The organism is Streptomyces sp. NPDC049915, assembly GCF_040656475.1.
GTDB lineage: Bacteria > Actinomycetota > Actinomycetes > Streptomycetales > Streptomycetaceae > Streptomyces.
Genome location: NZ_JBFAMH010000023.1, coordinates 54898 through 112198 on the forward strand (window position 1 = coordinate 54898; position 57301 = coordinate 112198).

Annotated in this window: 52 protein-coding genes (2 of these 52 running past the window's edge); 28 read left to right on the forward strand and 24 right to left on the reverse strand. The window is 72.5% G+C overall.

The annotated features are described in order from the left end of the window. The 7 genes in view from AB0J12_RS30210 to cobI are tightly spaced (at most 25 nt apart) and all read left to right on the forward strand, a layout consistent with a single transcriptional unit that may run on beyond the window. Positions 1–96: the 3' portion of a cobalamin biosynthesis protein gene (locus AB0J12_RS30210; RefSeq protein ID WP_363267718.1), read on the forward strand. 846 nt of this gene lie to the left of the window's left edge; 96 of the gene's 942 nt are visible here — the last part of the coding sequence; its start codon lies beyond the left edge, outside the window; the stop codon is at positions 94–96. A 25-nt stretch (positions 97–121) separates the two neighbouring features. Further along, entirely contained in the window at positions 122–1630 is a 1509-nt protein-coding gene (locus AB0J12_RS30215; RefSeq protein WP_363267719.1) for a cobyric acid synthase, read from the forward strand. Next, positions 1627–5280, forward strand: a complete 3654-nt coding sequence (cobN, locus tag AB0J12_RS30220) for a cobaltochelatase subunit CobN (protein WP_363267720.1) — start codon at positions 1627–1629, stop codon at positions 5278–5280. Before AB0J12_RS30215 ends, cobN begins: the two co-directional genes overlap by 4 nt. Then, positions 5277–7286 (forward strand): putative cobaltochelatase, encoded by a 2010-nt coding sequence (locus tag AB0J12_RS30225; RefSeq protein ID WP_363267721.1) that lies wholly within the window; start codon positions 5277–5279, stop codon positions 7284–7286. The genes cobN and AB0J12_RS30225 overlap by 4 nt, the downstream gene beginning before the upstream one ends. Continuing rightward, the gene (gene cobO / locus AB0J12_RS30230; RefSeq protein ID WP_363267722.1) at positions 7286–7885 is read left to right on the forward strand and encodes a cob(I)yrinic acid a,c-diamide adenosyltransferase; all 600 of its coding nucleotides are present in this window, start codon (positions 7286–7288) and stop codon (positions 7883–7885) included. Before AB0J12_RS30225 ends, cobO begins: the two co-directional genes overlap by 1 nt. After that, complete coding sequence (locus AB0J12_RS30235) at positions 7879–9228, forward strand: cobyrinate a,c-diamide synthase (protein WP_363267723.1); 1350 nt, start codon at positions 7879–7881, stop codon at positions 9226–9228. Before cobO ends, AB0J12_RS30235 begins: the two co-directional genes overlap by 7 nt. Further along, a complete protein-coding gene (cobI, locus tag AB0J12_RS30240; protein WP_363267724.1) occupies positions 9225–9956 on the forward strand; it encodes a precorrin-2 C(20)-methyltransferase in 732 nt (243 codons plus the stop codon). Before AB0J12_RS30235 ends, cobI begins: the two co-directional genes overlap by 4 nt. An 11-nt stretch (positions 9957–9967) precedes the next feature. On the opposite strand, the gene AB0J12_RS30245 is transcribed toward cobI, so the two are convergent. Continuing rightward, positions 9968–10696, reverse strand: a complete 729-nt coding sequence (locus AB0J12_RS30245) for a ZIP family metal transporter (RefSeq protein ID WP_363267725.1) — start codon at positions 10694–10696, stop codon at positions 9968–9970. 91 nt (positions 10697–10787) lie between these two features. Here AB0J12_RS30245 and cobM point away from each other — a divergent pair, with 91 nt between their 5' ends. Genes cobM through cobC form a run of 6 tightly spaced genes read left to right on the forward strand, consistent with a single transcriptional unit; the run spans position 10788 to position 17060 of the window. After that, the gene (gene cobM / locus AB0J12_RS30250; protein ID WP_363267726.1) at positions 10788–11606 is read left to right on the forward strand and encodes a precorrin-4 C(11)-methyltransferase; all 819 of its coding nucleotides are present in this window, start codon (positions 10788–10790) and stop codon (positions 11604–11606) included. Beyond that, a complete protein-coding gene (gene cbiE / locus AB0J12_RS30255) occupies positions 11603–12838 on the forward strand; it encodes a precorrin-6y C5,15-methyltransferase (decarboxylating) subunit CbiE (protein WP_363267728.1) in 1236 nt (411 codons plus the stop codon). Before cobM ends, cbiE begins: the two co-directional genes overlap by 4 nt. After that, complete coding sequence (gene cobJ / locus AB0J12_RS30260) at positions 12835–14535, forward strand: precorrin-3B C(17)-methyltransferase (RefSeq protein WP_363267729.1); 1701 nt, start codon at positions 12835–12837, stop codon at positions 14533–14535. Before cbiE ends, cobJ begins: the two co-directional genes overlap by 4 nt. Continuing rightward, entirely contained in the window at positions 14532–15119 is a 588-nt protein-coding gene (locus tag AB0J12_RS30265; RefSeq protein ID WP_363267730.1) for a precorrin-8X methylmutase, read from the forward strand. Before cobJ ends, AB0J12_RS30265 begins: the two co-directional genes overlap by 4 nt. Beyond that, complete coding sequence (locus tag AB0J12_RS30270; RefSeq protein WP_363267732.1) at positions 15116–16027, forward strand: sirohydrochlorin chelatase; 912 nt, start codon at positions 15116–15118, stop codon at positions 16025–16027. Before AB0J12_RS30265 ends, AB0J12_RS30270 begins: the two co-directional genes overlap by 4 nt. After that, positions 16017–17060, forward strand: a complete 1044-nt coding sequence (gene cobC / locus AB0J12_RS30275; protein WP_363267734.1) for an Rv2231c family pyridoxal phosphate-dependent protein CobC — start codon at positions 16017–16019, stop codon at positions 17058–17060. Before AB0J12_RS30270 ends, cobC begins: the two co-directional genes overlap by 11 nt. 3 nt (positions 17061–17063) lie before the next feature. Here the strand turns inward: cobC and AB0J12_RS30280 are convergent, their stop codons facing one another. The 5 genes from AB0J12_RS30280 to AB0J12_RS30300 all read right to left on the reverse strand — a co-directional run bounded on the left by AB0J12_RS30280 (position 17064) and on the right by AB0J12_RS30300 (position 21729). Next, positions 17064–17981, reverse strand: a complete 918-nt coding sequence (locus tag AB0J12_RS30280) for an SCO1860 family LAETG-anchored protein (RefSeq protein ID WP_363267736.1) — start codon at positions 17979–17981, stop codon at positions 17064–17066. Between the two features lie 142 nt (positions 17982–18123). Beyond that, positions 18124–19215 carry an amidohydrolase family protein gene (locus AB0J12_RS30285; protein WP_363267737.1) on the reverse strand — a complete coding sequence of 364 codons (1092 nt, stop codon included), beginning with the start codon at positions 19213–19215 and terminating at the stop codon, positions 18124–18126. 44 nt (positions 19216–19259) lie between these two features. After that, complete coding sequence (locus AB0J12_RS30290) at positions 19260–20051, reverse strand: amino acid ABC transporter ATP-binding protein (RefSeq protein WP_363267738.1); 792 nt, start codon at positions 20049–20051, stop codon at positions 19260–19262. Then, a complete protein-coding gene (locus tag AB0J12_RS30295; RefSeq protein WP_363267739.1) occupies positions 20048–20881 on the reverse strand; it encodes an amino acid ABC transporter permease in 834 nt (277 codons plus the stop codon). Before AB0J12_RS30295 ends, AB0J12_RS30290 begins: the two co-directional genes overlap by 4 nt. Then, entirely contained in the window at positions 20878–21729 is an 852-nt protein-coding gene (locus AB0J12_RS30300) for a transporter substrate-binding domain-containing protein (RefSeq protein WP_363267740.1), read from the reverse strand. Before AB0J12_RS30300 ends, AB0J12_RS30295 begins: the two co-directional genes overlap by 4 nt. 213 nt (positions 21730–21942) lie before the next feature. Between AB0J12_RS30300 and AB0J12_RS30305 the strand changes: the two genes are divergently transcribed. From AB0J12_RS30305 to thpD, 6 genes are all read left to right on the forward strand, one after another. Next, positions 21943–23043 carry an aminotransferase class V-fold PLP-dependent enzyme gene (locus tag AB0J12_RS30305; protein WP_363267741.1) on the forward strand — a complete coding sequence of 367 codons (1101 nt, stop codon included), beginning with the start codon at positions 21943–21945 and terminating at the stop codon, positions 23041–23043. 740 nt (positions 23044–23783) lie between these two features. Beyond that, complete coding sequence (locus AB0J12_RS30310; protein WP_363267742.1) at positions 23784–24311, forward strand: DinB family protein; 528 nt, start codon at positions 23784–23786, stop codon at positions 24309–24311. Positions 24312–24646: 335 nt separating this feature from the next. Further along, the gene (gene ectA, locus AB0J12_RS30315) at positions 24647–25162 is read left to right on the forward strand and encodes a diaminobutyrate acetyltransferase (protein ID WP_363267744.1); all 516 of its coding nucleotides are present in this window, start codon (positions 24647–24649) and stop codon (positions 25160–25162) included. 13 nt (positions 25163–25175) lie between these two features. Then, on the forward strand, positions 25176–26447 hold the full coding sequence (ectB, locus tag AB0J12_RS30320) for a diaminobutyrate--2-oxoglutarate transaminase (RefSeq protein WP_363267745.1): 1272 nt from the start codon (positions 25176–25178) through the stop codon (positions 26445–26447). 56 nt (positions 26448–26503) lie between these two features. Then, complete coding sequence (locus AB0J12_RS30325; protein ID WP_361636407.1) at positions 26504–26908, forward strand: ectoine synthase; 405 nt, start codon at positions 26504–26506, stop codon at positions 26906–26908. A gap of 5 nt (positions 26909–26913) precedes the next feature. After that, entirely contained in the window at positions 26914–27819 is a 906-nt protein-coding gene (thpD, locus tag AB0J12_RS30330; protein ID WP_363267747.1) for an ectoine hydroxylase, read from the forward strand. Between the two features lie 92 nt (positions 27820–27911). Here the strand turns inward: thpD and AB0J12_RS30335 are convergent, their stop codons facing one another. From AB0J12_RS30335 to AB0J12_RS30345, 3 genes are all read right to left on the reverse strand, one after another. Continuing rightward, positions 27912–28973: an aminotransferase class V-fold PLP-dependent enzyme gene (locus AB0J12_RS30335; RefSeq protein WP_363267749.1), complete on the reverse strand. Its 1062-nt coding sequence runs from the start codon at positions 28971–28973 to the stop codon at positions 27912–27914. A 104-nt stretch (positions 28974–29077) separates the two neighbouring features. Then, positions 29078–29794, reverse strand: a complete 717-nt coding sequence (locus AB0J12_RS30340) for a DsbA family oxidoreductase (RefSeq protein WP_363267797.1) — start codon at positions 29792–29794, stop codon at positions 29078–29080. Between the two features lie 83 nt (positions 29795–29877). After that, positions 29878–30459 carry a helix-turn-helix domain-containing protein gene (locus AB0J12_RS30345; RefSeq protein ID WP_363267798.1) on the reverse strand — a complete coding sequence of 194 codons (582 nt, stop codon included), beginning with the start codon at positions 30457–30459 and terminating at the stop codon, positions 29878–29880. A gap of 109 nt (positions 30460–30568) precedes the next feature. Here AB0J12_RS30345 and AB0J12_RS30350 point away from each other — a divergent pair, with 109 nt between their 5' ends. Further along, complete coding sequence (locus AB0J12_RS30350; protein ID WP_363267750.1) at positions 30569–31468, forward strand: DMT family transporter; 900 nt, start codon at positions 30569–30571, stop codon at positions 31466–31468. A 222-nt stretch (positions 31469–31690) separates the two neighbouring features. Here AB0J12_RS30350 and AB0J12_RS30355 read toward each other — a convergent pair whose 3' ends face one another. Then, complete coding sequence (locus AB0J12_RS30355; protein ID WP_363267752.1) at positions 31691–33220, reverse strand: aldehyde dehydrogenase (NADP(+)); 1530 nt, start codon at positions 33218–33220, stop codon at positions 31691–31693. Positions 33221–33334: 114 nt separating this feature from the next. On the opposite strand from AB0J12_RS30355, the gene AB0J12_RS30360 reads away from it, so the two are divergent. The 8 genes from AB0J12_RS30360 (at position 33335) to AB0J12_RS30395 (ending at position 40914) form a co-directional block, all read left to right on the forward strand. Further along, positions 33335–34108, forward strand: coding sequence for an IclR family transcriptional regulator (locus AB0J12_RS30360; protein ID WP_363267754.1), 774 nt, complete (start codon positions 33335–33337; stop codon positions 34106–34108). 41 nt (positions 34109–34149) lie between these two features. Beyond that, positions 34150–34620, forward strand: a complete 471-nt coding sequence (locus AB0J12_RS30365) for a GNAT family N-acetyltransferase (RefSeq protein WP_363267756.1) — start codon at positions 34150–34152, stop codon at positions 34618–34620. 135 nt (positions 34621–34755) lie between these two features. Continuing rightward, entirely contained in the window at positions 34756–35922 is a 1167-nt protein-coding gene (locus AB0J12_RS30370; protein WP_363267758.1) for a hypothetical protein, read from the forward strand. Continuing rightward, complete coding sequence (locus AB0J12_RS30375; RefSeq protein WP_363267759.1) at positions 35919–37223, forward strand: histidine kinase; 1305 nt, start codon at positions 35919–35921, stop codon at positions 37221–37223. The genes AB0J12_RS30370 and AB0J12_RS30375 overlap by 4 nt, the downstream gene beginning before the upstream one ends. Before the next feature lie 19 nt (positions 37224–37242). Beyond that, positions 37243–37902: a response regulator transcription factor gene (locus AB0J12_RS30380; RefSeq protein ID WP_363267761.1), complete on the forward strand. Its 660-nt coding sequence runs from the start codon at positions 37243–37245 to the stop codon at positions 37900–37902. A gap of 54 nt (positions 37903–37956) precedes the next feature. Further along, on the forward strand, positions 37957–39408 hold the full coding sequence (locus AB0J12_RS30385; RefSeq protein WP_363267763.1) for a penicillin-binding transpeptidase domain-containing protein: 1452 nt from the start codon (positions 37957–37959) through the stop codon (positions 39406–39408). A gap of 202 nt (positions 39409–39610) precedes the next feature. Continuing rightward, positions 39611–40180: a SigE family RNA polymerase sigma factor gene (locus AB0J12_RS30390; RefSeq protein WP_363267765.1), complete on the forward strand. Its 570-nt coding sequence runs from the start codon at positions 39611–39613 to the stop codon at positions 40178–40180. Continuing rightward, the gene (locus AB0J12_RS30395; RefSeq protein ID WP_363267767.1) at positions 40177–40914 is read left to right on the forward strand and encodes a hypothetical protein; all 738 of its coding nucleotides are present in this window, start codon (positions 40177–40179) and stop codon (positions 40912–40914) included. The genes AB0J12_RS30390 and AB0J12_RS30395 overlap by 4 nt, the downstream gene beginning before the upstream one ends. Positions 40915–40979: 65 nt before the next feature. Here the strand turns inward: AB0J12_RS30395 and AB0J12_RS30400 are convergent, their stop codons facing one another. The 14 genes from AB0J12_RS30400 to AB0J12_RS30465 all read right to left on the reverse strand — a co-directional run. Further along, positions 40980–41777 (reverse strand): HAD family acid phosphatase, encoded by a 798-nt coding sequence (locus AB0J12_RS30400; protein WP_363267768.1) that lies wholly within the window; start codon positions 41775–41777, stop codon positions 40980–40982. Positions 41778–41795: 18 nt separating this feature from the next. Beyond that, a complete protein-coding gene (locus AB0J12_RS30405) occupies positions 41796–42971 on the reverse strand; it encodes a pectinesterase family protein (protein WP_363267769.1) in 1176 nt (391 codons plus the stop codon). 1 nt (position 42972) lies between these two features. Beyond that, on the reverse strand, positions 42973–44295 hold the full coding sequence (locus AB0J12_RS30410; RefSeq protein WP_363267770.1) for a pectate lyase: 1323 nt from the start codon (positions 44293–44295) through the stop codon (positions 42973–42975). A gap of 32 nt (positions 44296–44327) precedes the next feature. Further along, a complete protein-coding gene (locus tag AB0J12_RS30415) occupies positions 44328–45101 on the reverse strand; it encodes a rhamnogalacturonan acetylesterase (protein ID WP_363267771.1) in 774 nt (257 codons plus the stop codon). 130 nt (positions 45102–45231) lie between these two features. After that, entirely contained in the window at positions 45232–46572 is a 1341-nt protein-coding gene (locus tag AB0J12_RS30420) for a sugar ABC transporter substrate-binding protein (protein ID WP_363267772.1), read from the reverse strand. Positions 46573–46619: 47 nt separating this feature from the next. Next, entirely contained in the window at positions 46620–48614 is a 1995-nt protein-coding gene (locus AB0J12_RS30425) for a pectinesterase family protein (protein ID WP_363267773.1), read from the reverse strand. A gap of 33 nt (positions 48615–48647) precedes the next feature. Beyond that, entirely contained in the window at positions 48648–50150 is a 1503-nt protein-coding gene (locus AB0J12_RS30430; RefSeq protein WP_363267774.1) for a glycoside hydrolase 43 family protein, read from the reverse strand. Continuing rightward, positions 50147–50992: a PmoA family protein gene (locus tag AB0J12_RS30435; protein WP_363267775.1), complete on the reverse strand. Its 846-nt coding sequence runs from the start codon at positions 50990–50992 to the stop codon at positions 50147–50149. The genes AB0J12_RS30430 and AB0J12_RS30435 overlap by 4 nt, the downstream gene beginning before the upstream one ends. Beyond that, on the reverse strand, positions 50989–52152 hold the full coding sequence (locus tag AB0J12_RS30440) for a Gfo/Idh/MocA family oxidoreductase (RefSeq protein WP_363267776.1): 1164 nt from the start codon (positions 52150–52152) through the stop codon (positions 50989–50991). Before AB0J12_RS30440 ends, AB0J12_RS30435 begins: the two co-directional genes overlap by 4 nt. After that, the gene (locus AB0J12_RS30445; RefSeq protein ID WP_363267777.1) at positions 52149–53444 is read right to left on the reverse strand and encodes a pectate lyase; all 1296 of its coding nucleotides are present in this window, start codon (positions 53442–53444) and stop codon (positions 52149–52151) included. The genes AB0J12_RS30440 and AB0J12_RS30445 overlap by 4 nt, the downstream gene beginning before the upstream one ends. After that, positions 53441–54289, reverse strand: a complete 849-nt coding sequence (locus tag AB0J12_RS30450) for a carbohydrate ABC transporter permease (protein ID WP_363267799.1) — start codon at positions 54287–54289, stop codon at positions 53441–53443. Before AB0J12_RS30450 ends, AB0J12_RS30445 begins: the two co-directional genes overlap by 4 nt. A 32-nt stretch (positions 54290–54321) precedes the next feature. Next, the gene (locus tag AB0J12_RS30455) at positions 54322–55254 is read right to left on the reverse strand and encodes a sugar ABC transporter permease (protein WP_363267778.1); all 933 of its coding nucleotides are present in this window, start codon (positions 55252–55254) and stop codon (positions 54322–54324) included. An 81-nt stretch (positions 55255–55335) separates the two neighbouring features. Then, positions 55336–57069 carry an L-arabinonate dehydratase gene (gene araD / locus AB0J12_RS30460; RefSeq protein ID WP_363267779.1) on the reverse strand — a complete coding sequence of 578 codons (1734 nt, stop codon included), beginning with the start codon at positions 57067–57069 and terminating at the stop codon, positions 55336–55338. Next, positions 57066–57301 carry the final stretch of a dihydrodipicolinate synthase family protein gene (locus tag AB0J12_RS30465; RefSeq protein WP_363267780.1) on the reverse strand. 676 nt of this gene lie beyond the right edge of the window, so the window shows 236 of its 912 coding nt (coding positions 677–912); its start codon lies off the right edge, out of view — the gene reads right to left on this strand; its stop codon occupies positions 57066–57068. Before AB0J12_RS30465 ends, araD begins: the two co-directional genes overlap by 4 nt.

Consider the following 57301-nt stretch of genomic DNA (forward strand, 5'->3'; position numbering starts at 1 on the left):
ATCGCGCGGGCGGTACGGCTGTCCCGGCGCGTGAGCTGGCTGGCGCTCGGCGTGTGCGCGGGCGCACGCCTCATCCGGAAGGGGCGTGATCGATGAACGTCATCGGGAAGGGGCGCGATCGATGAACGGCGGTCTCCTCGTCGCCGGCACCACCTCCGACGCCGGCAAGAGCGTCGTGACCGCCGGGATCTGCCGGTGGCTGGTGCGGCAGGGCGTGAAGGTGGCGCCCTTCAAGGCGCAGAACATGTCCCTGAACTCCTTCGTCACCCGCGAGGGCGCCGAGATCGGGCGGGCGCAGGCCATGCAGGCCCAGGCCTGCCGGATCGAGCCGACCGCGCTGATGAACCCGGTGCTGCTCAAGCCCGGCGGCGAGCAGAGCAGCCAAGTGGTGCTGCTGGGCAAGCCGGTGGGCGAGATGAGCGCACGCGGCTACCACGGCGGACGCCAGCAGAAGCTGCTGGGCACGGTCCTGGAGTGCCTGGCCGAGTTGCGGGGCACGTATGACGCGGTGATCTGCGAGGGGGCGGGCTCGCCGGCCGAGATCAATCTGCGCCGGACCGACATCGTGAACATGGGCATCGCGCGGGGCGCGCGGCTGCCCGTGCTCGTCGTCGGCGACATCGACCGCGGGGGCGTCTTCGCGTCCTTCTTCGGCACGCTCGCCCTGCTCTCACCCGAGGACCAGGAACTGCTCGCCGGCTTCCTGGTGAACAAGTTCCGCGGTGACGTCTCCCTGCTGGAGCCGGGCCTGGACATGCTGCACGGTCTCACCGGGCGGCGCACCTACGGCGTCCTGCCCTTCCGGCACGGGCTCGGCATCGACGAGGAGGACGGCCTCAGGGTGTCCCTGCGCGGCACCGTCCGCGAGTCGGCCGTCTCCCCGCCCGTCGGCGAGGACGTCCTGCGGGTCGCCGTCTGCGCGATCCCGCTGATGTCCAACTTCACCGACGTGGACGCGCTGGCCGCCGAACCGGGCGTGGTCGTGCGGTTCGTGGACCGGCCGGAGGAACTGGCCGACGCCGACCTGGTGGTGATCCCGGGCACCCGCGGGACGGTGCGGGCGCTTCAGTGGCTGCGCGAACGCCGCCTGGCCGACGCCCTGGTGCGCCGGGCCGCCGAGCAGCGGCCCGTGCTCGGCATCTGCGGTGGTTTCCAGATCCTCGGTGAACACATCGAGGACGAGGTCGAGTCGCGCGCCGGCGCCGTCGACGGGCTCGGCGTGCTGCCCGTGCGGGTGCGGTTCGCCCGCGAGAAGACCCTGACCCGGCCGGACGGGGAAGCCCTCGGTGAGCGGGTCGAGGGGTACGAGATCCACCACGGCATCGGCTCCGTGACGGGAGGGGAGCCCTTCCTCGACGGCTGCCGCGTCGGCCAGACCTGGGGCACCCACTGGCACGGCTCGCTGGAGTCCGACGGCTTCCGCCGCGCCTTCCTGCGCGAGGTGGCCGCCGCCGCGGGCCGCCGCTTCGTGCCCGCGCCGGACACCTCCTTCGCCGCGCTGCGCGAGGAGCAGCTCGACCGGCTCGGCGACCTGATCGAACAGCACGCGGACACGGACGCGCTGTGGCGGCTCATCGAGTCCGGCGCGCCGCAAGGACTGCCTTTCATTCCACCGGGAGCGCCCGCATGAGCACAGTGTTGTTGTTGTCCACCGCCGACACGGATCTGCTGGCGGCCCGGGCCTCCGGTGCGGACTACCGGATCGGCAACCCGACCCGCGTGGACGTCGCCGAGGAGCTCCCGGCGCTGATCGAGGGCGCCGACCTCGCCGTCGTACGGCTGCTGGGCGGCAAGCGGGCCTGGGAGGACGGGCTCGCCGCGCTGAAGGCGTCCGGCATCCCGACCGTGCTGCTGGGCGGCGAGGCCGTCCCGGACGCCGAGCTGATGGCCGAGTCGAGCGTGCCGGCCGGCGTGGTCGCGGAGGCGCTGCGGTACCTGGTCGAGGGCGGTCCCGGGAACCTGCTGGAGCTGTCGCGGTTCCTGTCGGACACCGTGCTGCTGACCGGTGAGGGGTTCGACGAGCCGCACACGATGCCGGAGTACGGCGTCCACGGCTCGTACGCGCTCAAGGACGGCCGTCCGACCGTCGGGGTGCTCTTCTACCGCGCCCATGAGCTGAGCGGCAACACCGCCTTCGTGGACACCCTGTGCGAGGCGATCGAGGCGCAGGGCGCCAACGCGCTGCCCGTGTACTGCGGTTCGCTCCGCGGCGCGGACCCGGGGCTGTACGGACTCCTCACGCGCGCCGACGCGCTGGTCGCCACCGTGCTCGCGGCCGGCGGCACGCACGCCTCGCAGGCCTCCGCGGGCGGCGACGAGGAGGCCTGGGACATCGGCGCGCTCGCCGACCTCGACGTCCCGGTGCTGCAGGGCCTGTGCCTGACGTCGTCGAAGAGCGCCTGGGAGGAGTCGGACGCCGCCCTGTCCCCCATGGACGCGGCGATGCAGGTCGCCATCCCGGAGTTCGACGGCCGGCTGATCACCGTGCCGTTCTCCTTCAAGGAGCAGGGCCCGGACGAGGTCCCGGTGTACGTCGCCGACCCGGAGCGGGCCGCGCGCGTCGCCGGCATCGCCGTGCGGCACGCCCGGCTGAAGCACAAGCCGAACGCCGAGAAGAAGATCGCACTGGTCTTCACCGCGTACCCGACCAAGCACTCCCGCGTCGGCAACGCGGTCGGTCTGGACACGCCCGCGTCGGCGGTGCGGGTGCTGGACGCGCTGCGGGACGCCGGGTACGCGGTGAGCGGGTACCCCTCCGGCGGTGACGAGCTGATCCACCGGCTGATCGAGGCCGGCGGCCACGACGTGGAGTGGCTGACCGAGGAACAGCTGGCCACCGCGCCCGCGCGGGTGCCGCTGGCCGACTACCGGGCGTGGTTCGAGAAGCTGGACCCCGAGCTGCGGGACGCGATGACCGAGGCGTGGGGCGAGCCGCCGGGCAGTCTGTACGTCGACGGCGACGACATCGTCCTGGCCTCCCTGCAGTTCGGGAACGTCGTCGTGATGATCCAGCCGCCGCGCGGCTTCGGCGAGAACCCGATCGCGATCTACCACGACCCGGACATGCCGCCGTCCCACCACTACATGGCGGCCTACCGCTGGCTGGACAACAGCTTCGGCGCGGACGCGATCGTGCACATGGGCAAGCACGGCACGATGGAGTGGCTGCCGGGCAAGGGCCTCGGCCTGTCGGGCGGGTGCGCCCCGGACGCGGTCCTCGGTGACCTGCCGCTGATCTACCCGTTCATCGTCAACGACCCGGGCGAGGGCACCCAGGCCAAGCGGCGCGGGCACGCCACGGTCGTCGACCACCTCGTACCGCCGATGGCCCGCGCCGACACTTACGGCGACCTGGCGAAGCTGGAGCAGCTGCTCGACGAGTACGCGCTCGTGTCCGACCTGGACCCGGTGAAGGCGCCTGCCGTGCGCGCGCAGATCTGGACGCTGGTCAAGGCGGCCGAGCTGCACCACGACCTGCATGTGGACCAGCAGCCGGACGACGAGGCGTTCGACGAGTTCGTCATGCACATCGACGGCTATCTGTGCGAGATCAAGGACGTTCAGATCCGCGACGGCCTGCACATCCTGGGCGGCGGTCCGGTCGCCGAGCCGCGCGTCAACCTGGTGCTGGCCGTGCTGCGCGCCTCACAGGTGTGGGGCGGGCAGGCGAACGCCCTGCCGGGTCTGCGGGCCTCGCTCGCGGCGCACTTCGGGCTGATGGAGAAGGAGCTGCTGGGCGAGCCGGGCGCCCCGGTGAAGGTGCCGCCGGAGCTGACGGACCTGGTGGACGGTCCGGCGCGCACCGCGTCCGACGCGATCGACCTGCTGGAGCAGCTGTGCCGGCGGATCGCGGAGGGCATGGAGGCGCGGGGCTGGGAGCGGGCGGCCGTGCCGGAGGTGCTGCGCGGCGCGCTGAACGCCGAACTGCCGGACGCAACGGCCGTGCTGGAGTTCGCGTGCGACGAGGTCGTGCCGCGGCTCGCCCGTACGACCGACGAGATCGGGCACATCCTGAAGGCGCTGAACGGCGGTTACGTCCCGGCCGGGCCGTCCGGTTCGCCCACCCGCGGTCTGGTCAACGTCCTGCCGACCGGCCGGAACTTCTACTCGGTCGACCCCAAGGCGATTCCGTCCCGGCTGAGCTGGGAGGTCGGGCAGTCGCTCGCCGACTCGCTCGTGGCCCGCTATCTGCAGGACACGGGCGAGTACCCGAAGTCCGTCGGCCTCACGGTGTGGGGCACGTCCGCGATGCGCACCCAGGGCGACGACATCGCCGAGATCCTGGCGCTGCTGGGCTGCCGTCCCGTCTGGGACGACGCCTCGCGCCGAGTGACCGGCTTCGAGGTGGTGTCCCTGGAGGAACTGGGCCGGCCGCGCATCGACGTCACGGTCCGTATCTCCGGCTTCTTCCGGGACGCGTTCCCGCACGTCGTGGGGCTGATCGACGACGCGGTCCGCACGGTGGCGGAGCTGGACGAGCCCGCCGAGCGCAACCATGTGAAGGCGCACGCCGACGCGGACACCGCCGAGCACGGTGACCGGCGCCGGGCCACGGCCCGTATCTTCGGCTCCAAGCCGGGCGCGTACGGCGCCGGTCTGCTGCCGCTGATCGACGCCCGCAACTGGCGCTCGGACGCCGACCTCGCCGAGGTGTACGCGGTGTGGGGCGGCTACGCCTACGGGCGCGGGCTCGACGGGCGGGCGGCGCGCGGGGACATGGAGACCGCGTTCAAGCGGATCGCCGTCGCCGCGAAGAACGTCGACACCCGTGAGCACGATCTGGTCGACGCCGACGACTACTTCCAGTACCACGGCGGCATGGTCGCCATGGTCCGTCACCTGACCGGCGCCAACCCCGAGGCGTACGTGGGCGATTCGGCCACGCCGGACCAGGTGAAGACGCGCACGCTGGGCGAGGAGACGCACCGGGTGTTCCGTGCCCGCGTGGTCAACCCGCGCTGGATGGCGGCCATGCGCCGGCACGGCTACAAGGGCGCCTTCGAGATGGCGGCGACCGTGGACTACCTGTTCGGGTACGACGCCACGGCGGGCGTGGTCGACGACTGGATGTACGAGAAGCTCAGCGCCGAGTACGTCTTCGACCCGGAGAACCGGGACTTCATGAAGAAGTCCAACCCGTGGGCGCTGCGGGGCATCACCGAACGACTGCTGGAGGCCGCCGACCGCGGCCTGTGGGCGGAGCCGGACGCGGACACGCTGGAGCGGCTGCGCGCCACCTATCTGGAGCTGGAAGGCGACTTGGAGGGCGACGAGAAGTGACCACTCCCTTTCCCTTCACGGCCGTGGTCGGCCAGGACGATCTGCGGCTCGCGCTGCTGCTGAACGCGGTCTCGCCGGCGGTCGGCGGAGTGCTGGTGCGCGGCGAGAAGGGCACCGCGAAGTCGACGGCCGTGCGCGCGCTGTCGGCGCTGCTGCCCGAGGTCGACGTGGTCGCCGGGTGCCGCTTCTCCTGCGACCCGGCCTCCCCGGACCCGGCGTGCCCCGACGGTCCGCACGAGCCGGGGGCCGGGGTCGCACGGCCCGCCCGCATGGTCGAACTGCCCGTCGGCGCCTCCGAGGACCGCCTCGTCGGCGCGCTGGACATCGAGCGGGCGCTCGCCGAGGGCGTGAAGGCGTTCGAGCCGGGCCTGCTGGCCGACGCGCACCGCGGCATCCTCTACGTCGACGAGGTCAACCTGCTCCACGACCACCTGGTCGACCTGCTGCTGGACGCGGCGGCGATGGGCGCGTCGTACGTGGAACGCGAGGGCGTATCCGTACGCCATGCCTCGAAGTTCCTGCTGGTCGGCACCATGAACCCGGAAGAGGGCGAGCTGCGGCCGCAGTTGCTCGACCGGTTCGGGCTGACCGTGGAGGTCGCCGCCTCCCGTGAGCCCGACCAGCGGGTGGAGGTCGTCAAGCGGCGCCTGGCGTACGACGCCGGCCCGGCCGCCTTCGCCGCCCGCTGGGCCGAGGAGGAGACCGCCGTACGGCAGCGGATCGCGGCGGCGCGGGCGCTGCTGCGGCAGGTGCGCCTGGGCGACGGCGCGCTGCGGCAGATCGCGGCGACCTGCGCGGCGTTCGAGGTGGACGGCATGCGCGCCGACATCGTCATGGCCCGCACCGCGACCGCGCTGGCCGCGTGGGCCGGGCGGACCGACGTGCTCGCCGAGGACGTGCGGCAGGCGGCGCTGCTGGCGCTGCCGCACCGGCGGCGCCGCAACCCGTTCGACGCGCCCGGTCTCGACGAGGACAAGCTGGACCGGACGCTGGAGGAGTTCTCCGGCGAGTCCCCCGACGACGATCCCGACCCCGACGGGCCCGGTGGGGGCGGCGGGGGCGGCGGGCAGCCGGCGCCGGAGGACGGTCCGCAGGGCGGGGACACCGGGGCGCGGCCCGAGGAGGGCGACGGCGACGAGCCGCAGCCGTCCGGCGCGGGCGCGGGTGAGCAGCAGGCGGCGCGCGCCTCGGAGCCCTTTCGCACCAAGGTGCTGAGCGTGCCCGGGATCGGCGAGGGTGCGTCCGGGCGGCGTTCGCGGGCGCGCACCGAGCAGGGGCGCACCACCGGGGCGCGCCGGCCGCAGGGTGCGCTGACCAAGCTGCATCTGGCGGCGACCGTGCAGGCGGCCGCCCCGCATCAGCGGGCGCGGGGCCGGTCCGGGCCGGGGCTGGTGATCCGCCGGGACGATCTGCGGCAGGCGGCCCGCGAGGGGCGTGAGGGCAACCTCGTGCTGTTCGTGGTGGACGCCTCCGGGTCGATGGCGGCGCGGCAGCGGATGAGCGCCGTGAAGGGCGCCGTGCTGTCGCTGCTGCTGGACGCCTACCAGCGGCGGGACAAGGTGGGTCTGGTGACCTTCCGGGGTTCCGCCGCCGACGTGGCGCTGCCACCGACCTCGTCCGTGGACGCGGCCGCCGCGCGGTTGGAGTCGCTGCCGACCGGCGGGCGTACGCCGCTGGCGGCCGGGCTGCTCAAGGCGCACGAGGTGCTGCGGGTGGAGCGGTTGCGGGACCCGGCGCGCCGGTCGCTGGTCGTGGTGGTGACGGACGGGCGGGCCACCGGTGGTCCGGAGCCGGTCGCGCTGGCCGGGCGTGCGGCACGGCTGTTCGCGGCCGACTCGGTCGCCTCGGTGGTCGTGGACTGCGAGTCGGGGCCGGTGCGGCTCGGGCTCGCCGGGCAGCTCGCCGCCGATCTGGGTGGCACGGCCGTCACGCTCGACGAGCTGCGGGCGGACTCGATCGCCGGTCTGGTCAAGGACGTGCAGGGGACTTCGAGGAGGGCCGCGTAATGCCGCAGGGACAGCCGAGTGTCGTACCGGACGACGGCCTGACGACCCGTCAGCGTCGCAACCGTCCGCTGGTCGTCGTGCACACCGGCGTCGGCAAGGGCAAGTCGACGGCCGCCTTCGGTCTGGCGCTGCGCGCCTGGAACCAGGGCTGGCCGATCGGGGTGTTCCAGTTCGTCAAGTCGGCGAAGTGGAAGGTCGGCGAGGAGAACGCGCTGCGCGTCCTCGGCGCCTCCGGCGAGGGCGGCACCGTCGACTGGCACAAGATGGGCGAGGGCTGGTCGTGGGTCCAGCGCGACGCGCAGATGGACAACGAGGAGAAGGCCCGCGAGGGCTGGGAGCAGGTCAAGCGCGACCTGGCCGCCGAGACGTACCGGCTGTACGTGCTGGACGAGTTCGCCTACCCCATGCACTGGGGGTGGGTCGACACCGACGAGGTGATCGACGTGCTGCGGAACCGGCCGGGCACCCAGCATGTGGTGATCACCGGGCGGAACGCGCCCGAGAAGCTGGTGGACTTCGCCGACCTGGTCACCGACATGTCCAAGGTCAAGCATCCGATGGACGCCGGGCAGAAGGGCCAGAGGGGCATCGAGTGGTGATGTCCGTTCCCCGGCTGGTCGTCGCCGCGCCCTCCTCGGGCAGCGGCAAGACCACCGTCGCCACGGGGCTGATGGCCGCGTTCGCCGCGCGGGGGATGGCCGTGTCCCCGCACAAGGTGGGCCCGGACTACATCGACCCCGGCTATCACGCGCTGGCCACCGGGCGGCCGGGCCGCAACCTCGACGCGTACCTGTGCGGGCCGGAGCTTCTCGCTCCGCTGTTCCTGCACGGGGCGCGGGGCTGCGACCTGGCCGTGGTGGAGGGCGTGATGGGGCTGTACGACGGTGCCGCCGGGGAGGGCGAGCTGGCGTCCACCGCACAGGTCGCGAAGGTGCTGCGGGCGCCGGTCGTGCTGGTCGTGGACGCCTCCTCGCAGTCGCGCTCTGTGGCCGCGCTGGTGCACGGGTTCGCGTCCTGGGACCCCGGGGTGCGGGTCGGGGGCGTGATCCTGAACAAGGTCGGCTCCGAGCGGCACGAGTCCCTTCTGCGGGAGGCCCTGGATGCGGCCGGGGTGCCGGTGCTGGGCGTGCTGCGGCGGGCTCCGCAGGTGGACACGCCGTCGCGGCACCTGGGGCTGGTGCCGGTCGCCGAGCGGGGCACCGCAGCCGTGGAGGCGGTCGCGGCGATGGGCGCGCAGGTCGCCGCCGGGTGCGACCTGGAGGCGCTGGAGGCGCTGGCCCGCAGCGCCGGTGCGCTGACGGACGAGCCGTGGGAGGCGCCCGTCGCCTCCGTGGCGGAGCGGCCCGTGGTCGCCGTCGCCGGTGGGCCCGCGTTCACCTTCTCCTACGCCGAGCACCCCGAACTGCTCACCGCCGCCGGGGCCGACGTCGTCACGTTCGATCCGTTGCGCGACGAGCGACTCCCGGACGGAACACAAGGGCTGGTCGTCGGCGGCGGCTTCCCCGAGGTGTACGCGGCCGAGCTGTCCGGCAACGAGCCGCTGCGCAAGGCGATCGCGGAGCTCGCCCTGTCCGGCGCTCCCGTCGCCGCCGAGTGCGCCGGGCTGCTCTATCTGTGCCGGGAGCTGGACGGGCAGCCGATGTGCGGGGTGCTGGACGCCACCGCCCGGATGACCGAGCGGCTCACCCTCGGCTACCGGGACGCGGTGGCCGTCGGCGACAGCGTGCTCGCGCCGGCCGGGACCCGGATGCGCGGGCACGAGTTCCACCGCACGGTCGTCGAGCCCGGCGCCGGCGCGGCTCCCGCCTGGGGAGTACGCACTCCCGTCAGGCGGGTCGAAGGTTTCGTACAGGGCGGTGTGCACGCGAGCTATCTGCACACCCACTGGGCGTCCGTGCCCGGTGTCGCCCGTCGGTTCGTGGAGAGGTGCCGGACGTCATGAGCAGCAGGCTGATCGGGGTCGGAGTCGGTCCGGGCGATCCGGAACTGGTGACCGTCAGGGGCGTGAACGCGCTGCGCGCCGCCGACGTGATCGTCGTCCCCGTGATGGACACCGGGGAACGCGGGCGCGCCGAGGCGACCGTGCTGCACTACGTGCCCGAGGAGAAGGTCCTGCGGGTCGTCTTCGCGCTGAACGAGCGCACGGACCGCACGCGCCGGGAGGCGGCCTGGGACGCGGCCGGCGAGCGGGTCGCGGCGCTGCTGCGGCAGCACGGCACGGTGGCGTTCGCGACGATCGGCGACCCCAACGTGTACTCGACGTTCACCTACCTCGCGCAGACGATCGCCGGGCTGGTGCCCGGCACGGTCGTGGAGACGGTGCCCGGCATCACGGCGATGCAGGACCTGGCGGCCCGCTCCGGCGCGGTGCTGACCGAGGGCACCGAGCCGCTGACGCTGGTGCCGGTGACCGCCGGTTCGGCGGTGCTCAAGGACGCCCTGAACGGGCCGGGCACGGTCGTGGCGTACAAGTTCGGGCGGCAGGCGGCGGAGGTCGCGGAGGCGCTGCGGGAGACCGGGCGGCTCGCCGACGCGGTGTGGGGTTCGGCGCTGGGGCTGCCGGAGGAGTCGATCCGGCCGGCCGGTGAGCTGGACGGCGCCCCGCTGCCGTATCTGTCGACGCTGATCGCGCCCGCGCGGCGGGACGGCGGCCGGGGCGGCAAGCTGTGAGACGCAGGCCGTCAGCCCATGATGCCCACGACCAGCCAGATGAACGCCGCCCCCGCGACCGTGCACAGCACGGTGGAGCGGGCGGGGTGTTCGTGGTGGGCCTCGGGCAGGATCTCGGCGGCGGCGAGATAGAGCAGGACGCCGCCGAACAGGCCGAGATAGCCGCCGAGGACGCCCTCCGGGATGGCGAGGTACGCGGATGCGGCGGCTCCGGCGACCGGTGCGAGGGCATCCGCGAACAGCATCGCGTAGGCCTTGCGGCGGGCGTTGCCGTACAGGCTGGTCAGGGTGAACGTGTTGAAGCCGTCCGCGAAGTCGTGGGCGATGACGGCCAGCGCCACGCCCGTGCCCATGGAGCCGCCCACCTGGAAGGACGCGCCGATCGCGACGCCGTCCATGAGGCTGTGGCCCACCATCGCCGCGGCGGCGGTCAGGCCCACCTCCGGCGCCCGGTGGTTGTGTTCGTTCCCTCCGTGGGAGGCGCGGCGGGCCGCCAGCAGGCGTTCCACCAGATGGGCCAGCAGGAAGCCGGCCACGAACAGCAGCAGGGCCGCGGGGACGCCGTGGACCTCCGTGCCGGCCGCCTTGAGGGCCTCCGGCAGCAGGTCCAGGCCGACCACGCCGAGCATCAGCCCGCCCGCCAGGCCCAGCACCAGGTGGCGGCGGTCGGTCACACGCTGTGCCGTCCAGCCGCCGGCGAGCGTCATCAGGAACGCCCCGATCGCCACGAAGACCGCCATAGGCCCTTGCTATCCGATGCACGGGCGTGCGCGCACGTCCGACAGCCCCTGACGCACTGACATACCGACCTGTAGGAGAGGACCGATTCCCATGGCCGATGCCCCCACCGGCAAGGTGACCTTCGTCGGTGCCGGCCCCGGCGCCGCCGATCTGCTGACGTTCCGTGCCGCGCGCGCCATCGCCGAGGCCGACGTCGTGATCTGGGCCGCGAGCCTGGTCCAGGCGGAGGTCCTCGAACACGCCCGCGAGGACGCGGAGATCCTGGACTCGGCGACCATGTCCCTGGAGGACGTCGTCGCCGTGTACCGACGTGCGTTCGACGAGGGACTGAGGGTGGCCCGGATCCACTCCGGCGACCCGGCCCTGTGGGGCGGCACGCAGGAGCAGCTGGACCGCTGCCGGGAGATCGGCATCGCCACCGAGGTCGTGCCGGGCGTGTCGTCGTTCTCGGCGGTGGCCGCGCTGGCGCAGCGGGAGCTGACGATCCCCGAGGTGGCGCAGTCGGTGGTGCTGACCCGGCTGGGCGGCGGCAAGACGCCGATGCCGCCCGGTGAGGAGGTCCGCGAGTTCGCCAAGCACGGCACCACCATGGCGGTGTTCCTGTCGGCGGCGCGCAGCGGGCAGCTGGTGCGGGAGCTGCTGGAGGGCGGCTACCCGACGGAGACTCCGGTCGTCGTGGCGTACCAGGCGACCTGGCCGGAGGAGCTGATCGTGACGTGCACGATCGGCACGCTGGAGGAGACCGTCAAGGAGCACAAGCTCTGGAAGCACACCCTCTTCCTGGTCGGCCCGGCGCTCGACGCGCACGGCACGCGTTCGCACCTGTACCACCCGGGCCACTTCCACGGTTTCCGCAAGGCGGACCCCGAGGCCCGCAGGGCGCTGCGCGAGCGGGGTGCCGGCACGTGATCACCGTCGTGGGCGCGGGGACGGGTGAGCCCGTCGGCGCGGACGTGCTCGCGGGCGCGGAGCTGGTCGTGGGCGGGCGGCGGCATCTGGACGCGGCCGCCGTGCCGGAGACGGCGGAGCGGATCGTGCTCGGGCCACTGACTCCGGCGCTGGACGCGATCGAGGAGTACGTCCGCAAGGAGCGGCGGGTGGTCGTGCTGGCCTCGGGCGACCCGGGTTTCTTCGGGATCGTGCGGATGCTGGCCGAACGGTTCGGCGCGGACCGGCTCGATGTGCGGCCCGGGGTGTCGTCCGTGGCGGCCGCGTTCGCGCGGCTCGGGCTGCCCTGGGACGACGCCGTCGTCGTCAGCGCGCACGGCCGTGACCTGCGCACCGCCGTGAACGTGTGCCGGGCGCAGCCGAAGGTGGCGGTGCTGACCGGTCCCGGCGCGGGCCCCGCCGAGATCGGTGCCGCGCTGCGGTCGTACGACCGGACCCTCGTCGTGGCGACCGCGCTGGGCTCCCCTCGGGAACGGCTGGAGCGGGTGACGCCCGCCGAGGCCGCGGCCCGCGACTGGGGTACGGCGGTCAGTGTCGTCGTCAGCCTGGACGAGCGGCGGGCGCTCGGCCCCGTCCGGACGCTGGCCGGGCGTGGTCCGGGGCCCGCCGGATGGGCGCTCGCGGAGGACGCGTTCGCCCACCGCGACTCGATGATCACCAAGTTCGAGGTGCGGGCGCTGGCACTGGCCCGGCTGGGGCCGCGCCCCGGCGACCTGGTGTGGGACGTCGGCGCCGGTTCCGGTTCGGTGGCCGTGGAGTGCGCGCGGCTCGGGGCCGCCGTCACCGCGGTGGAGAAGACCGTGGACGGTGTGCAGCGGATCCGCGCCAACGCGGCCGCGCACGGTGTCGACGTGCACGTGGTGCACGGGGCGGCGCCGACCGTGCTGGCCGGTCTGGACGAGCCCGACGCCGTGTTCGTCGGCGGTGGCGGGCGGGAGCTGCCCGCCGTCGTCACGGCATGCGCGCGGCGTGCCCGGCGGACCGTGGTGGTCGCGCTGGCCGCCCTCGACCGGGTGCCGGCGGCGCGTGCCGCGCTGACGGACGCCGGGTTCGACGTGGACGGCGTGCTGCTGCAGTCGTCGCGGCTCGCGCCGCTGCCCGGGGACGTGACCCGGCTCGCGGCGGCCAATCCCGTTTTCCTGCTGTGGGGCGAGCGGCCCCCGGCATCTGCTGATGAAGGAGTTGCCCAGTGATCGGCCTCATTTCCGCCACCGCGGCGGGGGCGGCGGCGCGGGACCGGCTGGCCGCGGCGTGGCCGGACCGCACCCGCGTGTACGACGGCGCTGTCGCGGACGCCGTGCGGCGGGCGTTCGCGGAGTGCGAGCAGCTGGTGTGCTTCCTGGCGACCGGCGCGGTGGTCCGGCTGGTCGCGCCGCTGCTGGGCGACAAGGCGACCGACCCCGGTGTGGTGTGCGTCGACGAGGGCGGCCGGTTCGCCGTGCCGGTGCTCGGCGGGCACGGCGGCGGCGCCAACGACCTGGCCGCCGAGGTGGCCGAGGTGCTCGACGCGGTGCCGGTGGTGACGACGGCGACGGACGCCGTCGGGCTGGCCGGCCTGGACACCCTGGGCCTGCCCGTCGAGGGCGCCGTCGCGGCCGTGTCGCGGGCGCTGCTGGACGGGGAGCCGGTCGCGCTTGAGGCGGAGGTGGCGTGGCCGCTGCCGCCGCTGCCGGTGGCCGAGCGCGGCGCGTACACGATCCGCGTCACCGACCGCGCGGTGGCCGCCGGGGAGCGCGAGGTGCTGTTGCGCCCGCCGACGCTGGTGGCCGGTGTGGGGGCGTCCAAGGGCGCCCCGGTGGACGAGGTGCTGGCGCTGCTCGAGGCCGCGCTGGCCGAGGCGGGGCTGTCCGTGCGGTCGCTGGCCGAGCTGGCCACCGTGGACGCCAAGGCCGGTGAGCCCGGCCTCGTCGAGGCCGCCGAACGGCTCGGGGTGCCACTGGTGACGTACCCGGCCGAGGAGTTGGCCGAGGTTGCGGTGCCCAACCCGTCCGACGCGCCGCTCGCCGCCGTCGGCACACCGTCCGTCGCCGAGGCCGCCGCGCTCGCGCGGGGCGGTGAACTCCTCGTCCCCAAGCGGAAGTCGGAGCGCGCGGACGGCTCCCCCGCCATGGCCACCTGCGCCGTCGTACGGCGTCCGGGCCGCGGGCGGCTCGCGGTGGTCGGCCTCGGGCCGGGCGCCCGTGACCTGCTCACCCCGCGCGCCAAGGCCGAACTGCGCCGCGCCTCCGTGCTGGTGGGCCTCGACCAGTACGTCGACCAGATCCGCGACCTGCTGCGCCCCGGCACCCGCATCCTGGAGTCCGGGCTCGGCGCCGAGGAGGAGCGGGCCCGTACCGCCGTCGCGGAGGCCCGGCGCGGGCAGGCCGTGGCGCTGATCGGCAGCGGTGACGCCGGGGTGTACGCGATGGCCTCGCCGGCGCTGGCGGAGGCGTCCGACGACATCGACGTGATCGGGGTGCCGGGCGTGACCGCGGCGCTCGCGGCCGGGGCGATCCTGGGCGCGCCGCTGGGCCACGACCATGTCTCGATCTCCCTGTCCGACCTGCACACGCCGTGGGAGGTCATCGAGCGGCGGGTGCGGGCCGCGGCCGAGGCGGACCTCGTGGTCACGTTCTACAACCCGCGCTCCCGGGGCCGGGACTGGCAGCTGCCCAAGGCGCTCGCGATCCTCGCCGGGCACCGGGAGCCGACGACGCCCGTCGGTGTCGTACGCAACGCCTCCCGGCCGGACGAGTCCAGCCGCGTCACGGCGCTGGGCGACCTCGACCCGGCGACGGTCGACATGATGACGGTCGTGACCGTGGGCAACACCGCGACGCGGAACATCGCGGGGCGCATGGTGACCCCGCGCGGCTACCGCTGGCAGACCACCCAGGAGGAGGCCCGGTGAACCGTGTGGTCCATCCCATCGAGGAGGAGTCCTACCGGCGGCTGCGCGCCCGCCTGGACACCTCGCACTTCCCGCCGCTGACCCGGGCCGTGGTGGAGCGGGTCATCCACTCCGCCGCCGACCTGGAGTACGCGAGCGACCTCGTCATGGACGAGGACGACCTGGTCAAGGCGCACGCCGCGCTGCACGCCGGGGCGCCGGTCGTCGTCGACGTCGAGATGGTCGGGGCCGGCATCACCCGCCGCGCGACCGTGTGCCGGCTCAAGGACGCCACCGCCGGTCCCGGACTGACCCGGTCCGCGCACGGCATCCGGCTCGCCTACGAGCAGGTCGGGCCCGGCGCCCTCTGGGTGATCGGCAACGCGCCGACCGCGCTGGAGGAGCTCCTGACGCTGGACGCCGCCCCGGCGCTCGTCATCGGCCTGCCCGTCGGTTTCGTCGGGGCCGTCGAGTCCAAGGCCGCGCTGCGCGAGAGCGGGCTGCCCGCCGTGAGCAACGTGTCCGAGAAGGGCGGGTCGGCGGTCGCCTCCGCCGCCCTGAACGCCCTGCTGTACCACCCCCTTTCATCTGAGGAGACCGCGTGACCACCCCGCCCGCCCTGCTGATCGCCGGCCACGGCACCCGGGACGACGCCGGAGCCGAGGCGTTCCGCGACTTCGTCCGCGAGCTGGGGCTCCGCCACCCCGAGCTGCCCGTCGCGGGCGGCTTCATCGAACTGTCCCCGCCGCCGCTCGGCGAGGCCGTGACCGAGCTGGTGGAACGCGGGGTACGCCGCTTCGCCGCCGTCCCGCTGATGCTGGTGTCCGCCGGGCACGCCAAGGGCGACATCCCGGCGGCGCTGGCCCGCGAGAAGGAGCGGCACCCCGGCATCACCTACACCTACGGCCGTCCGCTGGGCCCGCACCCGTCGCTGCTGAACGTGCTGGAGCGGCGCCTGGACGAGGTTCTGGACGGCGCCGACCGCTCCGAGGTGACGGTGCTGCTGGTCGGGCGCGGCTCGACCGACCCGGACGCCAACGCCGAGGTGCACAAGGCGGCGCGGCTGCTGTGGGAGGGGCGCGGATACGCCGGTGTGGAGACGGCGTTCGTGTCGCTGGCGGCGCCGGACGTGCCGAGCGGGCTCGAGCGGTGCGCGAAGCTCGGCGCGCGGCGGATCGTGGTCCTGCCGTACTTCCTGTTCACCGGCATCCTGCCGGACCGGGTGCGCAGGCAGACCGAGGAGTGGGCGGCGGCGCACCCCGAGTTGGACGTGCGCTCGGCGGACGTCATCGGGCCGGAGCCGGAGCTGCTGGACCTGGTGATGGAGCGGTACGAGGAGGCCGTCAAGGGCGATCTGCGGATGAACTGCGACTCGTGCGTGTACCGGATCGCGCTGCCGGGCTTCGAGGACAAGGTGGGACTGCCGCAGCAGCCGCACTTCCACCCGGACGACGACGGGCACCATCACCACGGGCACGGGCACGGAGGGCACACGCACTCCCATGCGCACTGACGGGCACGACCTGCGTCACCACGGTGACGCCGAGGTGCGCGACGACGGGGCGGCGCTGGTCGACCTCGCGGTGAACGTGCGCGCGGACACGCCACCGGCCTGGCTGCGGGAGCGGATCACGGACTCGCTGTCCTCGCTCGCCGCCTACCCGGACGGACGGGCGGCGCGGGCGGCGGTCGCGGCGCGGCACGGGCTGCCCGCCGAGCGGGTGCTGCTGACGGCCGGGGCGGCGGAGGCGTTCGTGCTGCTGGCGCGGGCGCTGAAGGTGCGCCGGCCGGTCGTCGTGCATCCGCAGTTCACGGAGCCGGAGGCGGCACTGCGGGACGCGGGCCACAGCGTGGACCGGGTGCTGCTGCGGGAGGGAGACGGCTTCCGGCTGGATCCGGCGCTGGTCCCCGAGGACGCGGACCTGGTGGTGGTCGGCAACCCGACCAACCCCACGTCGGTGCTGCACCCGGCCGCGTCGATCGCCGCGCTGGCCCGCCCGGGGCGGACGCTGGTGGTGGACGAGGCGTTCATGGACGCGGTGCCGGGTGAGCGGGAGGCACTGGCCGGGCGGACGGACGTGCCCGGCCTGGTGGTGCTGCGCAGCCTGACCAAGACCTGGGGCCTGGCCGGGCTGCGCATCGGGTACGTCCTCGCCTCCCCCGAGGTGGTCGCCGAACTGGAGCGGGCCCAGCCGCTGTGGCCGGTGTCCACGCCGGCGCTGGCGGCGGCGCGGGCCTGCGTGGAGCCCGCGGCGCTGGCGGAGGCGGCCCGGGCGGCGGACGCGATCGCGGCGGACCGCGCACACCTGGTCGCCGGACTGCGGCGCCTGGGCGTGCGGGTGGTGACCCCGGCCGAGGGGCCGTTCGTGCTCATCCGGCTGCCGGGGGCCGCCGCCGTACGCCGGCGCCTGCGCGCCCTGGGGTACGCCGTCCGGCGCGGGGACACCTTCCCGGGGCTCGGGGAGGACTGGCTCCGGCTGGCCGTGCGGGACCGGGCGACGACGGACGGCTTCCTCCAGGCACTGGCGTCGGCGCCGGCGCCGTAGGGATCACCCCCGGCGGCGGGCCAGCGCGACCGCTCCGGCGCCCGCCGCGAGCAGGGCCACGGAGCCGCCCGCGATGTACGGCGTCAGCGAGTTGCCGCCGGTCTCCGCGAGGTCGGCCTGGGCGGGGGCGCCCTGCGGTTTCACGTCCGGGGCCGGGGCGGCGGCGGCCGGCTTCGGCGCGGGCGCGGCCGGTTCCGGCGCCTCGCAGGTCGCCTTCGCGAGGGTCACGGTGCCCTCGACCTCCGCCACGTTGAGTTTCAACGGGTTCACGGAGACCTTGAGTTGCAGGGCCGTCGCCGCCGCCGTGCGGGACGTCGTCTCGCTCTTGGACAGGTCCAGGCGGACCTCGCCTACGCCCGGCACCTTCACGTCCGTCGTGCCGCCCGACGTCAGCGTGACCCGCTTGCCGAGGACCGTCACCGCGCCCAGCACGTTCGACGTGGCCACCGGAGCCTTCCCGGCCTCGCAGGTCGCCTTGGCCGTGACGTCCTCGACCTCGATCAGCGACAGCAGCGGCAGGCCGGGGACGTGCAGCCGGGCGTGCGCGAGGCGGGTGACGCCCTCCGCCTTGTGCGCGGTCGTCGTCGCCTTCGCGGTGGCCACCTCGGCGCTGAGCACGCTGAACGGGTTGCCGTTGTTCACGCCGTCGAGGCGGACGGCCAGCGCGGTCTTCTGCGCGCTGCGCGGCGCCTGGACCTCGTTGAGGGAGACCGCGAGCGGGACGTTCACGGTCTTGTCGAGCAAGGACACGTCGAGGCCGGTGCGCAGGACCACGGCGCTCGCCCGGCCCTGGTCGCCGGTCGTGGCGTGGGCCGGGCCGGCGCCCGCGAGGACCACAGGTGCGGCGGCGAGGGCCGTGGCGGCCGCGACGGCGGTCAGGCGTCGGCGGCGTGCGGGCATGCGGAAGGTGTTGCCGTTCAAGGGTGGGCCCCCCAGAGAAGGAACGCTTCGGGACCCAGCAAGGATTACGGCTCGAACGCGGGGCGGTCAGCACGGAGAGGGAACTTCACCCCAAAGGGTGTTCGTCGCGCACGCCTTCGAATCCCGCGCCTCATGAGACCGCTCAGCTCACCGGTGTCCCGTTCACCACGACCCGGCGCGGTGCGGCCAGCACGCGTACGTCCGCGCGCGGGTCGCTGTCGTAGACGACGAGGTCGGCCGGGGCGCCCTCGTCGAGGCCGGGGCGGCCCAGCCAGGCGCGGGCGCCCCAGGTCGTCGCGGACAGCGCCTCGATCGGCGGGATGCCGGCCGTCACCAGCTCGGCCACCTCCGCGCCGACCAGACCGTGCGGAAGGGACCCGCCGGCGTCGGTGCCGACGAACACCGGGATGCCGGCGTCGTAGGCGGCGCGCACGGTGTCGTAGCGCCGCTCGTGCAACCGGCGCATGTGATCCGACCAGCGCGGGAACCTGCTCTCGCCGCCGGCCGCGAGCTGCGGGAAGGTGGCGATGTTGACGAGCGTCGGGACGATCGCCACCCCGCGCTCGGCGAACAGCGGGATGGTGTCCTCCGTCAGACCCGTGGCGTGCTCGATGCAGTCGATGCCGGCTTCCACCAGGTCGCGCAGCGAGTCCTCGGCGAAGCAGTGCGCGGTGACGCGGGCGCCGAGGCGGTGGGCCTCCGCGATCGCCGCCTCGACCGCCTCGCGGGGCCAGCAGGCGGACAGGTCGCCGAGGTCGCGGTCGATCCAGTCGCCGACGAGCTTGACCCAGCCGTCGCCGCGCCGGGCCTCCTGGGCGACGTACGCGACCAGGTCGTCCGGTTCGATCTCCCAGGCGTAGTTGCGGATGTAACGGCGGGTGCGGGCGATGTGCCGGCCCGCGCGGATGATCTTCGGCAGGTCGTCGCGGTCGTCGATCCAGCGGGTGTCGGACGGCGAGCCGGCGTCCCGCAGCAGCAGGGCGCCCGCGTCGCGGTCGGTGAGGGCCTGCTTCTCGGCCGTCTCCGGTTCCACGGGGCCGTGTGCGTCGAGGCCGACGTGGCAGTGCGCGTCGACCAGGCCGGGCAGCACCCAGCCCTCGACCGTGCGCACGTCACGGGCGCCGGCCGGGCGGTCGTAGGAGATCCGCCCGTCGACCACCCACAGCTCGTCCCGGACGTCGTCGGGCCCGACCAGGACCCGTCCCTTCACGTGCAGCACCGCGCGATCGCTCATGCACGGCACTGTAATAAGCCGCCGCTCACCACGTCAGGGAGCCCCTACTCGCCGTTGCCCACCTGGTCGGAGGTCTCCTCCTCCACCTCGGCCATCGCCGGGTCGAGGAGGCGGGAGAGGAAGTGGCGGGTGCGCTCGTGGCGCGGGTGGGTGATGACCTGCTCCGGGCTGCCGTCCTCGACGATGACGCCGCCGTCCATGAAGACGACCCGGTCGGCGACCTCGCGGGCGAAGGTCATCTCGTGGGTGACGACCATCATGGTCATGCCCTCGCGCGCGAGCCTGCGCATGACGGCGAGGACGTCGCCGACCAGCTCCGGGTCGAGCGCGGAGGTCGGCTCGTCGAACAGCATCACCTCGGGGCCCATCGCGAGCGCCCGCGCGATGGCGACGCGCTGCTGCTGGCCGCCGGAGAGGGAGGACGGGTAGGCGTCCGCCTTCTCGGACAGGCCGACGCGCTCCAGGTTCTCGGCGGCCACCTTGGCGGCCGCCGCCTTGTCCCGCTTGAGGACCCGGCGCTGCGGCAGCGTGAGGTTCTCGGTCACCGTCAGGTGCGGGAACAGGTTGAACTGCTGGAACACCATGCCGATACGGCGGCGTACGGCGTCGATGTCGACGTCCGGGTCGGTGACCTCGGTGCCGCCGACGAAGACCTGGCCCTTGCCCGGTTCCTCCAGGAGGTTCACGCAGCGCAGCAGCGTGGACTTGCCGGAGCCGGAGGGGCCGATGACGCAGACCACCTCGCCCTGGCCGATCTCCAGGTCGATCCCGCGCAGCACCTCGTTGTCGCCGAAGGACTTGTGCAGGTCCCTGATCTCGATCTCGGGTCGGCTCACTTGACCGCCTCCTGGGCCTTGGCTTCCATGCGGCGCACGACGAAGCCGAGCGGGATCGTGATCAGCAGGTAGCACAGGCCGGCCACGAGGATCGGGGTGGAGTTGGCGGTCGTACTGGCGAGGTCGCGGCCGTACTTGGACAGGTCGCGCTCCTCCAGGGTGACGCCGAGGAAGAGGACGAGGGAGGAGTCCTTGAAGAGCAGGACGAGTTCGTTGGTCAGCGGCGGGAGGATGATCCGGAACGCCTGCGGGATGATCACGGAGATCATGGCGCGGGCGGGCGAGAAGCCCAGCGAACGGGCGGCCTCCATCTGCCCCTTGGGCACGGCCTGGATGCCGGCGCGGATCGTCTCGGCCATGTAGGCGGCGGCGACCAGCCCGAGCGCGATGGCGACCTTGCCGTAGGTACCGCCGACGATCTCGGTGCCGGGGAAGGCGAGCGGGACGGCGACGCCGATGAAGATGAAGATCAGCAGGGCGGGCAGGCCGCGGAAGATCTCGATGTAGATGCCGGCCAGCCAGCGGTAGGGGCCGACGGACGACAGCCGCATCAGCGCGATCACCATGCCGAGCGCGAGTCCGACGACGAAGCCGGACACCGTGTACAGCACGGTGTTCTTCAGCGCGAGCGTGATGACGTCCGGGAACATCTGGCGCGCGATGCTGCCCTGCGCGAACTGGTTCTTCAGCCGCCCCCAGTCCGCCGTGACCGCGAGCGCGACCACGGCGGCGACGAAGACGGCGTACTGCACACCGCGCGAGACGCTGCGCTTCTGACGCCGGGTCAGACCCTTCTTGCGAGGCTGGAGTTCGGTGTCCGTCGCGGTCATGAGGCGGACGGCGAGGCGACGGAGGCGTCGTAGGGGCCGATCCACTGCTCGTACAGCTTCTTGTACGTGCCGTCGGACTTGGCCTTCGCGATCGCCTTGTTGATGGCCTCGCGCAGCTTGGTGTTGCCCTTCTTGACGGTGAAGCCGTACTGCTCACCGGTCTTCAGGTTGTCGACGACCTTGAACTTGTCCGCGTTGGCCTTGTCCTTCAGCCAGCCCTGGACGACGGGGTAGTCGATGATGACGGCCTTGACCTGGCCGGTGCGCAGGCCGTTGATGACGGCGTCGGAGGACTCGAAGGAGACCGGGTCGAAGCCCTTGCTCTTGGCGTAGTCCTCGCCGGTGGTCTGCGCCTGGGCGCCGAGCTTGACGCTCTTGGCCTTGACGTCGGCGAGGGAGTTGACGCCGCTGTTCTTGTCGACCAGGACGGCCTGGGTGGCGTCGAAGTAGGGGTCGGAGAAATCGACGTTCTTCTTGCGTTCCGCGGTGATGGTCATGCCGGCCGCGGCCAGGTCGCACTTGCCGGCGTTGAGGAAGGCACCGGTCTTGAAGTTCTCGAACGGCGTGTCGAGGATCTCCTGCTTCACGCCGAGGTCCTTGGCGACCAGGTCGATCAGGGAGACGTCGAAGCCCTGCACCTTGCCGTCGATCTCCGACTGGAAGGGCGGGTACGGCAGGTGGGTGCAGGTGGTCAGCTGCCCCGCCTTGACCAGCTCGACCCCGCCGGCGGCGGTCTTGGAGCCGCTGCCGCCGTTGCCGGTGGAGGTGCACGCGGCCACGAGCATCAGCCCGGCCGCAGCGGTGGTGGCGGCCAGAACGCGGGTCCGGCGCCCGGGGAGCGTGTTCACGAGGGAGCCTCCTGTGTTGGAACTGAGAGTTCCGATTATAAGGAGAGGTTTGGGCCTCTCAAATCAAACCCATGGTTACGGGGCGGTCTCACCTTAGAAAGACGCGCAGGGCAAGGGGGACCAACCCGCCCAAGACGCCGTGACGGAAGGGGTCCGGGGGGTGACGGTTACCCTCGATATGGCCGTACCCCGTGAAGTGAAGAGAGCACCCCCGTGACCCACCCGTTCCTGGACCTCGCCCCGCTGAGCGCCGCCCGCTTCGCCTCAATCGAGGACCGGGTGGCGCGGCTGCTTTCGACGGAGCAGGACGTGCTGATCATGCAGGGCGAGGCGCTGCTTCCACTGGAGGGCGCGATCCGTGCGACCGCCGGGCCGGGGACGACCGCGCTGAACGTGATCACGGGGCCGTACGGGCAGACCTTCGGCGACTGGCTGCGGGACTGCGGGGCGACGGTGATCGATCTGTCGGTGCCGTTCCGCACGGCGGTGAGCGCCGAGCAGATCCGTCAGGCCTTCGCCGAGCACCCGGAGATCGACTTCGTGTCGCTGGTGCACGCGGAGGCGGCGACCGGCAACACCAACCCGGTGGCGGAGATCGGCCCGGTGGTGCGGGAGCACGGCGCGCTGTTCTACCTGGACGCGGTGGCCTCCGTCGGCGCCGAGCCGGTGCTGGTGGACGCGTGGGGTGTCGACCTGTGCGTGATCGGCGCGCAGAAGGCGATGGGCGGTCCGGCCGGGGTGTCGGCGGTGTCGGTGAGCGAGCGGGCGTGGGCGCGGATGGCGGCCAATCCCGGGGCGCCGCGGCGGTCGTACCTGTCCCTGCTGGACTGGAAGGAGCGCTGGCTCGACGGCGGCCGCCGGGCGCTGCCGCACGCGCCGGCGCAGCTGGAGATGCTGGCGCTCGAGGCCTGCCTCGACCGCATCGAGGCGGACGGCCTGGAGGCGGTGATGGCCCGGCACGCCCGTGCCGCGGCGGCCACACGCGCGGGTGCGGTGGCACTGGGCGGCGGCCTTCAGCCGTATGTGGACCGGGGGGCCGAGGCCGCGCCGGTGGCCACGACCCTGCGGGCGCCGTCCGGCGTGGACGCCTCGGAACTCGTCGCGCTGGCCCTCGCGAGCGACCCGGCGCTGCCGCTGGCCGCGGGCGGCGGTGCGCTGGCCAAGGAGATGATCCGCGTCAACCACTACGGCCCGGACGCGACACCGGGCACGGTACGCGGCTGCCTGACGGCGCTGGGGACGGCCCTGGCCGGCAGGAACCTGGACACCGACCTGCCGGCGGCACTGCAAGCCGCGGACGAGGCCTGGCGCTGACCGACCGGCGCTGACCGCCTGGCGCTGACCGCGCGGGCGGGGTGCGCGGGCGTGGGCGGGCCCGGCGCCGAAGCCGGACGCCGGGACCGGACACCCGCGTCGGACGCCGTCCGGGCGCCAGGCCCCGAGCCGGAGGCCGGACAGACGGCGGGGCCGGGCACCTGGGCCGGGGCCAGACGCCGGCTGGTCCCCCCGGGGTCGCGCAGCGCCGCACGCAGCGTGAGCCCCGCTCCGCCGCGGTGCCAAAGGCCGGGGCCGGAGCCAGACACCGAGGCCGGAGGCCGGGGCCAGAGGCCGGGACCGGCGCCTGACGCCGGAGCCCGAGGCCGAGGCTGGAGCCCGCCGCGGCCTGGCCTGGGCCGGACGCTGGCTAGCCCCCCCCGGGTCGCGCGGCGCGGCAGGCAGCCCCACGCCCCGCTCCCCCCCAGGGCCCAAGCCTGGGGCCAGAGCCCGACGCCGACGCCGGACGCCGAGGCCAAAAGCACAGGTCGGACGCCGAGACCGGACACCGGAGCCCGAGGCTGGAGCCCGGGGCCGAGGCTGGAGCCCGGGGCCGGAGCCAGACACCCGAGCCAGACGGCAGGGCCGGACGCCGAGCCGGACGCCAGATGCCAGGGCCGGACGTCGAGCCGGACGCCGGACATGGGGCCGGACGCCGGGGTGGAGAACGGGCTGGCGGTCGGCCGCCCCGGTCGTGTCCGCGAAGGGCCGGCGGCGGGGTGGCGTGCCATGCTCGGGCCATGGCCAACGACGCGCACCAGACCCTGCCCGACGGTCGCCCCGTGCCGCTGCTGACCGGGGAGGAGCGGCCCATGCTGGAGAGCTGGCTCGCCTTTCACCGGGCCACGCTGGAGCTGAAGTGCGCGGGGCTGGACGACGGGCAGGTGCGGCTGGCGGCGGCCGAGCCGTCCTCCATGACCCTGCTCGGGCTGGTGCAGCACCTGGCCGAGGTGGAGCGCACCTGGTTCCAGCGGGTGTTCGCGGGCCTCGACGTTCCGCCGGTGTTCGGTGAGGAGACCGGGTACGCCCTCGACCCCGACCGGGGGCTGGCCGAGGCGCTGGCCATCTGGCGCCGGGAGGTGACCCGCGGGCAGGAGCTGTGCGCCGGGCGCTCGCTGGAGGCCACCGGGCGCATCGCCGACGGGCCGATGACCGGCCTCGAGGTCTCCCTGCGCTGGGTGCTCATCCACATGATCGAGGAGTACGCCCGGCACAACGGCCACGCGGACATCCTGCGCGAGCGGATCGACGGCACGATCGGCGCCTGAATTAACGGCACACATCTATTCCGGGAATTCCATTCCCTTATTTCAGCCCTATTCTCATGGGTAGCTTCCCGTCTTCTTCTGCCCGCTTCTCGCGACCCTAAACACGGAGATTTCGCGAACGCCGAGCGGGGGAATTCGGGCGGATCTCGCGCGGGTTACATGGTTGTGACGCGTTACACATCGCGTCCGTTTCGCCACCTTTCTACCAGGCGAATACGGACAAACTTCCAGCAGATCGCCCACCTGCCCGCGCTCGCGCGATAACACACAACGAGCGCGCAGGAAAGACCCACCCTCCATGCATTTTTCAATTTCACTCGGTAAATTCAATCCGCATGACTGCCGCACCAGCAGACCTGCTCATAGACCGCCCGTCGGTGGCCGACGGAGCCGCCCTGTGGCGTATCGCCAGGGACTCCGAGGCCCTCGACCTGAACTCCTCCTACAGCTACCTGCTGTGGTGCCGCGACTTCGCGGAGACCTCCGCGGTGGTGCGCCGGGAGGACGGCGAGCCGGTCGGCTTCATCACCGGGTACGTACGGCCCGAGCGGCCGCACACCCTGCTCGTCTGGCAGGTGGCCGTCGACGCCGCGTACCGCGGCAAGGGCCTCGCCGCCGCGCTGCTCGACGGGCTGACCGCCCGGCTCGCCGCCGAGCACCGGATCACCGACGTCGAGACCACGATCACCCCGGGCAACACCGCCTCCGAGCGGCTGTTCACCTCCTTCGCCGCCCGGCACGGCGCGCGGGTCGAACGGGAGGTCCTGTTCGACGCCGGACTGTTCCCGGACGGCCCGCACGACCCCGAAGTGCTGTACCGCATCGGCCCGCTGACCCTGACTTCCCACTGAGGAGCGATTCGTCGTGACCATCACCCAGCCCGACCTGAGCGTCTTCGAGACCGTCGAGTCCGAGGTACGCAGCTACTGCCGCGGCTGGCCGACCGTCTTCGACCGCGCGCAGGGCAGCCGCATGTACGACGAGGACGGCCACCAGTACCTGGACTTCTTCGCCGGCGCCGGGTCACTGAACTACGGCCACAACAACCCCGTACTGAAACGGGCGCTGATCGACTACCTGATGCGTGACGGCGTCACGCACGGCCTGGACATGTCGACCACGGCCAAGCGGTCGTTCCTGCAGACGTTCCAGGACCTGGTGCTGCGCCCCCGTGACCTGCCGTACAAGGTCATGTTCCCGGGGCCGACGGGCACCAACGCCGTGGAGGCGGCGCTGAAGCTGGCCCGCAAGGTGAAGGGCCGCGAGGCGATCGTGTCGTTCACGAACGCCTTCCACGGCATGTCGCTGGGCTCCCTCGCGGTCACCGGCAACGCCTTCAAGCGGGCCGGCGCCGGCATCCCGCTGGTGCACGGCACGCCGATGCCGTTCGACAACTACTTCGACGGCACCATCCCGGACTTCCTGTGGTTCGAGCGGCTGCTGGAGGACCAGGGCTCCGGCCTGAACAAGCCCGCAGCGGTGATCGTGGAGACCGTGCAGGGCGAGGGCGGCATCAACGTCGCCCGGCCGGAGTGGCTGCGCGCGCTCAAGGAGCTGTGCGAGCGGCAGGACATGCTGCTCATCGTCGACGACATCCAGATGGGCTGCGGCCGCACCGGCGCCTTCTTCTCCTTCGAGGAGGCGGGCATCACGCCGGACATCGTCACCGTCTCCAAGTCCATCAGCGGCTACGGCCTGCCGATGTCGCTGTGCCTGTTCAAGCCCGAGCTGGACGTGTGGGAGCCGGGCGAGCACAACGGCACCTTCCGCGGCAACAACCCGGCGTTCGTCACCGCTACCGCCGCGCTGGAGACATACTGGGCCGACGGCGCCGCCATGGAGAAGCAGACCCGCACCCGCGGTGAGCAGGTCGAGCAGTGGCTGATCGCCATCACCGAGGAGAACCTCGCCGACGTCAAGGAGTACCGCGGCCGCGGCCTGGTGTGGGGCATGGAGTTCCACGACAAGGCCCGCGCCGGACGCATCGCGCACCGCGCCTTCGAGCTGGGGCTGCTGGTGGAGACCTCCGGCCCCGAGTCCGAGGTCGTCAAGCTGCTGCCGGCCCTGACCATCACCCCGGACGAGCTGGACGAGGGTCTGAAGACCCTGGCCCGCGCCGTCCGCGAGACCGCCTGAGACTCCCCTCACCCGCCCGCACCCGTACACCCCGACCTAGGAGGCATCGCACCACCGTGATCGTCCGTTCGTTCAAGGAGATCGAAGGCACCGACCGCCATGTGAAGGCCGCGTCCGGCACCTGGGAGAGCAAACGCATCGTGCTCGCCAAGGAGCGCGTCGGCTTCTCGCTGCACGAGACGATCCTCTACGCCGGGACCGAGACGTCGATGTGGTACGCCAACCACATCGAGGCCGTGGTCTGCACCCGGGGCGAGGCGGAGCTGACCGACCACGAGACCGGGAAGACCCACACGATCACGCCCGGCACCATGTACCTCCTGGACGGCCACGAGCGGCACACGCTCAAGGTCAAGGAGGACTTCCACTGCATCTGCGTGTTCAACCCGCCCGTCACCGGGCGTGAGGACCACGACGAGAACGGCGTCTACCCGCTGCTCACCGAACCCGAGGAGGTGTGAACCGCATGACGGCCACCACGACCCCGACCACCGTCACGGACCTGTACCCCACCCGCGGCACCACCGAAGTGACGGTGCCCCGGCAGGACCCGGTCGTCTGGGGCGCTCCGGACGCCCCGGGCCCCTTCGAGCCGGCCGACCTCGGCGCCTTCGAGCGGGACGGCTTCATCGCCGTCGACCAGCTCATCCGCCCCGACGAGGTCGCCGAGTACAAGCGCGAACTCGACCGGCTGGTCAGCGACCCGGTGATCCGCGAGGACGAGCGGTCCATCGTGGAGCCGCAGTCCAAGGAGATCCGCTCCGTCTTCGAGGTGCACCGCATCAGCGAGGTGTTCGCGAAGCTGGTGCGCGACGAGCGGGTCGTCGGCCGCGCCCGGCAGATCCTCGGCTCGGACGTGTACGTCCACCAGTCCCGGATCAACGTCAAGCCGGGCTTCGGCGCCAGCGGCTTCTACTGGCACTCCGACTTCGAGACCTGGCACGCGGAGGACGGTCTGCCGCGGATGCGGACGGTGTCCGTGTCGATCGCGCTGACCGAGAACTTCGACACCAACGGCGGTCTGATGATCATGCCGGGGTCGCACAAGACGTTCCTCGGCTGCGCCGGCGAGACGCCGAAGGACAACTACAAGAAGTCGCTGCAGATGCAGGACGCGGGCACCCCGTCCGACGAGGCGCTCACGTCGCTCGCGAGCGAGCACGGCATCCGGCTGTTCACCGGCAAGCCGGGCTCGGCGACCTGGTTCGACTGCAACGCCATGCACGGCTCCGGCGACAACATCACGCCGTACCCGCGCAGCAACGTCTTCATCGTGTTCAACAGCGTGGAGAACACGGCTGTGGAGCCGTTCGCGGCGCCGATCCGGCGGCCGGAGTTCATCGGCGCGCGGGACTTCACTCCCGTCCGGTGAGCTGACCAGGCACCCGACCACCGGGCCGGGACCTCCTCGTGTGGGACGGGGGGTCCCGGCCCGGTCGTGTGCCCGGGCCGGGGCGGGTGCGCTCAGCGGGCCAGCACGTCCAGCAGCCGGTCCACGTCCGCGGCCGTGTTGTACAGGTGGAACGCGGCGCGCAGGTTGCCGGCGCGGTCGGAGACCTCGATGCCCGCCTCGCTCAGCCGGCTCTGCCGGTGACCCAGGCCGGGCACGGACACGATCGCGGAACCCGGCGCCGCGATCGGCTCGTGGCCGAGGGCGTCGAGCCCCTTGCGGAACCGCTCGGCGAGCGCCACGTCGTGTGCGTGGACGGCGTCCACGCCCAGTTCCTCGATCAGTTCGAGCGAGGCGCGCAGCCCGGCGTAGCTGAAGAGGGCGGGGCTGACGTCGAACCGCCGGACGGCGCGGGCGAGTTCGGTGACCGGTCCGTAGCAGCTGTCCCAGGGCTTCTCCCCCGCGGACCAGCCGGCGAGCAGCGGGGTGAGCCCGCCGAACTCCCGCGTGGCGTCCGGGGCGACGAAGAACGCGGCGCCGTGCGGGCCCATGAGCCACTTGAATCCGACGGCGGCGAGGAAGTCGTAGGCGTCCGCGTCGACGGGCAGCCAGCCGGCCGACTGGGAGGCGTCGAGGTAGACCCGGGCGCCGTGCGCGCGGGCCGCCTCCCGCACCGCGGCGAGGTCGGCGAGGCGGCCGTCGGCGGACTGGGCGACGCTGACCGCGACGAGCGCGGTGCCGGGACGCACGGAGTCGGCGAGCTTCTCCAGCGGTACGGCGCGCACGGTGAGGTCGGCGCGCATGTGGAAGGGGTTCACCAGGGAGGAGAAGTCGGCCTCGGCGGTGAGGACTTCGGCTCCGGCGGGCAGCGAGGCGGCGATCAGCGCGCCGTACTCGGCGACCGAGGAGCCGGTCGCCACCCGCTCCACCGGGACGCCGGTCAGCCGGGCGAAGGAGGCGCGGACGGCCTCCACGTCCTCGTACAGGGAACCGAGCGGCCTGCCCTCGGCGCGCAGCCGGACCGCCCGGTGCAGGGCGGTCACGGTGCGGGCCGGGAGCAGGCCGTTGCTCGCGGTGTTCAGGTAGGTGTTCTCCGGGGCGAACTCGGCGCGGACGAGGCTCTCGAAGGTCTCCATGGGACCACTGTGCGGCCCCTTGAACTCCCCGTCCATTGCGATTTTTTGCCCGGTACCGCCAAGGACTGCTTATGGGTACGCGGTGAGCTGCGGTTTTGTGCGGGTCAGCCGCGCTGGGGCACCGCGCATCCGTCCGGACCGCACGCCTCGGCGCCGCCGTCGTCCAGGAGGGTGAGCGGGGAGCGCTCGCCCCATGCCTGGGTGAGCGCCTGGGTGAAGACCTCGGCGCTCTGGGCGCCGGAGACGCCGTAGGTGCGGTCGAGCACGAAGAACGGCACACCGCGCGCGCCGAGCCGGGCGGCCTCGCGCTCGTCCTCGCGGACGGCGTCGGCGTAGGCGTCCGGGTCGGCGAGGACGGTGCGGGTCGCTTCCTCGTCGAGTCCTGCGGTCACGGCCAGGTCGACCAGTCGCTCGTCGTCGTTGTAGACCGACCGCTCCTCGGCGAAGTTGGCCTTGTACAGCGCGTCCAGCAGCTCCTCCTGCCTGCCCTGCTCCTTGGCGAAGTGCAGCAGGCGGTGCATGTCGAAGGTGCTGCCGTGGTCGCGGCCGCGGGTGCGGTAGTCCAGGCCCATGGCGGCGGCCTGGGCGCCGAGGTTGTCCTCGCCGGCCTGCGCCTGCGCCTCGCTCATGCCGTACTTCTTGGTCAGCATGGTGAGCACGGGCTGGATGTCGTCCTTGGCCCGGCCGGGGTCCAGCTCGAAGGAGCGGTGCACGACCTCCACCTGGTCGCGGTGCGGGAAGGCCGCGAGCGCCTGCTCGAAGCGTGCCTTGCCGACGTAGCACCAGGGGCAGGCGATGTCGCTCCAGATCTCGACGCGCAGGGTCACGGCTCACTCACTCCAGGATCGCGGGGGCGGGGCGGGATGATCCGCCCTCTGTTGTGTGAACGTTCAAGGAGAGGGGTTCATTCCCCGGCCGGTCTCGCACCAGGGTCCTCCGCGCCGGCCAGGAGTGCCCGCGCCTGTTCGCGGGCATGGCGGATGGGGTCCGCGAAGGTGTTCAGGCCGTGGGCGACGAGCGCTCCTTCGTGCAGCAGCATGAGCGTCCGGCCCAGATGGCCGGCCGCGTCCGGGGCGATGTCCGCGGCCAGGTCGGTGAACAGGCCGAGCATCCACCGCTTCTGCGCGGTGATGATCGCGTAGGCGGGATGAGTCGGGTCGCTGATCTCGGCGTGCGCGTTGACCATGCTGCACCCTTTGGGGCTGTACGGCACCGCCCAGGCGCGTGAGGCGTCGAAGACGGCCAGGACGCGCGCCGCCGGTCCGGGTGCGGCGTCCAGGTACGGGGCGAGGAAGGCCCGCCAGCGTTCATCCCGGTCGGCGAGGTACTCCACGACGATCTGCTCCTTGGAGCCGAACCGGTCGTAGAGGGTCTTCTTCGTCACGCCGGCCTCGGCGGCGATCAGGTCCACCCCGACGGCGTGGATGCCGCGCTCGTAGAACAGCCTCGCGGCGGCCTCGAGGACGCGTCGTGCGGCAGGCGTCATGGTGATCCGTCGCGGTCCTTCGGTGGCACTCACACCCCCCAGAGTATACCGATCTGTATAGTAGGCTGGACGCGAGTGTGTATACCGATCTGTTTAGTGGAGGTGGGGCGTGAACATCGTTCTCTCGGCCGCCTTCGTACTCTGCTGGAGTTCCGGATTCATCGGCGCGAAGCTCGGCGCCGGCAGCGCGGCCGCGGTCACGATCCTGATGTGGCGCTTCCTGCCGCCGGCCATCACCCTGGTCGTCATCGCCGGCGTGCGCAGAGCCGCGTGGCAACACCTCGGCAGGCGGGACCTGGCCCGGCAGGTCGTGATCGGGGTGCTCTCGCAGAGCGGCTATCTGCTCACCGTCTACTACGCGATCCAGCTCGGGGTCTCCAGCGGCACCACGGCCCTGATCGACGGCGTCCAGCCCCTTGTCGCCGGGGCGCTCGCCGGGCCGCTGCTGCATCAGTACGTCTCACGCGTGCAGTGGCTCGGCCTGTGCCTGGGGATGGGCGGCGTCGTCGTCGTCACCCTGGCCGATGCCGCGGTCGGCGCCGGAGTTGCCTGGTGGGCCTATCTCATCCCCTTCCTCGGCATGCTCTCGCTCGTGGCGGCGACTTTCCTCGAGAGCCGTTCCCGGGTGCGGGTCGCCCCCGCGATGTCGCTGACCGTCCACTGCGCCACCAGCGGCGTCGTCTTCACGGCACTTGCCGTGAGCGTCGGAGCCGCGAAACCGCCCCTCGAGCCTTCGTTCTGGGCAGCGATCACCTGGCTGGTGCTCTTGTCGACCTTCGGCGGGTACGGGCTGTACTGGCTCATCCTGAACCGCTCCGGAACCACCCAGGTCAACACGCTCATGTTCCTCATGGCTCCGGTCACGGCGGTCTGGGGTGCCCTCATGTTCGGCGAACCGTTCGGTGCGCAGACGGCTCTCGGCCTGGCGATCGGGCTCACGGCAGTCGTCGTCGTCCGTCGCGGTGCCACCTCGTCCACCAAGGCGCACGTCAGGCAGGCCGGCGAATGATCACGCCGCGGTCTCCAGGCGGTTGAACCGGGCGCGGTACGCGCTCAGGGTGACCCGGCATCGCCGCCGGCGAACTGGGGCTTACTACGGCGCCCGCGCGCCGATGCCGCTGGGCTGAGCACAGGGCTCGGGCAACGCCGTTGAGGGGCGCGGGGAACGGCGCGAGCAAACTCACCACGACCCGCAGCCCGCATCCGCCCGTACCCCTACGGCGAAAAACCGCTAGCGCTCCAGCCGCCCGTTGAACCGGCGCGGCAGCCCCAGCGGGTTGTCGTCCCGCAGCTCCGGCGGCAGCAGCGCCTCGGGCGCCCCCTGGTACACCACCGGCCGCAGCCACCGCTCGATGGCGGTGCCGCCCACCGACGTGGAGGTCGACGTGGTCGCCGGGTACGGCCCCCCGTGGTGCTGCGCGGGCGCCACCGCGACGCCGGTCGGCCAGCCGTTGACCAGCACCCGACCCGCCAGCGGGGTCAGCTCCTGAAGGATCTCCGCCCCGCGGCCCTCCCCGGCGGCCTCGTCCGACGACAGCTGGACCGTCGCCGTGAGGTTGCCCGGGAGCCGGGACAGCACGCCCTTGACCTCGGCCTCGTCCTCGTAGCGGGCCACGACGGTGACGGGGCCGAAGCACTCCTCGAGGAGCAGGTCGTACGCCCCCTCCTCGGCCAGCCTGCTCGCCGGCACGGTCAGGAAGCCCGGGCTGACGGTGTGCTCGCCACCGGCGCCCGGAGTCACCGGCGTCTCGACGTCCGGGAGCTGGGCGCGCTCGGCGACCCCGGCCACGAAGTTGTCCCGCATGCGGTGGTCGAGCAGCACGCCGGCGTCGGTGTTGCTGACGGCGTCGGTGAGGGACTTGACCAGCCCGTCGCCCGCCGCCCCGGACGGCACCAGCACCAGGCCCGGCTTGACGCAGAACTGGCCGACCCCGAGAGTCATCGACCCGGCGAGCCCGGTGCCGATCGCCTCCGGGCGCTCGGCGGCCGCGGCCTCGGTCACCACGACCGGGTTCAGCGAGCCCAGCTCGCCGTGGAACGGGATCGGCACCGGACGGGCGGCGGCCGCGTCGAACAGCGCCCGGCCGCCGCGCACCGAACCGGTGAAACCCGCGGCGGTGACCAGCGGGTGCTTGATCAGCTCGACGCCCGCCTCGAAGCCGTGGACGAGACCCAGGACGCCCGCGGGGATGCCGTGCTCCGCGGCGGCGTTCCGCAGGACCTTCGCGACCAGCTCGGACAGTCCCGGGTGGTCGGGGTGGGACTTGACGACGACCGGGCAGCCCGCGGCGAGCGCGCTCGCCGTGTCGCCGCCGGGCACGGAGAAGGCGAAGGGGAAGTTGGACGCGGAGTAGACGGCGACGACACCGAGCGGGATCTTGTAGCGGCGCAGGTCCGGGACCGGCGGCGTCGCGGTGTCGTCGGGGTGGTTGATGACGACGTCGAGGAAGGCGCCCTCGTCGACGATGTCCGCGAAGGCGCGCAGCTGGTAGCAGGTGCGGGCGAGTTCGCCGGTGAGCCGGACCGGGCCGAGCGCGGTCTCCGCGTCGGCGACCTCGACGAGGTGGTCCTGCGCCGCGTGCAGCCGGTCGGCGGCGGTGCGCAGGAAGGCGGCGCGGACGGTGCGGTCGGCGAGCGAGTCGCGGGCGGCGTGCGCGGCGCGGACGGCGGCGTCCACCTCCTGGGCTGTGGCTTCCACCGCAACCTGTTCCCGCTGCTTCCCGGTTCGGGGGTCGACACTCCAGACTGGTGCTGCTGCCACCGTGGGTCCCTCCCAGTACGTCGCCGCCCACCAGGGCGTTCGATATACTGAACACTGTCTCTGATGATGAACAGTTCGGAGACTATTTCCCGTCCAACGAAGGGGTCAAGGGCGATGTCGGCAGGCGAGACGGGCGGCGGGGCGCAGGTCAAATCGGCGGTACGGACGGTGGAGCTGCTGGAATACTTCGCGGCGCGCCCCGGCATGCACTCCCTGGCGTCGGTGCAGGAAGCGGTCGGGTATCCCAAGTCCAGCCTCTACATGCTGCTGCGCACCCTCGTGGACCTGGGCTGGGTGGAGACCGACGCCACGGGCACGCGGTACGGCATCGGGGTGCGGGCGCTGCTGGTCGGCACCTCCTACATCGACGGCGACGAGGTGGTCGCGGCGGCCCGGCCGACGCTGGACCGGCTCTCCGACGACACCACCGAGACCATCCACCTGGCCCGGCTGGACGGCACCAACGTCGTCTACCTCGCCACCCGGCAGTCACAGCACTATCTGCGGCCCTTCACCCGGGTCGGCCGCCGGCTGCCCGCCCACTCCACGTCCCTGGGCAAGTCGATCCTCGCCACGTACAGCGACGAGCAGGTCCGCAAGATGCTCCCGGAGACGCTGCCGGCGCTGACCGAGAACACCATCACGGACCGCGAGAAGCTCATCGAGGAACTGCACCAGGTGCGCGAGCAGGGCTTCGCCGTGGACCGCGAGGAGAACACGCTGGGGCTGCGCTGCTTCGGCGTGTCGATCCCCTACCGCACCCCGGCCCGTGACGCCATCAGCTGCTCGGTGCCGGTCGCCCGCCTCACGCCCGCCCACGAACAGCTCGTCAAGGACGCCCTGTTCGACGCCCGTGACCGGCTGACCCTCGCCACCCGCCGGCTCTGAGGGATGGGCACCCGTCCGGGGCGGCCCGTAGGCTCTCGGGCATGGATGTCGTACTCCGTGAGGTCCACGACAGTGATCTGCCGGTGTTCTTCCGGCACATGAACGACCCGGAAGCGCTGCGCATGGCCGCCTTCACGCCGAAGGATCCCGCGGACCGGGACGCCTTCGACGCGCACTGGCGGCGGCTGAGAGCGTCGTCCCACGTGCTGCGCACGATCCTCGCCGAGGGCGACGTGGTCGGCTCGGCGGCGGTGTACGGGGAGCCCGGTGAGCGCGAGGTGACGTACTGGGTGGACCGGGCGCACTGGGGGCGCGGGGTGGCCACGGCCGCGCTGCGGGCCCTGATCGGCGAGGTGCCCGAACGCCCGCTGTACGCGCGGGCGGCCGCCGACAACGCGGGCTCGCTGCGGGTGCTCGGCAAGTGCGGCTTCCGGGAGACGGCCCGCGCCACGGGGTTCGCGCAGGCACGCGGCGAGGAGATCGAGGAGGTCGTGCTCCGGCTGCCGGGCTGACGACGTCCCGCCGGCTGGTCCGCTGTGCCGGGCGGGCCCTGTCCGCCGGGCTGACCCCGCTCTCCCCCCTGCGGTGGAGGCGGATCGTCACCGCGCAGGAGGCGAGGCCGCACGGGCGCACGGGAGCGTGGGGGCATGACCCAGTCGCTCCCCCTTCCACCGGCCGACCGGCCGCGCCGCCTGCTGCGGGCCGTCACCATCGCCGCCTGCGTGCCGTATCTCGCCCTCAAGGCCGTCTGGATCAGCGGGAGCCGCCTCGGGATCCCGGACGGCAGCCCGCTGCTGGAGCACCCCGCCACCATGGCCGTGGCCAACGGGGTCACCGTGCTCATGGACGGCGCGGTGATCGTGCTGGCGCTGCTGCTGACCCGGCCGTGGGGGCGGCGGGTGCCGGCCTGGCTGCTCGCCCTTCCCGCCTGGGTGGCCACCGGGCTGCTCGCGCCGATCATGGCCGGGTACCCGCTCCAGTTGCTGGTCACTGCGCTGGGCGGGCGCGCGCACGCGGCCGGTGGCGGTGAACCCTTCCTGGACGCCTGGGTGTTCGCCCTGGTGTACACCGGCTTCATCGTGCAGGGCCTGTGCCTGGGCGCCCTGTTCGTGCGGTACGCCCGCGACCGGTGGGGCGGGCTGTGGCACGGCCGCGTGGGGCAACTGCCGTCCGGAGCACCGGGGTCCGCACGGCGGAGGTCCGCCGGCGCGGCCGCCGTCCTCGCGCCGCCCGTCATGGCCCCGCATCTGGTCTGGCTGTCCGGCGGCACGGCCGGGCTCAGCGCGGGCCGCGTCGCCGGACGGGACAGCGGCTTCTACGTCATGGAGGTCCTGTACGTCGTCTTCCTGGCGTCGGCCGTCGTCGGCGGCCTGCTCCTGGCGTTCCGCCGGGGCCGCAGGCTGCCCGTCGCGGTTCCCCTGACGGCGGCCTGGCTCGGCTCCGGCGCGACGGCATGCTGGGGCGGCTGGCTCGCGGTGGCCTCGCTGACCGGCGTGGAGAAGGACGCCGACCGGCCCACATCGCTGATGAACCTCACCTACGCTGGCCACATGATCGTCGGGCTTCTGGTCGCCGCCGTCGGCGTGTCCTTCCTCGTGGAGCGGTCGGCGCGGCTCGGCGGACGGCCTGCGCCGGGCGCGGCGCGAGCGGCGGTGCTCGCCGGACGGGCGGCTGAGGCCGTCGGGCGCGCGGCGGCGGGCACCGCGCGCGTGGCCTCCGGCACCGGCCGACCGGCCGCGGGCGCGGGACGACCGGCCGCCGGACCCTGCGCGTCGGACACCGGGCCGGCGGCGACCGGGAAGCCGGCCACGTGAGATCCGGGGCCCGGCTGCTGTTCGGAAGGCGGGCGCGCCGCCGCTGGATCCACCTGATCCTCGGCGGTGCGCTCGCCATGCCGTACGTCTTCGTCGGCGAGGTGATCGTCGGCCCGGCCCTGGACTCCCGGTACCTCTTCGGCGATCTGCCGCTGCAACTGCTGTCGTTCGCCGTGGGATTGCCGTTGGCCGCGCTCACCGGCGCCCTGTTCCCGATGACCCGCCCGCTGGAGGCGGGCGCGGCGCGCACCCTGTGCGGCATCGGCCCCGACGTCCTCTCCCCCACCCCGGCCCGCGGCCGTGCCGCGCGCGGCCGGACGGCGGCCTGGTTCACGCTGCATCTCGGGCTCGGCGGCATCCTGTCCGGGATGTCGCTGGCCGTGCCGCCGTTCGCGGTCGTCCTGATGGTGCTGCCGCTGTTCGCGGGGCTGCGCGGCACCGGTCTCGGGCTCCCCGAAGTCCTCGTCCACGGCTGGGGTCTAACACTCGCCCCGCTCGCCGGTCTGGCCATGCTGGTGGCGCTCGCCGGGTGTGCGGCCGGCTGCGGGGCGCTGCTGGCCCGGTGGGCGCCCGCGCTGCTCGGGCCGACCCCGGAGGACCGGCTGGCGGCCGCCGAGGCGCGCGCCGCCGACCTCGCCGTGCGCAACCGGCTCGCCCGCGAACTGCACGACTCCGTCGGGCACGCCCTCAGCGCCGTCACCCTCCAGGCGAGCGCGGCCCGCCGGGTGCTGGACAGCGACCCGGAGTTCGTCCGCGAGGCGCTCGCCGCGATCGAGGACACCACCCGGCGGACCGTCGGCGAACTCGACGCCGTCCTCGGCGTGCTGCGCGCCGGTGACACCCCCGGTACCGCGCCCGCGCCCACCCTCGCCGCCGACCTCGACGCCCTGCTGCGCCGTACCCGCGCATGCGGGCTGCGGGTGCGGGCCGAGGTCGCTGTGGACCCGGCCGCGCTGCCCGACCTGGTCTCCCGGGAGGCGTACCGGATCGTGCAGGAGGGGCTGAGCAACGCGCTGAAGCACGGTGACGCCGGGAGGGCGGTGGACGTGCGGATCACGGCGGCCGGCGCGCGTCTGGAGATCACCGTGACCAACCCCGTCGGCACCTGCCGCGCACCGGCCGTCCGGTCCGGCGGCGGCCACGGCCTGCGGGGCATCGCCGACCGGGCCCGGCTGCTGGGCGGCGCCGCCGAGGCCGGCCCGGCCGGAGAGGCGTGGCGGCTGCACGTCCACCTGCCGATACGGGAAGCCGCACCGCCCGGTGAAAGCAGCCGCACGGCCCCGCCGGGCACCACCGCATGATCCCGACGAAGGGAGCCGTATGAGCCGGGAGCCGATCCGGATCGTCCTCGCCGACGACGAGCGCATGGTCCGCAGCGCGCTGCACGCCATCCTGTCCGCCGAGCCGGACATGGAGGTGGCCGGGGAGGCGGCGACCGGCGCCGAGGCCGTGGCCGTCGTACGCGACCGGCGGCCCGACGTGGTGCTGATGGACGTGCGCATGCCGCAGATCGACGGCATCCGCGCCACCGAGCAGATCCTCGCCGCACTCGCCGACCCGCCCCGTATCGTCGTCGTCACGACCTTCGAGAACGACTCCTACGTGTACGACGCCCTGCGCGCCGGGGCCGCCGGGTTCCTGCTGAAGCGGGCGGACGCCGACACGCTGGTGCAGGCGGTACGGCTGGTCGCGCACAGCGACACCCTGCTGTTCCCCTCCGCGGTGCGCACGCTCGCGGCCGCGCACGCGCAGGCCCGGGCCGCGCCCCCGGCCTGGGTGACGCGCCTCACGGGCCGCGAGCGCGAGGTGCTGCGCCTGATGGCGGCCGGGCTGACCAACGCGGAGATCGCCGGGCGCATAGGCGTCGGCCCCGCGACGGTGAAGACCCATGTGGCGTCGGTGCTGGCCAAGACCGGCGCCCGCGACCGCACCCAGGCGGTGATCGCGGCGTACGAGGCGGGCTTCCTGAGCGGACGATGAGAAAACCGGGCGCGAGGGAACGATCGACGCCTTTCCGCTCGTCTTCTGATCGGGATGAACAAGACGATCAGGCGCGCATCGGTCTTCGCGCTGCTCCTGGTGCTCGCCCTGCTGGCGCGGGCGACCTGGGTGCAGTTCTACGACGGCAAGGCGCTCGCGGACGACAAGGAAAACCGGCGCAACGCGATCCAGACGTACGCGGAGCCGCTCGGCAACATCATCGTGGCCGGACGCTCCGTGACCGGCTCGGCGCGGACGTCGGGCGGTGACCTGGCGTACAAGCGCACGTACACGGACGGGAGGCTGTACGCGGCGGTGACGGGCTACGCCTCGCAGGCGTACGCCCCGACCCAGCTGGAGGGCATCTACTCGGAGCTGCTCAACGGCACCGACCCGCGGCTGCGGACGGTGATGGACACGGTCACCGGCAAGCGGGCCGACCCGGGCAACGTGCTGACGACCATCGACCCGGACGTGCAGAAGGCGGCGTACCAGGCGCTCGGCGGCAAGAAGGGCGGGGCGGTCGCCATCGACCCGAAGACGGGCCGGATCCTCGCCGTCGTGTCGGCGCCGTCGTACGACCCGTCCGCGCTCACCGACGCCAACACCGCGGGCACGGCGTGGAAGGAGCTGAACGCCGACCCGGACAAGCCGCTGAACAACCGGGGGCTGCGCCAGCCGCTGCCGCCGGGCTCCACGTTCAAGCTGGTGGTGGCCGCGGCCGCGCTGGAGGACGGGCTGTACTCCTCAGTGGACCAGCGCACGGTGAGCCCGGACCCGTACCGGCTGCCGTTGACCACGCAGGATCTGAGCAACGAGAACCCGTCGGCGCCGTGCGAGAACGCCTCCATCCGGGTCGCCCTGCAGTACTCCTGCAACAACGTCTTCGCGAAGATGGCGGTCGACCTGGGCCAGGACAAGGTGCGGGCGATGGCCGAGAAGTTCGGCTTCAACGACGAGCAGCGGGACGTGCCGGTGCGGGCGTACCCGAGCGTGTACCCCAAGGACATGGACAAGGCGCAGACGGCGCTGAGCGGCATCGGCCAGTTCGACGTGACGGCGACGCCGCTGCAGATGGCGATGGTGTCGGCGGCGATCGCCAACGGCGGCAAGCTGGTCTCGCCGCACATGGTGGCCCAGGTCACCGACAGCGGTGGTGACGTGCTGCAGAACTACGACGACGACGCGGGCAGCAAGGAGATCGTCGGCTCCCGCACCGCCGAGCAACTGCAGTCGGCGATGCAGACGGTCGTCGAGGAGGGCACGGGCACCAACGCCCGGATCTCCGGCGCGACCGTCGGCGGCAAGACCGGTACGGCCCAGCACGGCGAGAACAACAGCAAGACGCCGTACGCCTGGTTCACCTCCTACGCCAAGGCCGGCGGCAAGGAGGTCGCGGTGGCGGTCATGGTCGAGCAGTCGGACGCGGCGCGCTCCGAGGTCAGCGGCAACGGGCTGGCGGCGCCGGTGGCGAAGGCCATGATGAAGGCCGCACTGAAGGGCTAGCAAGGGACAGCAGGGCAAGGGGACTTGGGGGCAGCCGCCCGGGGGCTGCCCCCTTCGTCCTGCCCGCATTCCTGCGGCGGGTTCGGTCCGCCATACGGTGTTCGAATTCCCGTACGCCGCTGGTACAGTTCCGGATCTCGTCCCGGCGCACCTTCGTTCGACCGTTCCGACGTCGGGACACCGCTGCGAGGAGAGACCGCCCGTGGGCACAGTCGTCGACGACGCCGCCTCCGTGGAGTTCCACGCCTTCTTCGAGCGCCACTACGCCGAACTCGCGCGCCTCGCCCATCTGCTGACCGGCGAGTCGGACGCCGCGGACGATCTGGCGGCCGACGCGTTACTGGCGCTGTGGCACCGCTGGGACCGGGTGCGCGCGGCCGAGCATCCGGGGGCGTACGCGCGCGGGGTGGTCGCCAATCTGGCCCGCACCCGGATCCGCAGTGCGGTGCGGGAGCGGCGGCGGATCGCCCTGTTCTGGCCGCACCGCGAGGAGCGGACGGAGAACCCGGACGTCGCCGGCGTGGTCGATGTGCGCCAGGCGCTGCGCCGGCTGCCGTTCCACAAGCGGGCGTGTGTGGTGCTGCGGCACGCCTTCGATCTGTCCGAGAAGGACACGGCGCTCACCCTCGGCGTGTCGGTGGGTACGGTGAAGAGCCAGACCTCCAAGGGCATGGCCGAACTGCAGCGGCTGCTCGGCCCGCAGGGGGCCGCGCCGACGATCCGGGCGGCGATGGCGCGCGCCACCGGCGAGGCGCAGGGAAGGAAGCGATGAGCATGCGGCGGGACGGGCACGACGAGCTGCGCGCCCGGCTGCGGCAGGCGGCCGGGGAGCATCAGCCCGACCGCGCGCGCATGCTGGCCCGGATCGAAGGCGGCATGACGGGGCGGGAGCGCCCGGCGACTCATCCCCCGGTATGGGGCTGGACGCGGATCGCCGGCGCCACGGCAGCGGTCGCGGGCCTGCTCGCGGCGGGCGGCTACGCGGTCGCCTCCGCCGTACGGGACGACGCACCCGCGCAGCAGACGGTCGCCGTCTCCCCGGCCCCGCCGGCCTCGCCCGACGTCACACGCCGCCCGTCCGCCGCGCCGGACACCGAGAACGGCCCGCTGTGGTCGGACGGCTCCATCGATCCGCACAGCAACGAGTTCTGGGCGCAGAGCGCTCTCACCCTCAAGACCCGGGAACCACTGACCTCGCTCACGGTTCGGTTGCGGGTCGCGCAGACCGGCGGGGTGTCCTCCACCGGTGCCTGGCGGACCCTGCCGGAGAACGACTTCACGCTGACGGTCGGCGAGCGCGACGGCTTCCTCGTGTACACGTGGACGCTCAAGGCGGGGCGTACCGTCCCGGCGGGCGAGTGGGTGTTCGCGGGGCAGTACAACCACCGGCGCGGCGGCCGGGACGCCGGGGACGACCGTTACTCGATCACGGCGACGGCGGCCGGCGGGCCGTACACGGTCGGCGGCGACTTCGCGCCGCACCCGCCGAACAGCGGCGGCTCGTAGGGAACTTCCGGCTTCCCCTCGCCGGGTACAGCCCGGCGAGGGAGCCGCTGCTCACGTGCGCCGAACTAGCCGACGTAGTACGTCGGGTTGGGCAGTTTGTACGTCCGGTCGGCGTAGCCGCCCTCGAGGTCGGAGTACTGGTCGCCGAAGTTGGCGATGACCTCGTAGCCGAGGTCGTCCTCGATGTGCCGGCGGGTGCCCGCCTTGTACTGCACGGTGGTGCAGTTCCAGGTGCCGGGGGTGGCGCAGTCGCTCAGGTAGGCCGGCGGGTCGGCCTTGTCCTTGAGGAACATGTGGCCGGCGTCCAGGTTCACATCGGCGCCGACCTTCTTCAGGTTCTCCACGGCGGCGGGGCGCTGGGCCTCGCTCAGACCGGAGTTGTAGAAGACCTCGACGCCCTTGGACTCGGCGTAGCGCACGAGTTCCGGGCTGCCGAACACGGCCGGGCGGTCGGCCTTGTTGACGTAGTCGTTCCAGGTGGTGCCGTTGTACGTGTAGTTGGTCTTCTTCTCGTAGTCGAGGCTGAGCAGCAGGGTGTCGTCGATGTCGAAGACGACGGCCGGCTTCTCGCCCTTCTTCAGCGCCTTGCGGGCCGCCTTGTCGATGTACTTGCGGGCGGCCGCGTCGATCTGCGCGAGGTCCTTGGCGTACGGGCTGGTGGGCGAGGCCTGGTAGACGCCGTTGCCGTCGAGCGTCGTGCCGTAGTAGCCGTCGATGTCCTTGACCAGGACGCCGATGTTGTACGGCTCGTGCGTGGAGTTGGCGGTCGACTGGTCGGCGGTGGCCGCGCCGGCGCCGTACAGGGCGGCGCCGGCGACGGCACAGGCGGCCGCGGCGGCCGCGAAACGCAGTGGCTTATGCATGACAGGTTTCTACGCGCGTCACCCCCTCGGGCGCGAGGTCCGTGGCCCGATCGATACCTCTTCCGCAGGCAAAGATCCGGTCAAGGTGCCCTGCGTCCAAGGCGTCCAGTCCCCCAGCCAGGCCGTCCGGGTGTGCTGCCGGGCCGCCTCCGCGTCGAGTTGCGGCCGGTTCTCCGGCACGGAGACGACGGCGCCGGGACCGGTGTCGCGGTACTCGGCGAAGCGCATGCTCTGCCAGGGATAGGCGTCCCGCATGTTCGCGTAGGGCGCGGCCGGGTCGATGCCGGGGCCGAGCCAGGTGTCGCGGACGGTGAGCATGGGGCGGGCGGTCGGGTCGGAGCTGGGCACCCACGGGCGGGCCAGCTTGTAGAACCCGTCCGGGGCCGCACCGGTGACCCGGCTGCGGATGACCAGGTAGCCGCGCGGGTTGGCGCCCGCCGTGGACGGCGCGAAGACGAAACCGTACGGCGGCCCGGCGAGGTCGGTGCGGTCCAGCGTCCGGAAGCGGCAGTGCTCGAACACCGCCGTCGCCCGCCCGAAGACGAAGTCGACGTCACCCTCGGCGTAGCAGTGGGCGAAGTACTGGCGGGCGAAGGTGCCGAGCGCCATGGTGTCGGCGTACAAGGTGTCCTGGTGGCCGAGGAAGCGGCAGTGCCAGAAGGAGCTGCGGTCGCCCTGCACCTTCAGGGCCACCGCCTGGGTGCCGTCCACGCCGGGGTGGTCGGCGCGCAGCCAGTGGTTGGCGAAGGTGATCCAGCGGGCGGTGAAGGCGTCGGCCTGCACGGTGACGGTGGCCGAGCCGCTGGTGCCGTAGGTGCCGCCGCCGGGCTTGGGCGTGCCGGCCGCGTTGTCGTACACGATCACGACATCGCGCGGATTCTCCGAGGCGCCGATCCAGGTCGTCCCCGTACGGCCGGTGTCGACGGCGACGGTCTCCCGGTAGATGCCCGGTGCGAGGACCAGCGTCCAGCCGGGACCGGTCGCAGCGGCGAGGGCGGCGCCCACGCTCGTCACGTCACCGGCGCCGCCGGGGTGGACGTACAGGGTGCGCTCGGTGAGCCGGGCCGCCGGTGAACCGAAACGGCCGAAGGGCGAGCGGCGCGCCGCGCCCGCGGGGGCCGCGAGGCCCAGCGCCAGGGCGGCGCCGGCACTCGCGGCCAGGAAGCCTCTGCGTCCGGTGACGAGGGGTTCCATGTCAGCGGCCCTTTCCGGCGCCCGCGCCGTGGTCGACGATGCCGGGCACGGCGCGCGGCGGGTCGACGTGCGTGCGCAGGGTGGGCGTCCAGCCGGCGCCGGAGGCGAGGGTCTCGCCGGGGATCTCCGCGTTGTGCACGGCGATCAGATCGGTCGCGCGGCCGTTGACGTAGTTGTCGGCGGCGGTGACCGGGGCCTCCTTCCACTTCTTGAGGATCCTCCCGGCGGAAGCGCCCTCCGGCAGCGTGAAGGCGTTGTGCTCGGCGACCAGCTGGGACTCCATGCCGATGCCGTAGCTGTAGGAGTAGCCGTCGCCGGCCACGAAGTGGTTGTTGTAGGAGTCGACCTGGCCGAACCGCACACGCGGCGCCCGCTCGACCAGGTTGCGGAACAGGTTGTGGTGGAAGGTGACCTTCAGATGCCCGCGGTCCACGGCGGCCGTCGCGGCGCTGTCGCTGTTGCCGATGAGGATCGTCTTGTCGTGGTCGGCGAAGACGTTCCAGGAGGCCGTGACGTAGTCGGCGCCCTTGACGATGTCCAGCTCGCCGTCGTGCTGCTGATAGGTCATGCCGAAGTACACCGGCAGGGACGAGTCCGGGTGGGCGCCGTCGCTGAAGGTGTTGTGGTCCAGCCAGACATGAGTGGAGCCGTAGACGACGGCGCTGTCGTACTCGGAGTTCCAGTTGCCGGTGGCGCCGTCGGTGGGGTCCCACTGCGGGAAGCAGTCGAGCGGGCTCTCGAAGGCGAGGTTGCGGACGATGACGTTGTCGACGCCGCTGATCTGCAGGCTCGCCCCCTTGAAACCGGCGCCCCGGCCCATTCCGATGATGGTGGTGTTGGCGGGCACGTTCGCCTTGATCTCCTTGGCCTGGTTGGCGGCGGACACCCGGCGCAGGCCCTCCGGGCTGTCGGCCGGCTCCTTCTCCAGGTCGGTGTCGTACCCCCACTTCTCCGGCGCGTACGTGTCCAGGTAGGCGGCGAAGTCGTAGCCGGGCACGGCAAAGGCGTCACAGCCCTCGGAGACGGCGTCGATCGTCCCCGTCACCTTGATGATCTTCGGCGCGTCGCCGCCGGCGGCGAGGGCGGCCTTGAACTGCGCCCAGGTGCCGACGGTGTAGACGTGCGCGGCGTCGGCCGCGGCCCCGCCGGTGGTGCCGGTCCCGGAGGCGCCCCAGCCGTCCCGCGCGCCGAGCACCTGGCGGGCCGGGTCGCGGTGCTGCTCGTGGGCGGAGGTGGTCCCGGTGACGGACAGCACGAGGGCGGTGCAGCCGACGAGCGCGGCGGTTCTCTTCATGGCATGGGCATGCCACATACGTGCGTGCATTGGTGCGGCTCACCTTCTCGAAGGGGGGAGGGTCAGACGGTGGCGTCGGGCCAGGTGATCCAGGACCCGGGGATCTCGTCGTCCAGCCGGCGCGTGTCGCGCGGCGCGAGCACCCGGGTGCGGAGCAGCTCACGCGTCACGAGACGGGCCACGGCGATCGCGCCGGGCGGATTGAAGTGCGTGTTGTCCTGCTCGGTCGCTGTCCAGTTGAAGTAGGTCTTGGTCTCCTCGACGCCCAGCTCCTGCCAGAGGGCGAGCGACAGCCGCTGGACGTCCAGCAGCGCCACCCGCTCCTCTTCGGCGAGCGCCCGCATGGCCGCCGGGTAGTCGCCGTGCGTAGGCTGCGCGTCGCCCGCGGCGTCGAACCGCCGCCGCTCCACGGGCGTGGCGAGCACAGGGCGCGCCCCGCGCTCCCGGGCCCCGTCGACATACCTGCGCAGGCACTCCCGGTACGTCGTCCACGGCTCGGTGTAACGGGTGGGATCGGTGGCCTTCTCGTCGTTGTGCGCGAACTGGACGACCAGGACGTCACCGGGCCGGATCACGGAAAGGATGGCGTCGAGACGCCCCTCGTCGAGGAAACTCCTGGAACTGCGCCCGTTCATCGCGTGATTGGCGACGACGACTTCCCGGTGCAGAAAGAACGGCAGAGCCATTCCCCACCCGCTCTCGGGCGCGGCATCGGCGTATTTCTGAGCGGCGGTGGAATCACCGGCGATGTAGAGGGTGCGGGAGACCTCCGGCGAGGGAGCGGCGGCCACGGTGAGGGGAACGGCGGCAAGGACGGCTCTACGGCTGAGGGACACGAACGGCCTTTCAACGCAGGGTAAGTGGACTCACCTGGGGGCGCGGGGCAGTATCGGCATGCGGCTCCGCCGCGGGGGCGCGACCAGCCACGACGGACACGCAGCCCCCGCACGGAAACCACCCACTTGCTCAGTGATTCTGCTTCCAGTCGGCCTGCGCCTTGTTCAGCTGATCGGCCAACGCGTCCAGGAACTGCTTCGCCGACATCTTCCCGAGCAGCACCTTCTGGAACCCCGGCTCGTTGTCCGCCTTGGAAATCGTGTTCCAGTCAGGCAGGTAGTACGGCAGCTGCACCATCGACGTGGACCCATCACTCAGCGCCGCGGCGGCCAGCTTCGTCGGCTCCGCCTTCTGGATCCACGCATCGCCGGAGGCTTCCGTGTTGGCCGGCACCTGCCCCGCCGACTCGTTGAACTTGGAGTTCTCCGCGTGGGAGAGCGCGAACTCGATGAACTTCCAGCCCGCCTCCTTGTTCTTGGAGCTCTTGAACAGCCCGAGTCCGTCGACCGGGTTGGAGACCTGGACCCGCTTCCCGCCCGGCCCGGTCGGCTGCGGAATGCCGCGGAACTTGCCCGCGCCGAGCGCCTTCACATGGTCCTGGTAGGAGCCCAGGTTGTGGTTGAGCATGCCGATCGTTCCGGAGTCCCACTGGGCGACCATCTTCGTGAAGTCGTTGTTCACGTCGGCGGCCGGGGTGACCTTCTTGTAGAGCGCGGCGTACTTCTCCAGCGCGGCCACGTTCTTCGGGTCGTTCACCGTGGTCTTGTCGCCGTTCCAGAACGACGTGATCCCGGACTGCCCGTACATCGCGTCCAGCGCCTGCGCGATGGAGCCGGCGCCGCCGCGGATGGTGTAGCCGAACGCGTTCTTCTTCGCGTCGGTGAGCTTCTCGGCCGCCGTGTAGAACTTCTCCCAGGTGGTCGGCGCGTCCAGACCGGCCTTCTGGAAGAGGTCGGTGCGGTAGTACAGGACGCCGTTGTTGGCGGAGGTCGGGATCGAGTACAGGGTGCCGTCACCGCCACCGGCGGCCTTCAGCGAGGCGACCATGTCCTTGTTCAGCTTGCCGTTCAGCGACGACTTGGCGAGCCGCTCGTCCAGCGGCTCCAGGGCGTTCTGCGCGGAGAACTCCGCGAGCATCGCCGCGCCCACACCGCCGACATCCGGCAGGCCGCCGCCCTGGATGGCGGTGTCCACCTTGGACTGGTACTCCTTGGCGGCGATGCCGACGTACTTGACCTTGATGCCGGGGTTGGCCTTCTCGAAGTCGGCGATGACCTCCTTCCAGATGTCGGTGCGGACACCGCCGTTGTTGTCCCAGAAGACGATCTCGCCCTTGCCGCTGCCCTCGGACCCCTTGTCGCCGCCGGTGCCGTTGCCGTCGTCACCGCAGGCGGTGGCGGTCAGGGCGAGCGCGGAGCCCAGGGCGACGGCCAGCGCGGCACGCCTGCTTCTGCGATTTGTGATCTTCATTGATCGGCTCTCTTCTTCTGGATCAGCGGGATGTGAAGGGGTGGGGGTCAGCGGCGGGCGAACGGCGCCCAGCCGTCCGTGCCGCGCAGATAGTCCGCGACGGTGTGCACGCGCGCGTCCGCGTCGCTCATCTGCGGCCGGTCGGCGGTGACGGCGGCTCCGGGGCCGTAGGTGTGGTACTCGGTGAAGCGGGCGTCCTTCCAGGAGAAGCCGCTCATGTCGGTCCAGGGCGCCGGCTTGATCGCGGCGGGCAGCTCGGTGTCACGGATCAGCACCTGGCCGACGGCCTCCGGTTCCCCGCCCGGGTGCCAGGGCCGCCCGAGGTGGAAGGACTCCGCCGGCGCGTCGCTGACGATCTTCGAACCGGTGATGAGGAAGCCGTACGGGTTGCCGGTCCACGTCGAGGCGGCGGTGACGTAGCCGTTGTTCGTGGTGGAGCCGCGGCTCAGCGCCCGGATCACCGACCGCTCGATGACGGTGGTGGCCCGCCCGTAGAGGAAGTCGACGTCGCCCTCGATCAAGGAGTCGCGGACGTAGACGCGGCTGATCGTGGTCAGCTTCGGGCTGTCGGTCATCAGGGTGTCCTGGTTGCCGAGGAACGCGGTGTCCTCGAAGACGATCCGGTCGCCGGTGGTCTTCATGGCCAGCGCCTGCTCGCCGTTCAGCTCGACGGCGGCCTCGTCGAAGTCGTTGCTGAAGGTGAGGTGGCGGGCGGTGGTGTCGTTCGCGGCGATCCGGACGGTCGCACTGCCGGTGGAACCGCCGTACGCGGCCGGGGTGTCGTGGACGATCACGGTGTCGGAGCGCCGGTCGCCCGTCCCCACCAGCGTGACGTACGGCTTGCCGGCCGGGACGTAGACCTTCTCGCGGTACGTGCCCGGCGCGATCGCGATCGTCACCGGCAGGTCGTTGCCGTCGGGCACGGCGTCCACCGCGGCCTGCACGGTCGGGTAGGCGCCGGGGACCGGGAGCGTCACCGAGTCGCCGATCTGCCTCTGCGGGCCGGAGAAGCGGGTGACCAGGGCCGGGACGGCGGCCGCCGGGTCCAGCCGGTAGTCGTAGAAGTCCCGCGGGTCGAACGCGGTGCCCCAGGCGTCGGTACGGCCGGTGGTGTTCCTCAGGATCGATCCGCGCTGCACCAGCTCGGCGGTGGCATCGGCCTGGTAGGGGTGCTGGACACCGTCGTAGTAGCTGTTCTCGATGACCATCTTCGTCCTGCCGCGCGACCAGTTCCCGTACGTCCACACCGGGTCGCCGTCGGCCACCTGCCCGGAGAGGTAGTTGTCGTACAGGTGGGCGTAGGCGCAGTTGTCGGCGGACGGGTTGCGCTGCTTGGTGCCGGAGAACCAGTTGTGGTCGATGGTGATCTGCGTCTTGACGTCGGTGGTCCAGCCGATCCCGAACGCCTTGTTGTGGTTGCTGAATTGGTTGTAGGAGACGGTGATGTACTGGCTGTCCTTGCGGATGTCGAGCAGGCCGTCGCCCATGTGGGTCAGGCGGTTGTGGTCGATCCAGACGTGGTCGGCGGTGTCCATCTGGATGGCGTCGAAGTCGGTGGTCTTGCCGTCCCAGTCGCCCTCGACATAGGAGTCGCGGATCGTCAGGTTGCGGATGATGACGTTGTGCGTGCCGGGGTTCAGGTGCAGTTCGCCGTGGACGATCTCGCCGGTGTCGCCGACGCCGATGAGGGTCTTGTCCGAGCCCACGACGATGTCGGAGCCGAAGGGCGCGACGGCGATCGCACCCTTGACCCGGATGATGTACGGCTCCGGGGCGGCCGCGTACCGGGCGAGCGAGGCCTGGTCGGTGACGGTGACGACCTTGCCGCCGGCGCCGCCCGTGGTGCCTCCGGCGAGGGTGGCGAAACCGTGCGGCTGGTCGGTCCAGCGGTCGGCGGCGGGCGCGGAAGAAGAGGCGGGAGGCGTGACGGTGGCGGCCTTGGCCGCGCCGACCGCGCCGAGACCGAGGGCGGCGACCAGGACGGTGACGGCGACCAGGACGGCACCCGGTCTCGGCAAGCGCTTGCTAGGGATGTGCGGCATTGCGGCTCCCAACAGGCATACAGGGAAAGGGGATCAGAGGGCGGTGATACGGAAGTGCTCGAAGGTCGCCGCGCCGGCGTGTCCCGTTCCTTCCGGGGCGAGCGCGAACAGACCGAGCAGCGCGCCGACCCAGCGCCACGGGGTGGCGGCGAAGACCGGGCCGGAGGGTGTCGGCCCCGCCCCGGTGTCGTAGAAGAAGCGGCAGCGCGCGCCGGCACCGATCTCGATGCGCAGCCGGACCCGGCCCTGCGGGGCGGGGCGCGGGTGGGCGGCATCCCGTTCGGCCTCCGCGACCGGCTCGGCGAACCGGTGCACCAGCTGCACGCCGCCGTCGGTGCCGCGCTCCAGCCCGATCCAGCCGAACGCGTCCCCGAGCACCGCGAGCCCGGCCCGGGCCCCCGGCTCCTCGGCGTCCAGGCACAGCTCGACCTCGACGGCGCTGGGCAGGCCGGGCAGCCGCTGGGTGAGCAGGTTCGGCAGCGTGCGCAGATCGTGCACGTCGGCGGAGCGTACGCAGGTCAGCCGCAGGCCGTCGCCGGAGTGCTGGGTGGCCCAGGCGTCCTGGGGGTTGGCGGTCCACTGCCACTGACGTCCGTACCGTCCGCCGGGGAAGTCGTCGTCGGTGGCGGGCGCGGCCGGCGGCTGCGGCGGCAGGGCGGGCCTGGGGTGTACGGCGACGGGGGCGCCGTCGTTCCCGAGCACCGGCCAGCCGTCGGTGTCCCAGCGCATCGGCTGGAGGTGCACGACCCTGCCGTAGGCGCCGCGCTGCTGGAAGTGCACGAACCAGTCCTCGCCCGCCGCCGTGCGCACCCAGCCGCCCTGGTGGGGGCCGTTGACGTCGGTGTCCTTCTGTTCCAGGACGATCCGCTCCTCGTACGGGCCGAAGAAGTCCCGCGCGCGGAAGGCGCCCTGCCAGCCGCTCTCCACTCCCCCGGCGGGCGCCAGGATCCAGAACCAGCCGTCGTGCCGGTAGAGCTTGGGCCCTTCGAGGGTGAACCAGCCGGGGATGCCGTCGGCGTCGACGATCAGCTTGCCCTCGTCGAGCAGTGAGGTGGCGTCGGGGTGCATCCGGTGGCCGGTGAGGCGGTTCTTCACGCCGGCGCGGGACCTGGCCCAGGCGTGCACGAGATAGGCCTCGCCGCTGTCGTCGTCCCACAGCGGGCAAGGGTCGATCAGGCCCCGGCCGGCCTTCAGCAGGTGCGGGCGGGTCCACGGGCCGAGGATCTCGGGCGCGTTGACCTGGAAGATGCCCTGGTCGGGATCGCCCCAGAAGATCCAGAACCGGCCGTCGTGGTGGCGGATCGACGGCGCCCAGACGCCGCAGTCGTGCCGGGGCCGGGCGAACTCGGCTTCCGGCTCGAGGCGTTCGAGGGCATGGCCGACCAGGGTCCAGTTGACGAGGTCCCGGGAGTGCAGCAGGGGCAGGCCGGGGGCGCGGCCGAAGCTGGAGGCGGTGAGGTAGAAGTCGTCGCCGACGCGAACCACGTCCGGGTCGGACCAGTCGGCGTTCAGGATCGGGTTCTGATACGTGGTCACTGGGCGACTGCCTTTCCGACCAGGGCGGCCGCCTCGTCCCGGTCCGGCCTGCCGTCCGCGACGACCGTGACGATCCGCCGTACGACGGTGTCACCGGCCGGGACCGTCAGCCGCTCGGTGGACGCCAGCGAGGAGCCGACGCCGGGGTACTCGGTGGCGCGCACGAACCACGGGTCTCGCCGGGTGGCGCCGGTGGCACCGGCGAAGACCAGCGTCCAGCCGGAGCCCGCGAGGGCCAGCCAGTCGGCACGGCGGCCGTGCACCGCGTCCTCGCCCTCGGCGTCGGCGGTGAACACCGAGGGCGGCCCCGCCTCCTTGCGGGCCCGCCAGAAGAAGCCGCCGTACGCGGCGCCGGGGCGGCCGTTGGTGGCGGGGCTGCCCAGGGACAGCGGGCCGGGGGTGACGTTGGTGAGGGAGAAGGTGAAGTCCAGCGCCCAGGCGGTGGACGTGAGAGGGGTGGCCGCGACCGTGCGCCGCTCGCGCAGCAGCTCCGCGCCGGCCGCCACCCAGCGCAGCTCCTCGACGAAGCCGTCCGGATCGCGCAGCGCGAACGCGGTGTGCCGCTGGGCGCCGTGGTTGTCCAGCTCGGTCGGGCCCTTCTCGCGCAGGAAGGTGCGCCCGCCCCAGAAGTTGTGCCCCTCGACGTCGGGAACGGCGACACCGACGCCGAGGTGGTGTGCGTGGTCGGCGGGGGTCAGCTCGGTGACCGTGGTGCCGGCCAGGGTGGTGACGGGGTGCAGATAGGGGCGGGGGGAGAGCCGGGCCGGCAGCTCGGGACGGATGACGTAGCGGCCGACGGGACGGCCGGCGACCCGCAGGACGGCGCCGTCGTGGGCGGTCATCGTGTGCTCACCTCTCTCGGCAGGCCGCTCGGGGCCCAGGGGGCGCCGAGCTCGGAGTACAGGGCGAGGGTGTCGGCGGCGGCCGCGACGAGGCCGTCCACACCGCGCACGACCCGGCGGCCCTCCTCGGGCAGCAGGTGCCAGGCGCCCGCGGGCAGCGGGGCCGGGTCGGGGGCGAGCCGGATCCGCTCGACCACCTTCATGAAGGCGCCGGTCGCGTCCGGCGGGACGAGCAGGCCGGCGCCGTGGGTGAGGTGCTCGACGAGGTTGGCGAGCAGGTCCGTGCGGCCGTACTCGAACTCCTCCGGGCCGTGGCCGGCGCGCTGGAGCAGCACCCGGTCCTGCTTGTACCAGAAGGTGATCCGGCCCCGGCTGCCGTGGACCAGCACGTACGGCTCGTCGGGCTGCTCGGCGCACAGGGTGGCCGCGACGACGACGCGCCGGCCGCGTGCGGTGGTGATCCGCACGCAGGAGGTGTCGTCGGACTCGATGGCGTTGGCGCGCAGCAACTCGGTCTCGATGCCGGTGACGTCCTCGGCGCGCACCGAGCCGTCGAGGGCGAGGGCGGTGGCGACGGCGTGCGCGAGGGGGTTGGTGAGCACCCCGTCGACCACGTCGGTGCCGTCCAGCCGCCGCCGGCCCGCCCAGGGCGCCCGCCGGAAGTACGCCTCGGCGCGGGCCCAGGCCCCGGCGCCGCCCACGCCCTCCACCTCGCCGATCACGCCGTCCGCGATCATGTCCCGGATGGCGGGCAGGGCGTGCGAGCCGAGCGACTGGAAGCCGACCTGGCAGGCGACACCGGCCCGCGCCACCCCGTCGGCCATCCGCCGGTACTGGGCGTACGAGGGTGCGGGCGGCTTCTCCAGCAGCAGGTGCACGCCCCGCTCGGCGGCGGCGAGCGCGAGGTCGGTGTGGGTGGGGATCGGGGTGCAGATGACGGCGATCCGGGCGCCGGTGGTGTCCAGCAGGGCGCCGAAGTCGGCGGACTGCTCAGGGGCGCCCAAGCCGTCGGGGATCTCCCGCGGGGTCAGCGGGGTCAGCTCGCAGATTCCCACGAGCCGGACCAGGCCCCGGTCCTGGAGGCGGCGGATGTTGTCCAGGTGCCAGCGGCCATGACCGCGGGCGCCGGCCAGCACGACCGGCACGGGTGTCGTGGTCATCGGATCCTCCCCGCGCCCGCGTCGCGCGCCACCGCCCGGTCGGCCACCGCGGCGCTGTCGACCGGCCCGTGCAGGGCGGGGGTCCAGCCGACGTCGGCGGTCAGATCGCGTTCGCTGCCGGAGTTGTAGGCGTTGTAGATGGTGAGCAGGTCGACCGGGTAGCCGTTGAAAAGGGTGGCGCTCGCGTGCAGCGCGCTGCCGTTCCAGCTCTTGACCAGGTCGGCCGCCTCCACATGGTTCGGGGTGTGGAAGGCGTTGTTCTCGGCGTGGATGCGGGACTCGGTGGAGACGCCGATGGAGTAGCGGTACTCGCCGTCGTCGGGGACCACGTACCGGTTGTCGTAGAGGTGCACCTGGCCGAAGCGGACGCGCGGGGCGCGCTGCACGACGCCGTCGAACTCGTTGTGGTGGAGGGTGACCCGCAGCTTGCCGCGGTCACCGGTGACGTTGTCCCCGTTGCCGATGAGCATCGCCTTGTCGTGGTCGGCGAACCGGCTCCAGGAGACGGTGACCAGGTCGGAGCCGTTCGTGATGTCGAGCAGGCCGTCGTGGCGCAGGTAGTTGCGGGCGAAGCAGGTGGGCTCGTCGGCGTCCGGGTGGCCCTTGTCGGAGGCGGTGAGGTGGTCGACCCACACATGGGTGGCGCCGTTCAGCCACAGGGTGTCGTACGCCGTCTTCCAGTCGCCGAGGCCGCCGGAGTTGGGCTGCCAGACGGGGAAGCAGTCGTAGGCGTCGCGCAGTTCGACGTTGCGGACGATGACGTTGTCGGCGCCCCTCACCTGAAGGCTCGCGCCCTTGAGGACGGCGGAGGAGCCGAGGCCGACGATGGTGGTGTGGGAGCCGACGGTGAACACGATCCGTTCGGCCTGCCGGGCCGCGGAAGCCTGGCGCGCCTCCTCCTGCGGGCCGCTCGGCTTGGCCGCGCCCCAGGTGCGGGGGTCGTACGCGGCGAGGTACCGCTTCAGGTCGTAGCCGCCGGTGGCGTAGCCGGCGCAGCCGAGGTGCCGGCCGCGGTCGTCGGTGTTGGCGTCGATGGTCCCGGCGATCTTGATGATCTTCGGGGTGTCGCTGCCGCCGTCGAGGGCGCGCACCAGGCCGGCCCGGTCGGTGACCGTGTACACGTGGGCGTCGTCGGCGGTAGCGCCTCCGGTGGTGCCGGTGCCGTAGGAGGCCCAGCCGTCGTTCGGGGCGAGGGTGTCGCGGCTGATGCCGCGGACCTGCTCGCCGGCGTGGGCGGGCAGGCAGAACGTGCCCAGCAGTGCGGCGGCCGGAGCGAACTGACGGATCCTCATCCCTTCACCGCCCCGGCGCTGAATCCGGTGATGAGCCACTTCTGGATGAACGCGAACACGATGACCACCGGGACGGCGGCGATGATGCCGCCCGCCGCCAGCGCGCCGAGGTCGACGCTGTCGGCGCTCATCAGGGAGTTGAGGCCGACCGGGATGGTCTGCTTGTCCTGGTTGTTGAGGAACATCAGGGCGAAGAGGAAGTGGTTCCAGGAGTGCACGAAGGCGAAGGAGCCGACGGCGATCAGACCCGGCCGCAGCAGCGGCAGCACGACGACCCGGAAGGCCCGCAGCCGGTTGCAGCCGTCGACCCAGGCGGCCTCCTCCAGGGAGTACGGCACGTTCTTGATGAAGTTGCTGATCAGGATCATCGACAGCGGCAGCTGGAAGACCGTCTCGGCGATGATGACGCTGCCCAGCGAGTTGATCATCTTCAGTTCGGCGAAGATCTGGAACAGCGGCACCAGCAGCAGTGCGCCCGGCACGAACTGCGAGCACAGCAGGGCCAGCATGAAGGCGCGCTTGACCTTGAAGTCGAACCGGGCGAGGGCGTAGCCGCCGGCCAGCGCCACGACCGTGGTCATCACCAGGGTGGCCAGGCCCACCAGCACGCTGTTGCCGAAGTAGGTGCCGAACGAGCGCTCCGTCCACACCTTCTCGAAGTGGTCGAAGGTCAGCGGCCACGGCACCAGCGAGGTGGAGCCGGCGGGGCGCAGCGCGAACAGCAGGATCCAGTAGAACGGGACCAGCGTGAAGACCAGGTAGACCGACAGCGGCAGGTAGATCTGCCGGCGCGGGGCCTGGTCCCAGGGGCGCCGCCGCCCGCGCGGCCGGGTCGGTTCGGGCACCGCACGCTCGGGTGCCGGAGCGATCTCGGTGATCACTTGTCGCCTCCGAACTTGCTCAGCCGCAGGTAGACGATCGAGCAGAAGAGCAGGATCACGAACGCGACCGTGGTCAGGGCGGACGCGTAGCCGAAGTTGTGGGCGTCGACGGAGGTGTGCGCGATGTACAGCGGCAGCGTGGTGGTCTCGCCGGCCGGGCCGCCGCCGGTGAGGGTGTACAGCAGGTCGACGTTGTTGAACTCCCACACGGCGCGCAGCAGCGTGGACAGGACGATCGCGTCCTTCAGATGCGGCAGCGTGATGTGCCAGAACTGCTTGAGCCGGCTCGCCCCGTCGACCTCGGCAGCCTCGTACAGGTCCTTCGAGACGGACTGGAGGTCGGCGAGGATGAGGATCGCGAAGAACGGCACGCCGCGCCACAGGTCGGCGACCACGGCGGCCGGGAAGACGGTGGAGGTGTCCGACAGCCAGCTGGTGCCGTAGGAGCCGAGCCCCAAGTCGGCGAGGTAACGGGTGATGCCGGTCTGGGAGTTGTACAGCAGCACCCAGATCGCGGAGGTCAGCACGCCGGAAACCGCCCACGGGGAGAACACCAGGGCGCGCCCCAGCGACCGGCCCACGAAAGTCTGGTTGACGATGAGGGCCAGCGCCAGACCCAGCAGCAGCTGCAGCCCGACCTCGACGACGACCCACTTGGCGCTGAAGGTCAGCGTGTCCCAGAACTGCGGGTCGTCGGTGAAGGCGTGGGTGAAGTTGCCGAGGCCCGCCCAGCCGTTCCGCCAGGGCTTGGTGGGGTTGTAGTTCTGCAGGCTGTAGTAGAAGACGCTGATGACGGGGTAGGCGATGAAGCCGAGCATCAGCAGGGCGGCGGGCGCGATCAGCAGGTACGGCAGCCTGCGCGGCGTGGCGGAGGCACGGCGCCGCCTCGGTGGCGCGGGCGGTTTCGCCACGGCTGCGGCTTGGGCCATGACTGTTCTCCGTTCTGGTACGTCGTGCGGGAAGCGCTTTCTCGGGTGCAGCGCGGATCAGGGTGACGGGAAAGGGGGGTTTCAGCCCGCGTACGGGTCCTGCACCGTTCCGGGCCGGGCCAGGAACGCGAAGTCACAGCCGGTGTCGGCCTGGGTGATCTGCTCGTTGTAGAGCGCTCCGTAGCCGCGTTCGTACCGGGTGGGCGGCGGCGTCCACGCGGCCCGGCGGCGCTCCAGCTCCTCGTCGTCCACGTGGAGATGGAGGGAGCGGGCGTCGACGTCGAGGGTGATCAGGTCGCCGGTCTCGACGAGCGCGAGCGGTCCCCCGACGTAGGACTCGGGGGCCACGTGCAGCACACAGGTGCCGTAGCTCGTGCCGCTCATGCGGGCGTCGGAGATCCGCACCATGTCGCGCACGCCCTGCTCGAGCAGGTGCCGCGGGACGGGCAGCATGCCGTACTCGGGCATGCCCGGGCCGCCCTTGGGGCCTGCGTTGCGCAGGACGAGCACGCTGTCGGCGGTGATGCCGAGCGCGGGGTCGTCGATGGTGCGCTGCATGGTCCTGTAGTCGTCGAAGACGACCGCGGGGCCGGTGTGCTTGAGCAGCTGCGGCTCGGCGGCGATGTGCTTGATGACGGCGCCGTCCGGGCAGAGGTTGCCGCGCAGTACGGCCACCCCGCCCTCGCTCGCGACCGGGTGGTCGCGCGGCCGGATGACGTCGTCGTGGTGCACCTGCGCCCCGGCGAGCTGCTCGCGCAGGGTGTCGTGGGACACGGTGGGCCTCTCCAGGTGCAGCAGGTCCGTGATGCGGGAGAGGAAGCCGGGCAGGCCGCCGGCGAAGTGGAAGTCCTCCATCAAGTACGTCCGGCCGCCGGGGCGGACGTTGGCGAGGACCGGGACCGTGCGGGCGATGCGGTCGAAGTCGTCGAGGGTGAGGGTGACGCCCGCCCGCCCGGCCATGGCGATCAGATGGATGACGGCGTTGGTGGAGCCGCCGAGACCGAGGACGGTGGTGACGGCGTCCTCGAACGCCTCCCGGGTGAGGATGTCGCCGATCCCTCGGCCCCGGTGCACCAGGTCGACGGCGGTCATGCCGGCCTTGGCGGCCATCCGGTCGTGCCCCGAGTCGACGGCCGGGATGCTGGACGCGCCCGGCACGGTGACGCCGAGGGCCTCGGCGGCGGCGGTCAGCGTGGACGCCGTACCCATGGTCATGCAGTGGCCGGGCGAGCGGGCCAGGCCGCTCTCCAGCTCCTGCATCTCGCAGTCGCCGATGAGGCCGGCCCGCTTGTCGTCCCAGTACTTCCACATGTCGGTGCCGGAGCCGAGGACCTCGCCGCGCCAGTGGCCCGGCAGCATGGGCCCGGCGGGCACGAAGACGGCGGGCAGGCCCGCGGACGCGGCGCCCATGAGGAGGGCGGGCGTCGACTTGTCGCAGCCGCCCATCAGCACGGCCCCGTCGACCGGGTACGACCGCAGCAGCTCCTCGGTCTCCATGGCGAGGAGGTTGCGGTAGAGCATCGGGGTCGGCTTCTGGAAGGTCTCGCTGAGGGTGGAGACCGGGAATTCGAGCGGGAAGCCCCCGGCCTGCCACACCCCCCGCTTCACGGCCTGGGCGCGGTCGCGCAGGTGGACGTGGCAGGGGTTGATGTCGGACCAGGTGTTGAGGATCGCGACGACCGGCTTGCCGAGGTGCTCCTCGGGCAGGTAGCCGAGCTGGCGGGTGCGGGCGCGGTGGCTGAAGGAGCGCAGGCCGTCGGTGCCGTACCACTGGTGGCTTCTGAGTTCCTCGGGCTTCTTGCGGGGAGCGTTCATATGGACCACCCGGCGGCGAGGGCGGCGACCTCCGCGCGTTCGTGTTCGGGCAGCGGGCGGCTCGGCGGGCGTACGTCGCGGCGGCACAGGCCGAGGGAGGCGAGGGCCTCCTTGACGACGGTGACGTTGTTGGCGCTGCCGTTGGCGGCGCGCAGCTCCTCGAAGCGGCGGATCTGCTCCCAGACCTTCATGGCGGCCGGGTAGTCACCGGCGCGCAGGGCCTCGAGCATGT

Coding starts and splice junctions, on each gene's coding strand:
- AB0J12_RS30395 (WP_363267767.1), top strand. CDS start 40,177: ATGAGCATGCGGCGGGACGGGCACGACGAGCTGCGCGCCCGGCTGCGG.
- AB0J12_RS30425 (WP_363267773.1), bottom strand. CDS start 48,614: ATGCCGCACATCCCTAGCAAGCGCTTGCCGAGACCGGGTGCCGTCCTG.
- AB0J12_RS30295 (WP_363267739.1), bottom strand. CDS start 20,881: ATGACCGCGACGGACACCGAACTCCAGCCTCGCAAGAAGGGTCTGACC.
- AB0J12_RS30385 (WP_363267763.1), top strand. CDS start 37,957: ATGAACAAGACGATCAGGCGCGCATCGGTCTTCGCGCTGCTCCTGGTG.
- cobO (WP_363267722.1), top strand. CDS start 7,286: ATGCCGCAGGGACAGCCGAGTGTCGTACCGGACGACGGCCTGACGACC.
- AB0J12_RS30345 (WP_363267798.1), bottom strand. CDS start 30,459: ATGACGCCTGCCGCACGACGCGTCCTCGAGGCCGCCGCGAGGCTGTTC.
- AB0J12_RS30335 (WP_363267749.1), bottom strand. CDS start 28,973: ATGGAGACCTTCGAGAGCCTCGTCCGCGCCGAGTTCGCCCCGGAGAAC.
- araD (WP_363267779.1), bottom strand. CDS start 57,069: ATGAACGCTCCCCGCAAGAAGCCCGAGGAACTCAGAAGCCACCAGTGG.
- AB0J12_RS30365 (WP_363267756.1), top strand. CDS start 34,150: ATGGATGTCGTACTCCGTGAGGTCCACGACAGTGATCTGCCGGTGTTC.
- AB0J12_RS30215 (WP_363267719.1), top strand. CDS start 122: ATGAACGGCGGTCTCCTCGTCGCCGGCACCACCTCCGACGCCGGCAAG.
- cobM (WP_363267726.1), top strand. CDS start 10,788: ATGGCCGATGCCCCCACCGGCAAGGTGACCTTCGTCGGTGCCGGCCCC.
- AB0J12_RS30360 (WP_363267754.1), top strand. CDS start 33,335: ATGTCGGCAGGCGAGACGGGCGGCGGGGCGCAGGTCAAATCGGCGGTA.
- AB0J12_RS30420 (WP_363267772.1), bottom strand. CDS start 46,572: ATGAAGATCACAAATCGCAGAAGCAGGCGTGCCGCGCTGGCCGTCGCC.
- ectA (WP_363267744.1), top strand. CDS start 24,647: ATGACTGCCGCACCAGCAGACCTGCTCATAGACCGCCCGTCGGTGGCC.
- AB0J12_RS30435 (WP_363267775.1), bottom strand. CDS start 50,992: ATGACCGCCCACGACGGCGCCGTCCTGCGGGTCGCCGGCCGTCCCGTC.
- AB0J12_RS30455 (WP_363267778.1), bottom strand. CDS start 55,254: ATGGCCCAAGCCGCAGCCGTGGCGAAACCGCCCGCGCCACCGAGGCGG.
- AB0J12_RS30380 (WP_363267761.1), top strand. CDS start 37,243: ATGAGCCGGGAGCCGATCCGGATCGTCCTCGCCGACGACGAGCGCATG.
- AB0J12_RS30445 (WP_363267777.1), bottom strand. CDS start 53,444: ATGAGGATCCGTCAGTTCGCTCCGGCCGCCGCACTGCTGGGCACGTTC.
- AB0J12_RS30245 (WP_363267725.1), bottom strand. CDS start 10,696: ATGGCGGTCTTCGTGGCGATCGGGGCGTTCCTGATGACGCTCGCCGGC.
- cobC (WP_363267734.1), top strand. CDS start 16,017: ATGCGCACTGACGGGCACGACCTGCGTCACCACGGTGACGCCGAGGTG.
- AB0J12_RS30310 (WP_363267742.1), top strand. CDS start 23,784: ATGGCCAACGACGCGCACCAGACCCTGCCCGACGGTCGCCCCGTGCCG.
- AB0J12_RS30285 (WP_363267737.1), bottom strand. CDS start 19,215: ATGAGCGATCGCGCGGTGCTGCACGTGAAGGGACGGGTCCTGGTCGGG.
- AB0J12_RS30410 (WP_363267770.1), bottom strand. CDS start 44,295: ATGCACGCACGTATGTGGCATGCCCATGCCATGAAGAGAACCGCCGCG.
- AB0J12_RS30400 (WP_363267768.1), bottom strand. CDS start 41,777: ATGCATAAGCCACTGCGTTTCGCGGCCGCCGCGGCCGCCTGTGCCGTC.
- thpD (WP_363267747.1), top strand. CDS start 26,914: ATGACGGCCACCACGACCCCGACCACCGTCACGGACCTGTACCCCACC.
- cobI (WP_363267724.1), top strand. CDS start 9,225: ATGAGCAGCAGGCTGATCGGGGTCGGAGTCGGTCCGGGCGATCCGGAA.
- AB0J12_RS30370 (WP_363267758.1), top strand. CDS start 34,756: ATGACCCAGTCGCTCCCCCTTCCACCGGCCGACCGGCCGCGCCGCCTG.
- cobN (WP_363267720.1), top strand. CDS start 1,627: ATGAGCACAGTGTTGTTGTTGTCCACCGCCGACACGGATCTGCTGGCG.
- AB0J12_RS30405 (WP_363267769.1), bottom strand. CDS start 42,971: ATGGAACCCCTCGTCACCGGACGCAGAGGCTTCCTGGCCGCGAGTGCC.
- AB0J12_RS30440 (WP_363267776.1), bottom strand. CDS start 52,152: ATGACCACGACACCCGTGCCGGTCGTGCTGGCCGGCGCCCGCGGTCAT.